The sequence below is a fragment of the Stenotrophomonas sp. PI_27 genome, assembly GCF_027854495.1.
Lineage (GTDB): Bacteria > Pseudomonadota > Gammaproteobacteria > Xanthomonadales > Xanthomonadaceae > Stenotrophomonas > Stenotrophomonas pavanii.
In genome coordinates this window covers 282918-340136 of record NZ_JAJNOF010000002.1, presented here as the reverse complement: position 1 = coordinate 340136, position 57219 = coordinate 282918, and the positions used below count along the sequence as shown (strand labels likewise).

48 protein-coding genes (2 of these 48 running past the window's edge) are annotated in these 57219 nt (G+C 68.3%); 30 read left to right on the top strand and 18 right to left on the bottom strand.

Annotation, left to right across the window (positions count from 1 at the left end; all coding sequences use genetic code 11):
- Positions 1 to 10152: the 3' portion of a filamentous haemagglutinin family protein gene (locus LRM18_RS03780; protein ID WP_270951300.1), read on the top strand. Its footprint begins 2244 nt before the window's first position; 10152 of the gene's 12396 nt are visible here — the last part of the coding sequence; the start codon falls outside the window, past its left edge; the stop codon is at positions 10150 to 10152.
- A gap of 363 nt (positions 10153 to 10515) precedes the next feature.
- Here the strand turns inward: LRM18_RS03780 and LRM18_RS03775 are convergent, their stop codons facing one another.
- From LRM18_RS03775 to gspH, 3 genes are read right to left on the bottom strand one after another with little or no spacing between them, the layout of a single operon-like run.
- Positions 10516 to 11130 carry a prepilin-type N-terminal cleavage/methylation domain-containing protein gene (locus LRM18_RS03775; protein WP_270951298.1) on the bottom strand — a complete coding sequence of 205 codons (615 nt, stop codon included), beginning with the start codon at positions 11128 to 11130 and terminating at the stop codon, positions 10516 to 10518.
- A complete protein-coding gene (gene gspI / locus LRM18_RS03770) occupies positions 11127 to 11489 on the bottom strand; it encodes a type II secretion system minor pseudopilin GspI (protein ID WP_270951296.1) in 363 nt (120 codons plus the stop codon). The genes LRM18_RS03775 and gspI overlap by 4 nt, the downstream gene beginning before the upstream one ends.
- Complete coding sequence (gene gspH, locus LRM18_RS03765) at positions 11486 to 11932, bottom strand: type II secretion system minor pseudopilin GspH (RefSeq protein ID WP_270951294.1); 447 nt, start codon at positions 11930 to 11932, stop codon at positions 11486 to 11488. Before gspH ends, gspI begins: the two co-directional genes overlap by 4 nt.
- A gap of 115 nt (positions 11933 to 12047) precedes the next feature.
- Between gspH and LRM18_RS03760 the strand changes: the two genes are divergently transcribed.
- Positions 12048 to 12497, top strand: coding sequence for a general secretion pathway protein (locus tag LRM18_RS03760; protein ID WP_270951442.1), 450 nt, complete (start codon positions 12048 to 12050; stop codon positions 12495 to 12497).
- 100 nt (positions 12498 to 12597) lie between these two features.
- Here the strand turns inward: LRM18_RS03760 and LRM18_RS03755 are convergent, their stop codons facing one another.
- Complete coding sequence (locus tag LRM18_RS03755) at positions 12598 to 12936, bottom strand: hypothetical protein (RefSeq protein ID WP_270951292.1); 339 nt, start codon at positions 12934 to 12936, stop codon at positions 12598 to 12600.
- Positions 12937 to 13137: 201 nt separating this feature from the next.
- Between LRM18_RS03755 and LRM18_RS03750 the strand changes: the two genes are divergently transcribed.
- The 6 genes from LRM18_RS03750 to LRM18_RS03725 all read left to right on the top strand — a co-directional run bounded on the left by LRM18_RS03750 (position 13138) and on the right by LRM18_RS03725 (position 19921).
- Positions 13138 to 14754, top strand: a complete 1617-nt coding sequence (locus tag LRM18_RS03750) for a ShlB/FhaC/HecB family hemolysin secretion/activation protein (protein ID WP_270951290.1) — start codon at positions 13138 to 13140, stop codon at positions 14752 to 14754.
- Positions 14755 to 14792: 38 nt separating this feature from the next.
- Complete coding sequence (locus LRM18_RS03745; RefSeq protein ID WP_270951288.1) at positions 14793 to 16577, top strand: MotA/TolQ/ExbB proton channel family protein; 1785 nt, start codon at positions 14793 to 14795, stop codon at positions 16575 to 16577.
- 10 nt (positions 16578 to 16587) lie between these two features.
- Positions 16588 to 17001 (top strand): biopolymer transporter ExbD, encoded by a 414-nt coding sequence (locus LRM18_RS03740; protein ID WP_005409874.1) that lies wholly within the window; start codon positions 16588 to 16590, stop codon positions 16999 to 17001.
- Positions 17002 to 17040: 39 nt separating this feature from the next.
- Positions 17041 to 17706, top strand: coding sequence for a TonB family protein (locus LRM18_RS03735; protein ID WP_270951231.1), 666 nt, complete (start codon positions 17041 to 17043; stop codon positions 17704 to 17706).
- 42 nt (positions 17707 to 17748) lie between these two features.
- Positions 17749 to 19494, top strand: a complete 1746-nt coding sequence (locus LRM18_RS03730; RefSeq protein WP_270951229.1) for a putative porin — start codon at positions 17749 to 17751, stop codon at positions 19492 to 19494.
- A gap of 97 nt (positions 19495 to 19591) precedes the next feature.
- Entirely contained in the window at positions 19592 to 19921 is a 330-nt protein-coding gene (locus tag LRM18_RS03725; RefSeq protein WP_049467031.1) for a hypothetical protein, read from the top strand.
- 116 nt (positions 19922 to 20037) lie between these two features.
- On the opposite strand, the gene LRM18_RS03720 is transcribed toward LRM18_RS03725, so the two are convergent.
- The 3 genes from LRM18_RS03720 to LRM18_RS03710 all read right to left on the bottom strand — a co-directional run bounded on the left by LRM18_RS03720 (position 20038) and on the right by LRM18_RS03710 (position 22122).
- Complete coding sequence (locus tag LRM18_RS03720; protein WP_197639058.1) at positions 20038 to 20436, bottom strand: OsmC family protein; 399 nt, start codon at positions 20434 to 20436, stop codon at positions 20038 to 20040.
- A gap of 66 nt (positions 20437 to 20502) precedes the next feature.
- Positions 20503 to 21183 carry an isochorismatase family protein gene (locus LRM18_RS03715; protein WP_049467036.1) on the bottom strand — a complete coding sequence of 227 codons (681 nt, stop codon included), beginning with the start codon at positions 21181 to 21183 and terminating at the stop codon, positions 20503 to 20505.
- A gap of 72 nt (positions 21184 to 21255) precedes the next feature.
- The gene (locus tag LRM18_RS03710) at positions 21256 to 22122 is read right to left on the bottom strand and encodes a pirin family protein (protein WP_049467037.1); all 867 of its coding nucleotides are present in this window, start codon (positions 22120 to 22122) and stop codon (positions 21256 to 21258) included.
- 150 nt (positions 22123 to 22272) lie between these two features.
- Between LRM18_RS03710 and LRM18_RS03705 the strand changes: the two genes are divergently transcribed.
- From LRM18_RS03705 to LRM18_RS03660, 10 genes are all read left to right on the top strand, one after another.
- On the top strand, positions 22273 to 23199 hold the full coding sequence (locus tag LRM18_RS03705; RefSeq protein WP_049467039.1) for a LysR family transcriptional regulator: 927 nt from the start codon (positions 22273 to 22275) through the stop codon (positions 23197 to 23199).
- A gap of 130 nt (positions 23200 to 23329) precedes the next feature.
- Entirely contained in the window at positions 23330 to 23833 is a 504-nt protein-coding gene (locus LRM18_RS03700; RefSeq protein ID WP_103282241.1) for an RNA polymerase sigma factor, read from the top strand.
- An 82-nt stretch (positions 23834 to 23915) separates the two neighbouring features.
- The gene (locus LRM18_RS03695; RefSeq protein WP_270951222.1) at positions 23916 to 24872 is read left to right on the top strand and encodes a FecR domain-containing protein; all 957 of its coding nucleotides are present in this window, start codon (positions 23916 to 23918) and stop codon (positions 24870 to 24872) included.
- Positions 24873 to 25054: 182 nt separating this feature from the next.
- Positions 25055 to 28177, top strand: coding sequence for a TonB-dependent receptor (locus tag LRM18_RS03690; RefSeq protein ID WP_270951220.1), 3123 nt, complete (start codon positions 25055 to 25057; stop codon positions 28175 to 28177).
- A 52-nt stretch (positions 28178 to 28229) separates the two neighbouring features.
- The gene (locus tag LRM18_RS03685) at positions 28230 to 28994 is read left to right on the top strand and encodes a Slam-dependent surface lipoprotein (protein ID WP_270951218.1); all 765 of its coding nucleotides are present in this window, start codon (positions 28230 to 28232) and stop codon (positions 28992 to 28994) included.
- An 87-nt stretch (positions 28995 to 29081) separates the two neighbouring features.
- Positions 29082 to 30536, top strand: coding sequence for a porin family protein (locus LRM18_RS03680; protein WP_270951216.1), 1455 nt, complete (start codon positions 29082 to 29084; stop codon positions 30534 to 30536).
- A 136-nt stretch (positions 30537 to 30672) separates the two neighbouring features.
- Positions 30673 to 31077 (top strand): response regulator, encoded by a 405-nt coding sequence (locus LRM18_RS03675; RefSeq protein ID WP_049467048.1) that lies wholly within the window; start codon positions 30673 to 30675, stop codon positions 31075 to 31077.
- Positions 31078 to 31086: 9 nt separating this feature from the next.
- Positions 31087 to 32673, top strand: a complete 1587-nt coding sequence (locus LRM18_RS03670) for a PAS domain-containing protein (RefSeq protein ID WP_270951214.1) — start codon at positions 31087 to 31089, stop codon at positions 32671 to 32673.
- A 69-nt stretch (positions 32674 to 32742) separates the two neighbouring features.
- Positions 32743 to 33084: a type II toxin-antitoxin system prevent-host-death family antitoxin gene (locus LRM18_RS03665; RefSeq protein ID WP_049467051.1), complete on the top strand. Its 342-nt coding sequence runs from the start codon at positions 32743 to 32745 to the stop codon at positions 33082 to 33084.
- A 3-nt stretch (positions 33085 to 33087) separates the two neighbouring features.
- Positions 33088 to 33717, top strand: a complete 630-nt coding sequence (locus LRM18_RS03660) for a hypothetical protein (protein ID WP_270951211.1) — start codon at positions 33088 to 33090, stop codon at positions 33715 to 33717.
- 95 nt (positions 33718 to 33812) lie between these two features.
- Here LRM18_RS03660 and proP read toward each other — a convergent pair whose 3' ends face one another.
- Both proP and LRM18_RS03650 read right to left on the bottom strand, forming a co-directional pair.
- Positions 33813 to 35300, bottom strand: coding sequence for a glycine betaine/L-proline transporter ProP (gene proP / locus LRM18_RS03655; RefSeq protein WP_049467055.1), 1488 nt, complete (start codon positions 35298 to 35300; stop codon positions 33813 to 33815).
- A 261-nt stretch (positions 35301 to 35561) separates the two neighbouring features.
- On the bottom strand, positions 35562 to 35690 hold the full coding sequence (locus LRM18_RS03650; RefSeq protein ID WP_259344776.1) for a hypothetical protein: 129 nt from the start codon (positions 35688 to 35690) through the stop codon (positions 35562 to 35564).
- Between the two features lie 180 nt (positions 35691 to 35870).
- On the opposite strand from LRM18_RS03650, the gene LRM18_RS03645 reads away from it, so the two are divergent.
- Together LRM18_RS03645 and LRM18_RS03640 are read left to right on the top strand one after the other, a co-directional pair.
- A complete protein-coding gene (locus LRM18_RS03645; protein WP_014037377.1) occupies positions 35871 to 36287 on the top strand; it encodes a host attachment family protein in 417 nt (138 codons plus the stop codon).
- Between the two features lie 5 nt (positions 36288 to 36292).
- The gene (locus LRM18_RS03640) at positions 36293 to 36616 is read left to right on the top strand and encodes a thioredoxin family protein (RefSeq protein ID WP_049407275.1); all 324 of its coding nucleotides are present in this window, start codon (positions 36293 to 36295) and stop codon (positions 36614 to 36616) included.
- 59 nt (positions 36617 to 36675) lie between these two features.
- Here the strand turns inward: LRM18_RS03640 and LRM18_RS03635 are convergent, their stop codons facing one another.
- Complete coding sequence (locus LRM18_RS03635; RefSeq protein ID WP_074725249.1) at positions 36676 to 36918, bottom strand: hypothetical protein; 243 nt, start codon at positions 36916 to 36918, stop codon at positions 36676 to 36678.
- 461 nt (positions 36919 to 37379) lie between these two features.
- On the opposite strand from LRM18_RS03635, the gene LRM18_RS03630 reads away from it, so the two are divergent.
- Entirely contained in the window at positions 37380 to 39731 is a 2352-nt protein-coding gene (locus LRM18_RS03630) for a GH92 family glycosyl hydrolase (protein WP_270951197.1), read from the top strand.
- A gap of 75 nt (positions 39732 to 39806) precedes the next feature.
- Here the strand turns inward: LRM18_RS03630 and LRM18_RS03625 are convergent, their stop codons facing one another.
- Both LRM18_RS03625 and LRM18_RS03620 read right to left on the bottom strand, forming a co-directional pair.
- On the bottom strand, positions 39807 to 41186 hold the full coding sequence (locus LRM18_RS03625) for a sensor histidine kinase (RefSeq protein WP_270951195.1): 1380 nt from the start codon (positions 41184 to 41186) through the stop codon (positions 39807 to 39809).
- Complete coding sequence (locus tag LRM18_RS03620; RefSeq protein ID WP_032962610.1) at positions 41179 to 41853, bottom strand: response regulator; 675 nt, start codon at positions 41851 to 41853, stop codon at positions 41179 to 41181. Before LRM18_RS03620 ends, LRM18_RS03625 begins: the two co-directional genes overlap by 8 nt.
- 62 nt (positions 41854 to 41915) lie before the next feature.
- Between LRM18_RS03620 and LRM18_RS03615 the strand changes: the two genes are divergently transcribed.
- Genes LRM18_RS03615 through LRM18_RS03605 form a run of 3 tightly spaced genes read left to right on the top strand, consistent with a single transcriptional unit; the run spans position 41916 to position 47406 of the window.
- Positions 41916 to 43163 carry a TolC family protein gene (locus LRM18_RS03615; protein WP_270951189.1) on the top strand — a complete coding sequence of 416 codons (1248 nt, stop codon included), beginning with the start codon at positions 41916 to 41918 and terminating at the stop codon, positions 43161 to 43163.
- The gene (locus LRM18_RS03610) at positions 43160 to 44332 is read left to right on the top strand and encodes an efflux RND transporter periplasmic adaptor subunit (protein WP_074725244.1); all 1173 of its coding nucleotides are present in this window, start codon (positions 43160 to 43162) and stop codon (positions 44330 to 44332) included. Before LRM18_RS03615 ends, LRM18_RS03610 begins: the two co-directional genes overlap by 4 nt.
- The gene (locus LRM18_RS03605; RefSeq protein WP_270951186.1) at positions 44329 to 47406 is read left to right on the top strand and encodes a CusA/CzcA family heavy metal efflux RND transporter; all 3078 of its coding nucleotides are present in this window, start codon (positions 44329 to 44331) and stop codon (positions 47404 to 47406) included. Before LRM18_RS03610 ends, LRM18_RS03605 begins: the two co-directional genes overlap by 4 nt.
- Before the next feature lie 121 nt (positions 47407 to 47527).
- On the opposite strand, the gene LRM18_RS03600 is transcribed toward LRM18_RS03605, so the two are convergent.
- Entirely contained in the window at positions 47528 to 48271 is a 744-nt protein-coding gene (locus LRM18_RS03600; protein WP_154330696.1) for an SDR family oxidoreductase, read from the bottom strand.
- 106 nt (positions 48272 to 48377) lie between these two features.
- Between LRM18_RS03600 and LRM18_RS03595 the strand changes: the two genes are divergently transcribed.
- Positions 48378 to 49331, top strand: coding sequence for a LysR family transcriptional regulator (locus LRM18_RS03595; protein WP_154330695.1), 954 nt, complete (start codon positions 48378 to 48380; stop codon positions 49329 to 49331).
- Between the two features lie 19 nt (positions 49332 to 49350).
- On the opposite strand, the gene LRM18_RS03590 is transcribed toward LRM18_RS03595, so the two are convergent.
- From LRM18_RS03590 to dkgB, 4 genes are read right to left on the bottom strand one after another with little or no spacing between them, the layout of a single operon-like run.
- Positions 49351 to 49674 (bottom strand): adenylate cyclase, encoded by a 324-nt coding sequence (locus LRM18_RS03590; RefSeq protein ID WP_270951182.1) that lies wholly within the window; start codon positions 49672 to 49674, stop codon positions 49351 to 49353.
- Positions 49671 to 50609 (bottom strand): cyclase family protein, encoded by a 939-nt coding sequence (locus LRM18_RS03585; protein WP_143025127.1) that lies wholly within the window; start codon positions 50607 to 50609, stop codon positions 49671 to 49673. The genes LRM18_RS03590 and LRM18_RS03585 overlap by 4 nt, the downstream gene beginning before the upstream one ends.
- 19 nt (positions 50610 to 50628) lie before the next feature.
- On the bottom strand, positions 50629 to 51576 hold the full coding sequence (locus tag LRM18_RS03580) for a TIGR03571 family LLM class oxidoreductase (protein WP_270951178.1): 948 nt from the start codon (positions 51574 to 51576) through the stop codon (positions 50629 to 50631).
- Between the two features lie 11 nt (positions 51577 to 51587).
- On the bottom strand, positions 51588 to 52391 hold the full coding sequence (gene dkgB, locus LRM18_RS03575) for a 2,5-didehydrogluconate reductase DkgB (protein ID WP_270951176.1): 804 nt from the start codon (positions 52389 to 52391) through the stop codon (positions 51588 to 51590).
- Positions 52392 to 52509: 118 nt separating this feature from the next.
- On the opposite strand from dkgB, the gene LRM18_RS03570 reads away from it, so the two are divergent.
- Positions 52510 to 53412, top strand: coding sequence for a LysR family transcriptional regulator (locus tag LRM18_RS03570; RefSeq protein ID WP_049467081.1), 903 nt, complete (start codon positions 52510 to 52512; stop codon positions 53410 to 53412).
- A gap of 617 nt (positions 53413 to 54029) precedes the next feature.
- On the opposite strand, the gene LRM18_RS03565 is transcribed toward LRM18_RS03570, so the two are convergent.
- A complete protein-coding gene (locus LRM18_RS03565; RefSeq protein WP_270951171.1) occupies positions 54030 to 54503 on the bottom strand; it encodes a MerC domain-containing protein in 474 nt (157 codons plus the stop codon).
- A gap of 32 nt (positions 54504 to 54535) precedes the next feature.
- On the opposite strand from LRM18_RS03565, the gene LRM18_RS03560 reads away from it, so the two are divergent.
- The 4 genes in view from LRM18_RS03560 to LRM18_RS03545 are tightly spaced (at most 2 nt apart) and all read left to right on the top strand, a layout consistent with a single transcriptional unit that may run on beyond the window.
- A complete protein-coding gene (locus tag LRM18_RS03560; RefSeq protein ID WP_270951169.1) occupies positions 54536 to 55069 on the top strand; it encodes a DUF2796 domain-containing protein in 534 nt (177 codons plus the stop codon).
- Positions 55066 to 55761 (top strand): ATP-binding cassette domain-containing protein, encoded by a 696-nt coding sequence (locus LRM18_RS03555; RefSeq protein WP_270951167.1) that lies wholly within the window; start codon positions 55066 to 55068, stop codon positions 55759 to 55761. The genes LRM18_RS03560 and LRM18_RS03555 overlap by 4 nt, the downstream gene beginning before the upstream one ends.
- Positions 55754 to 57007: an ABC transporter permease gene (locus tag LRM18_RS03550; RefSeq protein ID WP_074725236.1), complete on the top strand. Its 1254-nt coding sequence runs from the start codon at positions 55754 to 55756 to the stop codon at positions 57005 to 57007. The genes LRM18_RS03555 and LRM18_RS03550 overlap by 8 nt, the downstream gene beginning before the upstream one ends.
- A gap of 2 nt (positions 57008 to 57009) precedes the next feature.
- On the top strand, positions 57010 to 57219 hold the beginning of the coding sequence (locus LRM18_RS03545; protein WP_057493382.1) for a DUF3299 domain-containing protein. It continues 342 nt past the right edge of the window; 210 of the gene's 552 nt are visible here — the first part of the coding sequence; it begins with the start codon at positions 57010 to 57012; the stop codon falls past the right edge of the window.

Genomic DNA, 57219 nt, shown 5'->3' with positions numbered 1-57219 from the left:
TGGCTCGGCCGCTTCGACAGCACGGGTCGCAACGGGGTGTTCGACTCGCAGGTGCGCATCGGCGGGATCCCGGCCGATCCCACGCCATGGTCGCTGCAGGCGCCGATCGGGGCGACAAGGCGCAACACCGTGTGGCTGGACAGCGACGTACTCAGCGGACAGCGCTGGGGACGCCTGGATCTGGCCTCGGCCGGGCACATCGCGCTGGACGGAACGCTCACGCTGCAGGAGGGCGGGCAGCTTGCGCTCACCGGCAGCCAGGTCAGTTTCGGCGGCAGCGTGCAGATCGCCGGTGGCCAGGTGGAGGCGGGCAACCTGCTTCCGGTACTCGGCCGGCCGACGGCGCTGCTCTCCGGCGATCGCGCGGGCGTAGAGGTTGCTGCCGGTGCCCGCATCAATCTTGCCGGCGGCTGGAGCAACGCACTGCTGTCCACCGATGCACTGGCAACGAAGGCGTGGATCGATGGCGGACAGGTGCGCTTCGTTGGCAGTCATGACATCACCCTGGGCGATGGCGCCCTTCTCTCGGTGGATGCCGGTGGTGCGATCGGTACCGATGGCAAGGGACGCGTCGGAAAGGGCGGTAGTGTCAGCCTGCAGGCGGCCAGTACCGATGTCGCCACGGACGGCAGCGGCCGGCTGCGCATGGGGAATGGCGTGAACATCACTGCGCTCGGCAATGGCAGCGGTGCCTTGACCCTGGCAACGGGCGGCAAGCTGGCCATCGGCGATTCCACCGCGGCCGCAGAGGATCTGCTGAGGTTGCAGGCCCCGCTGTTCACGAGTGGGTTTGCCCGCTATGACATTGCCAGCCATGCCGGGTTGACGGTTGAAGAGGGCACCCTGCTGCACGTGGAACGGCCGGGCGTTCGCCTGGCAGCTGGCGCACAGAATGTGCTGGCGCGGGAGCAGGCGCTGGAGGCCTGGACCCAGCCGCTGTACACGGCCGATCCTGGCAATGGGCGCGTAACCCAACGCGGTGGCGCCAGCCTGGTGCTGCGCGCGGGACATCTGTTGTCTGCGGCCGACCTGCGCGTCGGCACCGGGGCCGGGGTCAGGGTTGATCCCGGCCAGACGATCGAGCTGTTCGGTTCGGGTGACGTGACCGTGGCCGGCCACCTGCAGGCAGCGGGCGGGCGCATCCGCCTCGACGAGGCATTCGACCCGACCGGTGTGCGCGGCGATCAACGCCGCGAGCGCCGCTGGACGATCGCCGAGGGTGCGCTGCTGGATGTCAGTGGCGATGCGGTTTCCATGGGCGATGCGCGGCAGATGCTGCGCGGCCAGGTGCGCAAGGGCGGAACCATCGAGATTGGTGGTGCACTGGACTGGGAAGACCAGGACAACGTCCGCCACCTGCCACCGGATACCTTTGTGGTCATCGAGCGCGGAGCGCGGCTGCAGGCTTCCGGTGCCTCGGCGTGGCTTGATGTCGAAGGCAGCGGCCGTACCCGGGTGGACAGTGATGGCGGCAGCATCGTGCTGCGTGCAGCCAATGCGCTGTACCTCCAGGGGGCGCTCGACGCATCGGCGGGCGGTGATGGCGCACGGGGTGGCACGCTGGGGGTTGCGTTCGGCGGCGGCACCTATGGTGCGACGGCCAGGAACAAGGAGGTGCTGGCACCGCGGGCGATCTCGCTCACCCAGGACACACCGGCGGGCGAGGCTCTGCCCGAGCGCCTGGCGTACGGCCATGCCACGCTCTCCGTCGAGCAGATCAAGGCCGGTGGCTTCGATCATCTTTCGCTGTTCGGCGATATCCGGGCACAGGGCGATGTCACTCTGCGCATGGACCAGAGCCTGCGCATCCATGGCCTGAACGAACGCGCCCTGGGCGTTGCGGAGGGCAACCAGGAGGGCAGTCGCCTGCTGCTGAACGCACCTTACGTGCGTCTTGCGCAGGGGCGCTGGTGGCAGCCGGCCGGGGAAGGCACGCTGCGGCCGGTGGAGGCGTCGCTCGATGCAGCGAAGCAGCATCGGTTCGACGTGACCGCAGACCTGATCGACCTGCGCGATGTCACCTGGTTGGCGAGCTTCGACCATGTCAACCTGCAGAGCAGCGGCGACATCCGAATGCTGGCTCCGATGGCCAGCAGTCTGCAGGAATCCAGGTTCGCCGCACCGGGATCGATCGATATCAGTGCCGCTCGCCTGTATCCCGCCGCGCGGGCGCAGGGGCGCATCGTGGCCGGCGTGCCTGAGGCCGGACCTTCGGGACTGCCGGGCTGGGCCAACCCAGAGGCGGTACTGCGCATCCACGGTGTCGGTGGTGGCGCGCAACCGACACCGGACTCGGCGTTCGGCAGCCTGGCGCTGACGGCCGCCACGGTAGTGCAGGGCGGCAACGTGCAGGCGCCGTGGGGCCGGGTGCAGCTGGGTGGTACTGAGTTCAACTCCAGTCGCGCTGCGCGCGTCGGGCTGCTTGCGGGCAGCGTGACCTCCGTCAGTGGCGCCGGCCTGACGCTGCCGTTCGGCGGCACCGTGGATGGTGTGGCGTGGCGCCGCGACGGTGCCGATTTCGATGTTCAGGGCCCCGGATCGGTCAACATTCCGATGGGCGTGGACATCGTGGCCAGTGCGTTCAACGGCGCCGCCGGCAGCGTCGTGGATGTGTCCGGAGGCGGCGAACTGTCCGGCGCCGCGTTCGTAGCCGGGCGGGGTGGCTCGGTCGACATCCTGCGGCATGCGCTGGCGGATGCGAACCCGCGCTACGGCTTCAGCCGTGCCGGCAATGCGGTCTATGCGATCGTGCCGGGGCGGACGGACATGCAGGCGCCGCTGGCGACCGCTGACGGCAGCGCCGACCCCCGGGTCGGCCAGCAGATCGTCATCCCCGGCGGAGTGCCGGGTCTGCCCGCCGGAACCTACACGCTGCTGCCCGCCAACTACGCCCTGCAGAAGGGGGCATTCCGCGTTGAGATCGGTGCCGAGAATGCGCGTGGCAACACGCAGCCGGTGGCCACAAGCACGGGTTCCTGGCGTGTCAGCGGGCACCAGGCGCAAGGCCTGGGCGGGGCAGTGTCGCCACTGCTCACCGATCTGGTGCTGACCCCGGCCGAAGCGGTGCGCCGCCATGCCAGCTACAACGAAACGTCCTACAGCACGTTCGTGGAGGGCGTGGCCGAACGACGAGGCGAAGCGTTGCGCTGGCGACCGACCGATGCCGCGGCTCTCAGCCTGACATTCGGCGAAGGCGCGGGCCGTACCGGCGCGCCGGCAGTGACGTTCCACGGCCTGTCCCGCTTCAATGCGGGCAGCAATGACGGACGCGGCGGCACGCTTTCGGTCAACCTGCATGCGTCGAACGACGCGATGCTGGAAATCGTCACGGAGGGCAGCGCTGCAGCGAGCGGGCGCGGGGCTACCGTTTTCGACAGTGCGCTCAACGCATTCCGCCCGTCGACGTTGCTGATCGGCGGCGCGCTGCGGCGTGATGCGACCACCTACTCGGTGGAAGGCACGGCACAGCATGTTGTGTTGCGCAACGGTGTCAGCCTTTCGGCGCAGGAAGTCCTGTTGTCGGCTGCATTCGGGGGCAACGGCATCCTGGTGGAGCAGGGCGCTTCGATCAACACCCTGCCCCAGGCCGATCCTTCGCGCGTGGCGCAACCCACTGCACCCTACCTGGTTTCAGGCGGTCTGCTGGCCGTGTCCAATCAGCGCCTCACGGCGCTCAGTACCCAGGGGGGAAGCGCGGCCGGTCCGGTGGCGATCGACATCGGGGGTTGCGGATCGAACTGCAGCGGGCAGACCCGGCTGCTGTCGGCGGGCAGCATCAATGTGGTCACCGACGGCGCTCTGAGCATTGGCGACGCGGTGAGCTACGGCACGCGCCAGCTCGGGTTGGGCATGTCGGCGCTCAATCTCGGCAGCGCCGAGGCCATTGCGGCGGCAGCGGCAGCCGGCGGTCTTCCGGCGGGCATGACGATGAATCAGGAGGTCCTGCAGCGATTGCTGCGCGGAAACACCGCCACCGGCGCGCCGGCGCTCGAGTCCCTCAGCCTGACTGCGCGCGATGCCATCAATGTGTTCGGCAGCGTGGACCTGGATACGCGTGACGGTGCGACCGGCCGCAGCAGTCTGCGCAGCCTGGTGCTGGGCGCGCCAGCCATTCACGGTTACGGCACCGCGACCGATCGTGCGCGCATTTTCGCCGACACGCTGGTGTGGGACGGTACGCTGGCCGGCACCCCATTGCCCGGCGGTGAACAGACTCAGCCGGCCGGCGAGGCGATGGTGGGTCGGCTTGGCCAAGGGCAGCTGGAAATCACTACGCGGGTGCTGGAGCTGGGGCGAGCGCCCTTCACCCGGCCCAGTTCGTCGGTGGCCGCTGACCGCCAGGTGCTTGGCTTCGCCGGCGTTACGCTGGCAGCGTCGGATCGCATGGTGTTCTCCGGCAAGGGCAGCCTGGATGTCTTCCAGCGGCAGGGCGACTACGTGGCAGGTAGTGGCTGGCAGTTCAGCGGCGGCGCGCTGGATATCGTCACCCCGCTTCTGACCGGCAGCGCGGGTGCGCAGCTGGCCATCCGCAATGGCGGAACGGTGCAGTTGCGTGGCGCCGCGGCGACCGCGGGCAGCGATGCATTGGGTGCGGAGCTGTCCATCACAGCCGAACGCGTGGTGATCGACAGCCGGGTGGCGCTGGCGTCCGGTCGGTTCGAGGCCAATGCCCGCCAGGGCATGGCGCTTGGCAGCCATGCGGTGCTGGACATGGCGGGGCGCAAGATCAGCCTGTTCGACGTGGACAAGTACAGCTGGGGCGGTGACGTCGCGCTGTCGAGCCATGAAGGTGACATTGTTGCCGACGCGGCGTCGCGCATTGATCTTTCCGCCCGCAACAACCGCGGTGGCCGCTTGACGGTGTCTGCGCTGGGCCCACAGGGCGGCCGTGTAGATCTGGCAGGTACGTTGCTTGGCGGAGCCAGCGGCCGCTACGACGCCGGTGGCACTGAAGTGCCCTACGACGGCGGCGAGCTGGTAGTGCGTGCACGCCAGTTGCAGGACTTCTCCGGCCTGAACACCCGGCTTACTGCCGGTGGCATTACTGGTGGCCGGACGTTCCAGTTGAGCGAAGGCGACCTTGTCATCGGCGATGAAGTGAAGGCACGCCACGTGGACATCAGCGTCGATGGCGGCAGCCTGCAGGTGAACGGCCGCATCGATGCCAGTGGTGAGCAGGTCGGCAGCATCCGTCTTTCCGCCCGCGATCTGCTGCGCGTAGACGGGGCGCTGGATGCGCATGGCAGCGCCTTACGCGTCGATAGTTACGGCAAGATCATCGACAGCCCGAACCGGGCGATGATCGAACTGACTTCGGCCAACGGCAAACTGCAGCTGGGCGCGTCGTCTTCGATGGACCTGCGCGCCGGCACATCGGTGGCCGCAGGTAACGGCCCGGGCCAGAACGATGGCCGCGCACGCGGCAGCGTCAAGCTCAACGTGCCACGCGTGGGCAGCAACGACGCCGCGATCGACGTGGCCAGCGGACTCCGCATCGCCGGTGCCGGCGACCTGCAGGTCAACGCCTTCCGCAGCTATGATTCGGCGCCGCTGGCCAGTGCTGCGGATGTGCATGGCCATCGTCCGCAGGTGATCAACCAGCAGTGGCTGGATACGGTGGTGGACCCGGACAACCGCCAATGGATGAACGCTGCGCTGGCCAATGCAGGACTGCAGCAGCGCACTGCCGCCCTGGGCAGCTACCGCCTTCGCCCCGGCGTGCAGATCGTGGCGCGGACCAGCAGCGACAACCCGCGTGGCGATCTGGTCGTGGCCGGCGATATCGATCTGTCCGGGTACCGCTACGGACCGCAGTCGAACCGGACCGATCCAGCGCGGCGCGGGTTCGGTGAGTCGGCCGCGCTGGTGTTGCGTGCCGAGGGTGACATCAACGTCTACGGCAGCATCAACGACGGCTTCGCGCCGCCGCCCGCCAATCCCGATGAGGACGGCTGGGTGCTGCTGGAAGGGCGCAGTAGCGGTACGCCCAACACTGCGTTCGGTGGTGACCTGATCGTGCCGGGCGAGGGTGTGCAGTTGCAGCGCGGCACCGAGTTCCGCGCCGGTGCCACGCTGAACTATGCACTTCCCTTCGACGCCGTGACCCTGCCGGCCGGAACTGTGCTGCCGGCAGAAATGCGGCTGTCGGGACCGCTGCTGCTGCCGGCCGGCACCGTGCTGGGCGCAGCAGTGACGAGGGCGGGTGGCGAGGTGGTCGCGGCTGGCACCGTGCTGGCCCAGGCATTGTCGTTGCAGGCGGGTGCGCGCCTGGGCGCCGGCTTCCGTCTGCGCACACCGGCGCCGGTGGCCGCACAGGTGTGGCCGGCCGGCGTCGCGCTGCCGATGGCGATGAAGCTGTCGGGCGCGCTGGACCTGCATGCCGGTGCGATCATCCCGTCGATGACCAAGGTGGAACTGGCCGGCGATGCGCCGGTGAAGCTGCGAACGGCCGACGCCAGCGGGCGCCAGGGACGCAACTGGGCGCTGGCGGCGATGCTGCCCGAAGGCACCACCTCCTGGGACCTGTCCGCGGTGGCCGGTGCGGATACGGCGGCCGCCGATCCGCGGACCCGCCGTTGGGGTAGCGACGGCAGCATCGTGCTGGCCGACAGCCACTACAGCACCATCGGGACAGTGACCACGACCACGGAATGGAAGGGCGATCGGATCGTCAATCTGGAAGGTTCACTGTACTGGTGGGGCGACGAGAGCCTGGCGGGCAAGTCACCTGCAGAGGTCGCCGAGATCTTCGGGGTTACCGAGGCAGAGATCTGCGATGCAGGTCCGTTCTGCGGCGCCGCGCCGCGCCTGGTGGACAAGGAAGGCTCGCTGGCATGGTGGGGCGATGAATCCTGGGTCGGCCGCCCGGCTACGGAACTGGGCGCCGAGATGGGCATGTCGGAGGAAGAGATCTGCGCGGCAATGGGCTACTGCTACGGCGGCGGCACGCTGACCGAAGTCACGACCTATGGCAAGCGGCTGGGCGCTCCCGCCTGGAGCGTGCTGCGCACCGGTAAGGGAGACCTGACGCTGCTGGCCGCGCAGGACGTGCGCATGAAGTCCGGATTCGGTGTGTACACCGCAGGTGCGCCGACGGCGCTGGGTGATGGCCGCGATGCGCAGTTCAACACGGCGCGTTCGGCTGCACCCTGGCAGACCGCGCTGTTGGGCAAGAACCAGGTGTCGGGCAACTATGATGCGGCGCTCGCCGGTTACCGTGCGTGGTATCCCGACCATGGCGGCGATGTCAGGGTTGAAGCCGGGCGCGACATCATCGGCGACGCCTGGACCGCCCGGTCCGAATCGGGTACGGCGCAGCGTGACCAGGCCGGGCATTCAAGCGCGGCGGTGGGCGGTTGGTTGTGGCGGCAGGGTTCGGGCACCACCGAAGGCGTGCAGGCGACACCGACGAGCTGGTGGATCAACTTCGGCACGTACAGCACCGTGGGCGCCGAAGCGGACGCAGCGCCGCGCATGGTCGGCTTCACCGGCTTCGGCACGCTGGGAGGCGGCAACCTGTCACTGGAAGCGGGCCGGCACGCGGGCGTGCTGGACCCGATGGGCAATGCCCTGGGCCTGCTGACCGCGCCTCACTCCAGCGCGATTGTTGCTGCGGTCGGGTCGACCGGGCGCGTCAGCAACGGTGAGCTGCATCTGACCGGTGGCGGCGACCTGACGCTGCGCAGTGGCGGTGCGTTGAACCCGGGCCTGCGCGCCAGCGCGCAGCAGCCCGAAGGGTTCCTGCAGGATCTGGATCTCAATGGCGCGGTGACCAACCTGCGCGGCAGCACCCTGCTGCAGGCGGCACGCATCGGTGGCCTCAGCGCGATACAGAGCAGCTACGGAACGCTGGGCCTGAAGGATCCGTTCGTGGCCGACGCGCCGGTGGCGATGGCCGGGCCCGTGCTCATCCTGGGGGATTCCACTGCCCGGCTGCAGGCCCGTGGTGACATTGTTCTCGGTGGCGCCGCAGATGCTGGGCGTGTACCGACGGCCAACTACAACGACGTGGTTCTGGGCGATGGCCAGCATGCAGCTGGCACGACGTGGTTCTCGCTCTGGACCCGAGGCACGGCACTGGACCTGTTCTCGGCAGGCGGAAATCTCGCACCCAGCCTGGCCGGCAGCCTGCATGCAACCGGTAGCAACATGTTCGCTGAGGGCATCGCGCTGCGCGAGCAATCCGTTCCCGCCAGCATCAATTACTGGCTGTATCCGTCCAGGTTCAGCGCGGTGGCTGCGAGTGGTGACATCATCAGCGCCTCGCTTCGAGGCCTCGGACCGGGGGCGACCACGGGCGATGTGATCCTGCTCGCGCCTTCGGCCAGCGGTCGACTCGATGTTCTGGCCGGGGGTTCGATCCATGCCGCGACCAATGCCACCGGCATTGCACGTTCCGGTAGCGACGCCCGCCTGCCTGGCCCGCTTGATCCTGCATTCATGGCCCAGCAGGGCGTCAGCCGGACCCGGGTCAGCCACAATCTATCGAACGATGGGGTGCAGGGGCCAGACCCGGCGGCGATGCTGCCATTGTTCGCGTTCGGTCCCAGTACCCCGACCACCGGTGCGCTGACGTCCCGGCCCACATCACCGAGCCGCTTCTATGCCGTGGCCGGTGACATCATCGGGTTGGGCAGTGGTGATCGCCGGCAGTTGGAGAAGAACACCGGTACCGCGAACCGGACATTGTTTGACTGGTATGAAGCGGGATCGGCAGTGCAACTGCGCGCTGGGCGTGACGTGATCAATGCGAACGTCACCGCGCTCAACACCAGCGGTACCGACATCAGTGGGATCGAAGCGGGACGGGACATCATCCGCAGCAACCTGACGGTGGCTGGCCCCGGCAACGTCGAGGTGAGTGCAGGCCGGCAGCTGCGCCAGGAAGAGGCGGGCAACCTCGTCAGCCTTGGCGGTATCGTGCAGGGTGATACGCGGCCAGGCGCAAGCATTGCGGTGACCGCAGGCAACCAGCACATTGATTTCGACGCACTGCGCGCACGCTATCTGGATCCGGCCAGGCTCGCCGACCCGGCGCAGTCGCTGGCTTCGCAGCCCGGCAAGGCGGTGAAGATCTACGACAAGGAACTGAAGCAGTGGCTGCAGCAGCGCTTCGGCCTGGCCGCCGACGGCGCCGAGGCACTGGCGGCGTTCGACCGGTTGCCGAAGGAGCAGCAGCGGATCTTCCTGCGCCAGGTCTACTACGCCGAGCTGCGCGAAGGCGGCCGCGAGTACACCGATCGGAATGGGCCACGCGTTGGTTCTTACCTGCGCGGCCGCGAGGCCATCGCCACGCTGATGCCGGACAAGGATGCAGCAGGTGCGACGATCCAGCGCACCGGCGACATCCTGATGTATGGCGGCTCCGGCGTGCGTACCGAAGCCGGCGGCAACATCGAGCTGATGGCACCGGGTGGACAGATCGTGGTGGGGGTACAGGGCGTGGTGCCACCGGCCAGTGCCGGGCTGGTGACGCAGGGGCAGGGGGACATCCGGCTGTTCAGCCAGGACAGCGTGCTGCTGGGCCTGTCGCGGGTGATGACCACGTTCGGCGGTGACATCCTGGCCTGGTCGGAACAGGGTGACATCAATGCCGGTCGCGGTTCGCAGACCACCTTGTTGTACACGCCGCCGCGCCGCGTCTATGACGGCTGGGGCAATGTGATCCTGTCGCCGCAGGCCCCGGCCAGTGGTGCAGGCATCGCCACGCTGAACCCCATTGCCGAAGTGCGGCCGGGCGACGTCGACCTGATCGCGCCGCTGGGCACCATCGATGCGGGCGAGGCCGGCATCCGCGTCTCGGGCAATATCAACCTGGCCGCGTTGCAGGTGCTGAACGCGGCCAACATCCAGGTGCAGGGCGAGAGCAAGGGCCTGCCGGTGCTGGCATCGGTCAACGTCAATGCGCTGGCCTCGGCCAGTGCGGCGGCCAACAGCGCCAGCCAGGCCGCGCAGGATGTGATGCGCAAGAGCCAGGACGATGCACGGCGCAACCAGCCGTCGGTGATCAGCGTGCAGATTCTCGGCTTCGGCAGCGGCACCAGCAGCATCAACCCGCCGGCGCGTGGCGCCACCGCCAACGACGGCTACGACGCCGACAGCGCGTTCCAGTTCCCGCAGGCAAGTCGCGACGAGGGCACGCAGCGCCGCTAGGCACCGCACGATCCTGGCAGGTGCCGACCTGGGTCGGCACACAATGCTGCCGAACGTGGCCGGTAGTAGATCCACGCCATGCGTGGATGCAGTTGACCTGCAGGAACAGACAGCATCGGGCCAGCCGCCAAGGAACGGCAGCGGCCCCAGCCAGGACGGCACGGAGGGCAGGGAGCGGCCATCAGCGGTGAGGACCACCGATACGGTGCCGCCGGGTGCAGGAGCGCGCCCGACGGCGGGCTCGGCAGTAGATCCACGCCATGCGTGGATGGCTGGGCCAGCATCAGTGCCGACCAAGGTCGGCCCCACCAGAGCGGGCGTGGTAGATCCACGCCATGCGTGGATGCGTTGCAGGCAAGCGTCCTAAAGCGCCAGCACCCGCCGGTAACTCAACGGCCCGCGTCCATCGCGCAATCCCAACCGCAGCTCCAGTGCAGTGGCCGGCAGCATCTCGCCCTCGCTCGGCAGGATCGCCCAGCCTGCGCCCGGCTGCCACGCCCGTACCTCGAACTGCTGCACCTCATGCGCCACCGCAATGCCCTTTGACGGCTCCGGCGCCGGCAGGGGATACCGGTCCGTCGCCGCACCACTGGCCCGCCACAGCGTGCTGCCCTGGCGCCACCAGCGTACCCGCTGCCAACGCAGCCCGTCGCTGCCGACACTGCGGGTGATCTCCAGCGCGAAGCTTCCATCCGGATGCCGCTCGCTTGCCAGCGAGGGAGGCAGCAGCCGCTGCGGCTGATCGGCCGGGCGCACCGCGCCATTCATCAGCGCGTCGTCTGCGCGCATTTCGATATCACGCTGGAACTGTTGCAGAACGCGCAGCGCCGCCGTGGTTTCGGCATCGGCCCGGCGCAGGCGCTGGTCGCTGCTGGCCACACTGTCCAGCGCACGCCAGCAGATCAGCGCCAGCACGCCCATGAGGGTGATCGCGATCATCACCTCGATCAGGGTGAAACCTGCTGCCGCTCGCTTCATTGCACTGCCGCCCACGGCAGCTGCAGCCGCGCCAGCGACTGCCGCGGTGCATCTTCGGCCACCACGTTGATTTCCAGTTGCGGCTGTCCGTCACTCCCCGTGCCGATATGCTGCAGCACCAGGAGACGGCTGCGCCCCTGCATGCAGCGCTGCCGCGCATCATGCGCTGCTTGTCCGCCCAGGCGCAGCTCCTGCCAGCGGTCCTGCGCACACAACAGCGCCAGGCGACGATCGCGCAGGCGCGACTGATCATCGGTGGCCACTGCCACCGAGCGCATCACCGCAGCCAGCGCAATCGATACGATCGCCAGCGCGATCAGCACTTCGATCAGCGTGAATCCGCGCGTTCCCCGCCTCACTGCTCGACCTGCAACTGTCCGCTGCCATCATCCCGAAGACGCAGCTGGTGGCCCTGCAACGACAGTGTCAGTTCCCACGCCACGCCGATCCACTCCGGGCTCAGTTCAATCGGCGTGGCCGGTTGCACTGCCAGGCCTGCGGGCCGCCACCGCTGCGGGCGCAGCAGGTCGTCGCGCTGCACGTCCACCCAGCGGGTCCCCTCGCGGCGGCTGAACCGGTAGCCGGTGGCGTCGGCTTGCCAGCGCAGCGGACGGCCATCGATGCGCGCCTCGTCGCGCGCTGCCTGCAGGCGCTGCGCCAGCTGCTCGGCTTCCTGTCGCAGCTGGCGACCCGGATCAAGCAGGCTGCCCAGGCCCAGGCCGATGCCCGCCGTGCAGATGCCGATGATCACCAGCACCACCATCAGTTCCAGCAGGGTGAAACCCCGCGGCATGTGCTGCATCGACGTCGCCTCCTGTCCGGGTCGATACCTGCCAGCGTAGGCCCGCATGATGAAACAAAAGCGTCAGCGGCAGCTGCTAGCGTAAGCGGACACGAACGTGGCGACGGTGCGGAACATGGAAGGCGGGCGCTGGGATCGCAATCGCATACTGACCCTGCTGGCGGCGACGCTGCTGCTGGCCGTGGTGGCCTATTGGAGCGTCACCCTGTCCGCAGTGGCGCCCGCGGCCGCGGCCAGCGAAACGCACGCAGAGGCCCCTGCAAGGCCCCTGTTCGATGCGGTGGCCAGCCTGCCGCTGGTGCGGCTGCTGTCCCCCGGTGCAGTGCAGACCGAGGTGGTGGTACTGGGCGTGATCGCCGGTGACCCTGCGCCACTGGCCCTGCTCTCGGTGGATGGACGCCCGGCGGAAGCGTATGCGCCCGGCCAACGGCTCGGACCTTGCACGGTGCTGGCCAGCATCAGTGCCAGTGCAGTGGAACTGAACCAGGCGGGGCAGTCGCGCCGCCTGCCGGTTCCCGAGCTGCCGCCGGTTCCAAGCGATGGCATCGTGCCGGCCGCCCCATAAAGCCCAGCCTACGCTCGGCTGCGTCTGGACGGACAGTCGAGCATGGCTCGACTCTACAAGATCCTGCCGAGCATGGGCTCGGCGCTACCGCTGTGCAGGCTCAGCGCGCAGGTCGCTGCGGCACCACCGAGCGCCCGAAGGCATCGCCCATGCGCTGCCGCGTGCCTTCCAGGTTGTACTGCATCCGCTCGTTGCCGGGCTGTCGCATCAGTCGTTCGGCCTCCGGCAGTGCCGATGGCTTCGTTGCTTTCGGTGCCGGTGCAAGTTTGCGCTGCAGGCAGTCCCAGGCCGGAATGCGCTCGCCATTGACCTGCACGTCGATGCAGGGCGCAGCATCGTCCTGCTTCTTCGCGGCGGCGTCAGCGCGCACCGGTGGCAGTGCCAGCAGCAGGGCAAGGGCGAGGGCAGCGCGCAGCCCCACCATCGGCGATTCACGCATCTCGAATCTCCCGCAGCAATCGATGTTCTGCCATGAAGACGTGTGGCGAATGCAGGGCCCGCCTGGGGGCATCGCGGCGCTGTCAAAAGATGACAGTGCTGTCACAAAACTGTTGGCGGCTTTGACGCGACGTGCACGTCCTGTTGGTAGACCCACGCGCCGCTCCCTGGCCATTCCCTTCGATACGACGCGATGCCTTCGATGACTCCTGTTCCGCGCCGAGCCGCCCGCCTTCCGCTGCGCCTGCATCCACTGGTGCTGGCCCTGGCCGCGATGCCGCTGCCATTGTTCGCGCAGGAGGCGGCGCCAGCGCCCAGCGTGAACATCAACGAGTACATCGTGCGCGGCAATACCGTGCTCGATCCCCGGGACATTGAGCGCGCGGTGGAACCGTTCCTCGGCCCGGGCAAGACCCTGGCCGATGTCGAGAAGGCGCGCGATGCGGTCCATGCGCTCTACCAGCAGGCGGGCTACCAGTCGGTCTACGTCGAGCTTCCCGAGCAGCAGGTCAGTGGCGGCGTGGTGCTGCTGAAGGTGCAGCAGACGCCGATCGGCCAGCTGCGCGTGGTCGGCACCCGCCACGAATCGCCCGAACGCATCCGCGAACGCGTGCCGGCGCTGGCCGAGGGCAAGGTACCTGATTTCGACCAGGCGCAGAAGGAACTGACGGCACTGAATGAAGGCGGACGTCGCCAGGTGATGCCATTGGTGCGCGAGGGCCAGGTGCCGGGCACGATGGATGTGGACCTGCAGGTCGAGGAGAAGTCGCCGTGGCGCGCCAGTGCGGCGCTCAACAACGACCACAGCGCCGACACCGAGAAACTGCGCCTGAGTGCGTCGCTGGCCTACGACAACCTGTGGAAGCGGGGGCACAGCGCCAACATCGGCGTGTACCTGGCGCCGGAAGATACAAAGCAGGCCAAGGTCTTTTCCGCCTCGTACACGATGCCGTTCGAAGGTACGCCGTGGAGCCTGGAAGCCTCCGGCTACACATCCGACAGCCGCGTGTTGAATGCAGGCGGGCAGGTCGGTACCGGCACCGGCACCAATGTGATCGGCAACGGCCATTCGATCGGCCTCAAGCTCAACTATCGCCTGGCCGGCAGCAGCCAATGGTGGCGCCAGCTCAGCCTCGGTGTGGATTTCAAGGACACCGAGGAAGACACCCAGATGGGCAAGGACAGCCTGAAGACGCCGCTGAAGTACGCGCCGATCACCCTGGCCTTCGTCGGCGTGCGCCAGGGCGAGCACGATCAGCTGAGCATCAACACCCAGCTGGTGGCCGGTACCCGCCGCCTGTTCGGTTACGGCAGCGACGCCACTGCGGTCGGGCAGAAGCGCTACTGGGCCGACCCGAGTTTCGTGGCCTTCAAGGCCGACGTGGCCAACACGCATACCTTCGGCAGCGACTGGCAGTGGTATGCGCGCGGCTCGCTGCAGGTGACCGATGCGCCGCTGGTGTCGGCCGAGCAGTTCGCCGCAGGTGGCATGTACACCGTGCGCGGCTACCTGTCGGCCGAGGCGATCGGCGATTACGGCGGCCTGGCCAGCCTGGAATGGCGCACCCCGGCGTGGTCGCTGTGGAGCGGCACCGACCTCCGTGTCTACAGCTTTGCCGATGCGGCCTACCTGCGCCTGCGCCAGCCGCTGCCCGAACAGCGGGACAAGTACAACCTGGCCTCGGTCGGCCTGGGCGCGCAGCTGCGCCTGGGCGACCACCTGCAACTGCGCCTGGACTACGCCTGGCCCTATGCCGATGGCCCGGTCACGCGCAAGGACGACCCGCGCCTGCACTTCAACCTCAGCACCAGCTACTGACCCTTTCCTCGAACATGCGTTCTCCGGAGACCCCTCGCATGGACCGTTTGCTTTCCCGAGTGTTGCTGCTGCTGGCCGCGCTGGTCGCGTTGCCTGCGGCTGCGGCCGATGCCAATTGGTGGCAGGCCGAATGGAAGTACCGCAAGCCGATCACCATCGACGCCGGCCCGCAGGGCGCGGGCCTGGCCGGTGACCCGGGCCGCACGCCGCTGCTGCTGCGCCTGCATACCGGCAACTTCGGCTTCGACGGTACTCAGGACGCGGGCAACGACCTGCGCTTCGTCTCGGGTGATGGCCGTACCGTGCTGGCCCACCAGATCGAACAGTTCGATCCCACGCTCGGGCTGGCCCTGGTCTGGGTGGACGTGCCGGCAGTCAGTGCCGCCGCGCCGCAGACGATCTGGATGTACTACGGCAATGAAAAGGCCCCGGCCAGCGGCAACGGCCAGCAGGTGTTCGATCCGGACTACACGCTGGTCTACCACTTTGCCGAGGCCAATGCACCGGCACGCGACACCACCGCCTATGGCAACAACGCCGGTGCCGTGGTGCCGCCGTCGGAAGGCGCGGTGATCGGCCGCGGCGTGCAGCTGGGCGCCGGCCCGCTGCCGCTGCCGGCCAGCGCATCGCTGGCGCAGGAGGCGGGCGCGCCGCTCACCGTTTCGGCCTGGATCAAGCCGGGCAGCAACACGGCGGCCCAGGCGATCTACGCGCGTCGCGACGGTGCGTCCGAACTGGTGCTGGGCATCGAGAACCGCGTGCCGTTCGTGCAGCTCAATGGCCAGCGCAGCACCCCGGCGCAGCCGATTCCGGAAGGGCAGTGGGCGCATGTGGCGCTGACTGCGGAGAAGGGCGCGTTGCAGCTGTACCTCAATGGTCGCGTGGTCGCCCAGCTGAGCGGCGCGCTGCCGGCGCTGGCCACCGCGCCGGTGGTCGGCGCCGACGTGCCGGGCGCGGCGCAGCCGCTGGCCAGCTTCGAAGGTGCCCTGGACGAGTTGCGCATTTCGCGGGTGGCACGCCCGGCGGCACTGCTGCTGGCCGACGCGACTGCCCAAGGGGCCGACTCGCGCCTGATCAGCTACGGCGCCGACGAACAGTCGGCCGGGCAGAGCCACTTCGCCTTCATTCTCAAGGCGATGCCGTTCGATGCCTGGGTGGTGGTCGCCATCCTTGGCCTGATGATGCTGCTGTCGTGGGCGATCATGATCGCCAAGAGCCGCCACTTCGGCCGCACCAGCAAGGCCAATGCGGTGTTCACCGAGAGTTTCGGCAAGCTGTCCGGCGTACCGCTGCGCACCCTGTCCGACATGGACCGACAGGGCAAGGCGCCGACCGCCATGCACGATGGCTCGCTGTGGCGCATCTACCAGGTGGCCATCGATGAAATGCAGCAGCGCCACCAGCGCGATGGCAACAGCGGTTACCTCAGTGGTGCCACCATCGCGGCGATCCGCGCCTCGATGGATGCAGTGATGGTGCGCGAGCAGGAGGCGATGGCGCGGCGCATGAACTGGCTGTCGACCACCATCGAAGGCGCGCCCTACGTGGGCCTGTTCGGCACCGTGATCGGCATCATGCTGGTGTTCGTGGTGGCCGCGATGGCGGGCGCGGTGGACATCAACTCGGTGGCGCCGGGCATGGCCGCGGCGCTGCTGTGTACTGCAGCCGGCCTGGGCGTCGCGATCCCGGCGCTGTTCGGCTACAACTACCTGGGCGCGCGTGCCGAAGCGATCGGTGCGGACATGGCGGTGTTCATCGACGAGTTCGCCGCGCGCCTGGCCGAAGAGCAGGACGGGCGCGGCCCGGCTGCGGTCCAGGGCTGAGGGGCGCGCCATGGGCCAGAAGGCGAAGTTCGGCATCAAGAAGCGCGAGAAGGGCATCAACGTGACGCCCTTCGTCGACGTGCTGCTGGTGGTGCTGGTGATCTTCATCCTGACCAGCAACGCCTCCATCCCCGGCATCGAGGTCAACCTGCCCAAGGCCAGCAACAGCGTCGCGCTGGAGAAGCCGAAGACCAAGGCGATCACCATCGACCCCAGCGGCCAGGTGTTCCTCGATGCCTACCCGGTAACGATGGCCGAGCTGGAAGACCGCCTGCGCACCGAGCGCGCGACCACGCCGGATTTCCCGGTGATCGTGCGCGGTGACGCGCAGGTGCAGTACGCCCGCGTGGTCGAGGTGCTGGACCTGCTGCGGCGCCTGGAGCTGGCCCAGGTGGGCCTGGTCACCGGCAAGGCGCAGGGCTGAGGCATGACGGCCCATCAACCCCCTCGGCCGGAGCCCGGCATGCGCGGTCGCCCGTTGCTGGTGACCGTCGCGCTGGTGCTGGCCGCGTTGCTGGTGCTCGGCGTCGCGCTGTGGTGGCTGCTGTTCAAGGACACCGCCAGCACCCGGCGGCCGGTGCTGCAGCCGCCGATGCTGGCGTTGCCGCCACCGCCTCCGCCGCCCCCGCCGCCACCGGAAAAACCGCCGGAGCCGGAAACGCCGCCGGAACAGACGATGCCCGAACCGGAGCCGCTGGATCAGCCGACGCCGGCCGAAGAGCCGACGCCGACGCCGGACAACGCCGATCCGGTGACGATGGATGCCGATGCGCAGGCCGGCGGTGACAACTTCGGCATCCAGTCCGGCAGCGGTGGCGGTTCGTCCGGCGTCGGTCGTGGCGGTGCCGGCAATGCCACCTATGGGCGCTACCTGGGCTACCTGATGCAGCAGGCGATCTCGCGCGACGACAAGGTCAGGCGCCTGGCGTTCCAGCTGCAGGTGAACGTGTGGCTGGCCAGTGATGGCCGCCTGGAAAAGGTCGAGCTGGTGCGTGGCAGCGGCAACGAAGAGGCCGACGCGGCCGTGCTCGATGTACTGCGCCGCATCGGCAAGGTCGACCAGGCACCGCCGCCGTCGCTCGATTTCCCCGCCCGCGTCCTGATCCAGGGCCGCCGGCCCGGGGCCTGATTCCCGACCTCCCCGATTTCCCTTCTTTCGATGAGAACCGTGATGAACGACCACGTCCGCGCACGATCCGATTCCCGCCATTCGCGGCCGGCCCGACGGGCGCTGCTGTGCTGTGCCGTGCTGCTCAGCCTGGCCGCCCCGGCCGGTGCGATGGCCGCCGAAACGACCATGGTCAAGCTGATCAAGGGCCTGATCGCCAGCGGTGCGCTGAAGCCCGAAGACGGCCAGGCCTTGCTGGTCCAGGCCGAGGCCGAAGCAGCGGCTGCACAGCGCACCGCAGCCACCGCACCCGCCACTGCCAGCGGTGGTGTGGCCCTGGAGGCCGGTGACGTGCGCGTGCCCTACGTGCCGCAGAGCGTGCGCGACGGCATCCGTGACGAGGTGCGCCAGGACGTGATGGCGCAGGCCAGGTCCGAGGGCTGGGCGGCACCGAACGAAGTGGCCGAGTGGACCAAGCGCATCAAGGTCACCGGTGACATGCGCGTGCGCAGCGAGTCGCGCTTCTTCTCCGAACGCAACAGCGACATCGTGAGCAACTGGTCGTCGATCAATTCCGGCAACGGCTTCGACACCAATACCAACACCAACCTGCAGCTGCCACCGCTGCTGAACACCCGCCAGGACCGCCGCAACCTGTGGCGCATCCGCGCGCGCCTGGGCATCGAGGCGACCATCGGCCAGCACACCACCGCCGGCGTGCGCCTGGCCAGCGGCAGCAGCAATGGCCCGGTGTCGACCACCGAACAGCTGGGTGGCGGCCTGAGCAAGAAGGACGTGTGGCTGGACCAGGCCTGGCTGGCCTACAGCCCGGCCGACTGGGTGACGGTGCGCGGTGGCCGCTTCGGCAACCCGTTCTGGACCAGCGATACGCTGTTCTCCAACGACCTGAACTTCGACGGCCTGGCCGCCAACCTGCAGTACGACGTCGACGGTGGCGATCTCGGCCTGTTCGGCAACCTGGCGGTGGTGCCGCTGGAGTACACCTCCGACAGCTCGCCCAGCCAGAGCCGGGTCAAGACGCCGAACGAGAACAAGTGGCTGTCCGGTGCGCAGGTCGGCGTCAACTGGCGCTTCAATGACGAGAATGCATTGCGCGCTGCATTGGGCTACTACGACTTCAAGAACATCAGCGGCCGCCTGTCCTCGCCGTGCGCGCTGTATGCGGGCGCAGTGGGCTGTGACACCGACTGGTCGCGCCCGGCGTTCATGCAGAAGGGCAACACCCTGATGCTGATCCGCGACATCGCGCGCAATCCGCTGGATCCGGCCAACACCCCGACCCCGCAGTACGTGGGCCTGGCCTCGGCGTTCCGCCTGGCCACGCTGAACCTGCGCTGGGACACACAGCTGGCCCAGGGCATCGGTCTCCGCCTGGAGGGCGATTACATCCGCAACCTGGCCTACGACAAGCAGGCCATGTTCAACCGCGCCAACAATGGCATCGTCAACAACTACGGTGCCGGCGGTACCGCCAGCATCGATACCTTCCGCAGCGGCGACACGGCATGGATGGTGCAGGCCACCTTCGGTGCCACCGAGCTGAAGGAGAAGGGCCAGTGGCAGGCACTGCTGGGCTACAAGCGGATCGAGGCCGACGCGCTGCCCGATGCCTACAACGATCCGAACTTCCACCTCGGCGGCACCAATGCGCGCGGCTACTACGTAGGCGGTGCCTACGCGCTGGACGCGCGCAGCTGGATCAGCGGCAAGTGGATGGCGGCCAAGGAGGTGTCCGGCGCGCCGCTGTCGATCGACGTGTTCCAGCTGGAGTTCAATACCGGCTTCTGAGTGGTGGCGTGATGCCGTTCACGTGGCGCGTGGCGGGGGCACGGCGATGCACCCGTCTAGGGAAAGGAGACCACGCGTTGTTCAAAAGGAGGAGTGGATGAGCCGTCGCAAGCTGTTCGAGAGTCCCGAACCGTCCAGCCAGATGCTGGGCGCTGGGCCGGCCTATGTTTCCGTGGAGGGCCTGCGCCAGCACCTGGCCGAGTTCCTGCTGTATGCGGGCCGGCCGGTGGTGATCATGCGCGGGCGCAGCGAAGTGGGCTATTTCCTGCCGGCGCGTTGCTGGCGCCAGCGTGACGATGATCCGCTGGCGGCCGCCGCTGCCGACCAGCTGCTGGATGCGGCCGGGTTCGAGGCCGAGGACATCCAGCAGGTGGAGCAGGAGTTCAACGCGATGCGCCAGCGCACCGTGCTGCATTCACGGCGCTGAAGCTTCCGTAGAGCTGGGCCCATGCCCGGCTTTCCGGCCCGCTGCGCGCGACATTGGCAACGGCTCCTGCCGTTGCCCTTGGCTCTACAGTAGATCCACGCCATGCGTGGATGGGGTTACGCTGCAGCCCCACGCTCACTGGTGATGCGTGCACCTTCGCGCATCACCAGGGTGACCGGGGTCTTTTCCACCACCTCCAGCAATCGCTGCCACTGCGCATCGCTCAGCTCGGCACTGGCATGCAGCACGCGGTGCACGTGGAGGCGTCCGTCCGGGTCACGTTCCGAACGCAGCTCGGCATGGAACTCGCCCAGGTCCCAGCCCTTGCGCTGCGCGTACATGCGCAGGGTGATGGCGGTGCACGCCGCCAGCGAGGCCAGGTACAGGTCGAACGGCGCGAAGCCCTTGCCCTGGCCGCCCAACGCGGCGGGCTCGTCCGCATCCACATCGAAGCTGCCATTGCTGATGTGGTGCAGGTAATTGTCGGCGGTCGAAACAATGCGTGCGTAGGCCATCAGGTTCTCCATCGGTCTGTAGCGTCGAGCCGTGCCCGACGCGTTGGACTGTACCGTCTTGCGCGCTCAGCTGCGCTGCGAATCCAGCGGCTCGTGGTTCTTCTGCACGTCCTGCGCCTTCAGGTAGCTTTCGATCAGCAGCTGGTAGTTCGGGAAGATCTTCGTGTAGACCTCGGCCCACTGCTGGGCATCGTCGCGGTTCCAGCTGCGCTGGATCTCCGAGGCCACCGCGGCGGTGTCCATCGGCACGACGCCGGCCTGCACCACGCGGGCCAGGGTGATCTCCTCGGCCATCTTCGAATAGGTGCCGGAGGCATCGATGACCGCGAACACCTGGTAGCCATCGGCAACGGCGGCAATGGACGGGAAGGCCATGCACACGCTGGTGATGGTGCCGGCAATGATCAGCTGCCTGCGGCCGGTGGCCTTCACCGCAGCGACGAACTCGGGATTGTCCCAGGCGTTGATCTCGCCCTTGCGCGCCACGTACTGCGCATGCGGGGCCGCGTCATGGATCTCCGGGATCAGCGGGCCGTTCGGGCCCTGCGGAACAGAGGCCGTGGTGATCACCGGCATCTTTGCCAGCGTGGCCATCGTGGCCAGCGCGGTGGCGTGGGCGCGCACGGTGGTGAACGGCATGTCACCGATGGTCTGGAACAGGCCGCTCTGATGGTCGATCAGCAGCATTGCGGCGTTGTCCGGATCGATCACCGGGCGGGCACCGTTGAAGTTGGCGGGGGTACTCATGGTCAGTCTCCTGGAAAAAGTGGGCGATGGCCCGGAGGGTGCGGCGGGCCATCGCCCGCCGCGTTGAAACGATCAGTGCGCGATCTGGCCGAAGCGGCCGCTGTTGAAGTCGTTGACCGCCTGCGCGATCTCGGCCTGGCTGTTCATCACGAACGGGCCGTAGCCGACCACCGGCTCGTCAATCGGTTCGCCGCTGAGCAGCAGCACGGTGGCGTCGCTGTCGGCGTCGACGAACACGTCCTCGCCGCTGCGGTCGAAGGTGACCAGCTGCGCCTCGCCGACCGGCTGGCCGCCGTTGATCCGCACCGTGCCCTTCAGCACCACCAGCGCCAGCGTGCGGCCCTCGGCCACCGGCAGGTCGGCGTGCTGGCCCTGCCGCAGGCGGATGTCCCAGACATCCATCGGCGTGTGCGTACGCGCCGGGCCGGCATGACCGTCGAAACGGCCGGCGATGACACGCACGCGGCCGGCGCCATCGGGCAGATCCACCGAGGGAATCTGTGCGTCGAGCAGGGTCTGGTAGCCCGGTGCGCCCATCTTGTCGCGTGCCGGCAGGTTCACCCACAGCTGGACCATGTCCAGCGTGCCGCCGCGCCTGCTGAACGCCGGCGTGTGGAATTCCTCGTGGAGGATGCCGGAGGCCGCCGTCATCCACTGCACGTCACCCGGGCCGATGGTGCCGCCAGCGCCGGTCGAATCGCGGTGGGCGACCTCACCTTCATAGACGATGGTGACGGTCTCGAATCCGCGGTGCGGATGCTGGCCGACGCCACGCGGGGTATCGCTGGGGGCGAAGGTGTAGGGGCCGGCGTAGTCCAGCAGCAGGAACGGGCTCAGGTGCTGGCCGTGGGTGTTGTAGGAAAACATCGAGCGGGCGGGGAAGCCGTCGCCCACCCAGTGCGGGCGGGGGGCGCTGTAGGTACCGGTGACACGCTTCATGGCGATCTCCTGGCCGGGGCTGCCGGCCGCTGTTGTTCGTTGCGAAGACGATATAGGTGCAACAATGGGCCCGGTAGACACCAGTAGTTGCCGTCATAGTCCTATACAGTGAACAATGGCGGCGGGCCGTCGGCCGCAGGAGATCGCCTCGTGTTCATCGCAGATATCCGCCGTTGTGACCTCAACGACCTGTTCTACTTCGCCATGGTGGTCGAGCACGGCGGCTTCTCGCAGGCCGGCCGGGCGCTGGCCATGCCGAAGTCGAAACTGAGCCGGCGCATCGCGCTGCTGGAGGAACGGCTGGGCGTGCGCCTGATCCAGCGTTCGACCCGGCGTTTCTCGGTCACCGAGGTCGGCCAGGACTATTACCGCCACTGCAAGGCCATGCTGGTCGAGGCCGAAGCGGCTGAAGAGGCCATTGCGATGTCACGCGCCGAGCCGCGCGGCACGATCCGCCTGGCGTGCCCGATCGCGATCCTGCATGCGCGCATCGGCACGATGCTGGCCGATTTCCTTGCCCTGCACCCGCAGGTGACGGTGCAGCTGGACGCCACCAACCGGCGCGTGGATGTGGTGGGCGAGGGCGTGGACGTGGCGATCCGGGTGCGGCCGCCACCCTTGGAGGACAGTGACCTGGTGGTGCGCGTGCTGGCGCGCCGGGCCTGGTGCACCAGTGCCAGCCCGGCGCTGCTGCAGCGGCTGGGCACGCCGCAGGTGCCGGCCGACCTGGCGATGATGCCGACCGTCGATCTGGCATCGCCCAGCCAGCAGCATGCCTGGGAATACACCGGGCCGGGCGAGGTGCTGGCCAGCGTGCACCATCGCCCGCGGCTGGTCAGCGATGACATGATCGCGTTGCGCACCGCCGCGGTGGCCGGGGTGGGCGTGCTGATGCTGCCGCGGATGATGATCAGCGACGAGCTGGCCAGCGGCGCGCTGGTGCCGGTGCTGCCGGAATGGGTGCCCAGGCACGGCATCGTGCACGCGGTGTTCCCGTCGCGGCGTGGTCTGTTGCCTGCGGTGCGTGCGCTGATCGATTACCTCGCCGAACGCTTCGAGGCGCTGGAGGAACCGTAGATCCTCCAGCCACGCCATGCGGGGATGATGCTTTAGTGGCGCGGCTTGCCGCCTGCGGCCGCGCAGCCCACAATCCACGTCCGGACCGCCGCCATCACGCCCATCATTCCCCGGTCCGGCCTTGGCACCTATGTCTCCCAATGCCCTGGCGCTGGTCGAGCTGCTGATCCGCGAGCGCCGTGCGTTGTCCCGCTTCATCGCGCGCTACCTCGACCCGGCCAGCACCGAGGACACCCTGCAGAACCTGTACCTGAAGGCCAGCAGCGTGCCCGGCGATCCGCCCATCCTGGAGCCGCGCGGCTATCTGTACCGGATGGCCTACCACCACGCGCTCAACCGCAGCCAGGCCGACGCCCGCGAGCGCCGTGCCATGGCCGAGTACGCTGTCGACATGGCCGAGGCCCGTGGTGATGGCGAGGCGCAGGCGCTGGACCAGGCGCAGCTGCGCGAGATCACCCAGACCATCCTGGCCCTGCCGGCCCAGGTGCGCGAGTGCTTCGTGCTCAACCGCTACCTGGGCCTGAGCGAGCGCGAAATCGCGGCGCGCCTGGGAATCTCCAAGAGCTTGGTCGGCAAGCATGTGCTGCGCGCAGCGCTGCTGATCCAGCAACAGCAGCGGGGAATGGGCCGATGAGCGGCGATTGCCGTGGGCAGATCGTGCCCGCCGTTGTCACAACAGGAAAGCGCACCCGTTCGCGGTGCGGCAGGCCACAACCATGACCACGTCCGAACCCTCGCCGCGGCAGGCCAGGCAGGCGTTGCGCTGGGTGATACGGTGCAGTGCAGGCCCGCTGCCGGAACGCCAGCAACGCAGCCTGCAGCGCTGGCTGCAGGCTGACCCCCGCCACGCACTGGCGTGGCGCCAGCAACAGGCCTTCTGGCTGCGGCTGGACGCTGCCGGGCCCGAAGTGCTGGCCGCGCTGCCCGAACTGACCGCCGATCGCCAAGGGCTGCGTCCGATCGCACCGCGCCGCCGGCTGCCGTGGCGGCTGGCCAGCGCAGCGGTGGTGGTGCTGATGGTCGCGGCCGCGCCCCACGCATTGCTGCTCGCGCGCAGCGACCTGCGCAGCAGCACTGCGCCGCGCGTGGTGCAGCTGGACGACGGCAGCACGGCGGTGCTCGATGCCGGCACCGCGCTGGCACTCGCGTTCGATGGCCCGCAGCGGCGCGTGCGCCTGCTGCGCGGGCAGGCCTGGTTCCAGGTGGCGCATGAGCAGCGACCGTTCCAGGTCGAGGCTGGCGGTGGCCGGATCCGCGATATCGGTACGGCGTTCAGCGTGTCGATGCGGGACGCCACGATCACCACCGAAGTCAGCGAGGGCATGGTCGATGTGCGCCCGGGCGATGGCAGCGTGCAGCGCCTGCGCGCCGGGCAGGCACGGGCGTTCCGTGACGGGCGCTGGCTGCAGCCGCTGCAGCAGGCCGCGCCGGAGGCGATGGCGCCGTGGCGTCGCGGTGAGGTGGTCATCGACGATCTGCCCGCTGCGCAGGCCATCACCGACCTCGGCCGCTACCGCCGTGCACCGGTCTGGGTGCTGGGCGGCCAGAGCGCCCGCCTGCGGGTCAGTGGCCTGTTCCATCTGCAGCAGCCGGACACGGCCATCGACGCCGTGGCCGCGCAGGCGGGACTGCGCGTGCAGCGCTTGCCCGGCGGTGCGTTGCTGGTGTGGTGAAGCACTCGCGGAGCACGCATGAACCGGTCGCATGAAAAAAACATGAAAAAACCGTGGGCAGTCGCCTTACCCCGCTGTCTATAGAGGTATAGCCAGAGCGAAACAGCGTTTCTCCTCAAGCCAGACGCACCACCGGCACCGGATGTGCCCGTGGTCCCGCCCCGCTTGAGGAGTTCCTGTTCATGCCGTCCACGGCATCTGCCTGTCATCGCCGCGCCACTGTCCTGGCCTTGGCCATCTCCACCGCACTGCTGCCGATGGCCTGGGTGCCGAGCGCGCAGGCGCAAGCGGCGGTGGCCGCACCGCTGCGCAGCTACGCCATCCCGGAACAACCGCTGGCCGATGCCGTGCGCAGCTTTGGCCGCCAGGCCGATGTGCAGGTGGTGTTCCGTAGTGACCTGGTGCAAGGGCGTCGTTCCAGCGCGGTGAACGGCGAGTACAGCCAGATGCAGGCCCTGCAGCAGCTGCTGCGCGGCAGCGGCGTGCGCGCCCTGCGTGGCATGGATGGCACCTGGAGCCTGCGCGCCGCAGCGGAGGCGGGGGAAGGGGAAGGGGAAGGGGTGCGGGTGACCGACACACTGGACGTGGCCGGTCGCCTGCAGTCGGAAGGGGGTGAGGCCCGCGATCGGCGCGGCTACGACGATGTGTTCGCGCTGGACATGACCACGGCGTATTCGGGGCGCGACCGGGTGGAGCGCTACCGCGGCGCCAATCCGGCCGACGTGGTCAAGGATCTGGTCGGTGTGTTCAGCGGCGATGCGCGCAACAGCGGCGCGCTGGACATCAACATCCGCGGCATCCAGGGGCCGGGGCGGGTGCCGGTCAGCATCGACGGTGGCGAACAGGCGCTCACGGTCTGGCGCGGCTACAACGGCGTCAGCAACCGCAACTACATCGATCCCAACCTGATCGGTGGCATCCAGGTCATCAAGGGGCCAGGGCTGGTGCGCGATGTGCACAGCGGGATCGGCGGCGCGCTGGTGATCAAGACCATCGACGTCGATGACATCGTGGAAGCCGGTGAGCGCTTCGGCGGGGAGCTGAAGATCGAAGGCAGCAGCAATGCGCTGGCGCCACGCCTGCCGCGGCTGCATACCGGCGAGGACTACCGCACGGTGCCCGGGTTCCCGCAGGGCTCGCCCTCGGCGCCGTATGCCGACAGCACGCTGCTGGTGCCGGTGAAGTCGCGCGGTTCTGAAACCAATGTGTTCGCCGGGGAAGACCAGGCCTGGCGGCTGGCGCTGGGCCTGCGCGGCGAGCATGTCGACGTGATGGCGGCCTATGCCTGGCGCAAGCGCGGCAATTACTTCTCCGGCACCCGCGGCGCGGCCTACTACGACCAGGACCCGCGCGAGCAGTTCGAGTACAAGGGCCTGGACTACATCACCACGCTGGCGCGCTATTTCAAGCCCGGCGACGAGGTGCCCAACACCTCCAGCGAGCAGGAATCGTGGTTGCTGAAGGCGACCTGGCAGATCAGCGACGACCAGCAGCTGCGCGCGACCTGGCGGCGCACGCTCTCCCACTACGGCGAGATCATGCCCTCGCGCATCCTGTCCGCGCCCGACTACGGCCGCATCCAGTGGCCGCTGAGCCGCGTCGATGCCGATGCCTGGAACCTGGAATACCACTGGCAGCCCGCCGGCAGCCGCTGGCTGGACCTGCGTGCCAACCTGTGGCGCACCGAAACCACCAGCGATACCTACACCGCCGGCGGCTTCCCCAATTTTGCCAGCAACCCCGACTGGAACCCCGGCAGCAGCCCGATCCTGCGCAATACCGCGCTGGCCAATGCCCGCAACGACCGCGCCGGCCTGACCCTGAGCAACCGCTTCGCGCTGCATTCCACCCTGGACCTGACCGTGGGCGGCAACTGGCAGTTCGAGAAACTGCGCTCGGCGGACCCGTACTTCGGGGTCAGCGATGGCTGGCGCATGTACCCGCGCGCCGGGCGCCGCCAGGAAGGCGAGGGCTATCTGGTGCTGGACTGGCGGCCGGTGGATTTCCTCTCCCTGAGCGCCGGGGTGCGCTACGCGCGCTATTGGGCCTTCGATGATTTCCTGCAGGAACACCCGGAGCTGATGACCACCTCGGTGTTCCCCAAGGAGGCCCGCTACCGGGTCAACGAACTGCCTGAGCGCCCGGCCAGCCTGCAGGGCGAGATCGACGCCATCGAGTCGCAGCGCGCGTTCTGGGACAGCATCGGCATGGGCTTCATCGTCGATGATCTGCTCAAGGGCCTGCTGAGCAGGTACGAGACGCCGGTGGCGGTGGAGCACAGCATTCCCTGGCTGCCGGATGCGGACGGCAACTACCGCCGTGCCAGCAACCCCTGCCTGAATGGCGAGGTGGCGGCCATTCCCGGGCTGTTGCCGGTGCAGGGCGCGCAGATCCTGTGCAGCATCCAGAGCGGGCGGCCGCAGACGGTGTCCGGGCGCAATGAGCGCAGGCGCGACCATGCCTGGCTGCCGACCTTCTCGGCCACCGCGCATTTCTCGCCCAATGCGCGCGCCTATGTGCGTTACAGCGAGGCGGTGCGTTTCCCCAGCATGTTCGAGAGCACCATTGCGTTCTCCAGCAGCCTGAACCCGCTGTACCCGCTCAAGCCCGAACACGCCTACAACTACGAAGTGGGCTACGTGCACAACCTGTCGGCGCTGTTCGGCAACACCGCCGATGCCGACGTGAAGCTGGCCTACTACGTGCACAAGACCCGCGACGTGATCGAGCGCGACGGCAACTTCCTGTTCGACAACCTGGACAAGCAGCGCATCCGCGGCGTGGAGCTGCAGGCGCGCTTCGACAACCGCCGCGTCTTCACCGACCTGGGCATCAGCCGCACGCTGGAAAACAAGGTGTGCGACGAAAGCATGGCGGTGCAGCTCGATGCACTGGCCGGCAAGGTGCCCGACTGCGTGCAGGACGGCTTCGTCAGTGGCTACCTGCTGACCCAAGCCATTCCCCGGTTGTCGGTGAACGGGTCGCTGGGCACCCGGCTGTTCGATGAGCGCCTGGAACTGGGCAGCCGCATCGTGCATTACCAGCGCCACCAGAACCCGGACCTGCAGGCCTATCGCGACCGCCTGTATGGCGGCAGTGGTGGCCTGATCTGGCAGAACGTGCCGTTCACCTGGGGAAACATCACCACCGTCGACGCCTACGCGCGCTGGCGCATCAACGACCATGCCAGCGTCGAGCTGGTCGGGACCAATCTCGGCAACCGCTACTACGTCGACCCGGCCACGCGCTCCACGCTGCCGGCGCCGGGGCGCACGCTGAAGCTCGGTGTCACTGCGCGCTTCTGATCACCTGTTCTGTTGTTGTACCCGTTGTTCCCTCAACCCAAGGAGTAGTTCCATGAAGATGATCTCCCGTTCCGTACTGGCCATGGCCGCCACCTTCGCCCTGGCCGGTGCCGCCCAGGCGGCCGACATCGTCGGTGCGGCCAGCCCGGCCACCGATTCGCAGCTGTACGTCAAGGTCGGTGCCTCCGAAGTCAACGGCGGACCGCACAGCGCAGGCAAGGCCGGCATCGGCGTCGGCACCGTCTCCAACGCCAAGCCGGTCGATTTCCAGGGCCTGTCCGCGTACTCGGCGCCCACCACCGTGGGCAACGTGACCGTGCGTACGCTGGCCATGCCGATCACCGGCACGCCCGGCAACCATGCCGGCATGGGCCACTTCAACTTCGTCAAGGTGGGCAGCGGCGATGTGTGGTTCGGTGAATGGTCCAAGGATGGCGCCGCGGGTGGCTTCAACAACCGCCAGGTGTACTTCGCCGGCGACCGCGCAGGCACCACGTTGCCCAGCGGCACCGCCACCTACGCGGTCGCCGGCCTGAACAAGTTCAACGGCAGCAACCTGCTCAGCGGCACCTTCGCCGCGAACTTCGGCACTGGCAAGCTGACCGGCGGTCTGGCCGGTGGTGGCCAGACCCTGGCGATCAGCGCCAACATCAACAGCGCCGATGCGTCCTTCGCCGGCACCGCCGTCGCCAACGGTTCGGTCACCGGCAACAGCCAGGGCCAGTTCTTCGGCGCCAACGCCGCCACCCTGGCCGGTATCGCCACGTTCGCCGGCAACAGCCAGTACGACACCGCCTTCGGCGGCAGCAAGAACTGATTGCCACGCCCCTGACGGGGCAGGGCAGGGACAAGCCGCGATCCGCCAGTCCCTGCTTCGGCCCGCTGCATGCACCACGGATCGACCATGCGCCACCCCCTGCTTCCCGTGTTTCTACTGCTGGCCGCCGCCGACGTGCGCGCCCAGCAGGACGACCTCCGCCGCGTGCTCGAACAGGGCAGCGAACTGCGCCACCAGCAGCAGGACCAGCAGCGCCTGCAGCAGGCCGAATCGCAATGGCCGACGCTCACCCTCGATGGCCAGACCGTGCGGGTGGAGCGCACCGTCGATGATCTCGGGCAGGCGCTGTACCTGTCGCTGCAGCACCAGCAGTGGCAGGCCGCCGCGGCATTCCTGGCCGAGTACATCGAGCTTCCCGGGCACGATCCGCTGCTGCGCCACTATGCGCAGGGTGCGTTGGCGCGCGTGGCCGGTGACCATTCGCGCGCCGCACAGGCGTACGAAGCACTGCTGGCAGCGCAGCCGGACTTCCTGCCCGCCCGCCTTGAACTGGCGCGTGTCTATGCCGAAGACCAGCGCGACCGCGAGGCGGTGGCATTGTTCGGTGCAATCAAGGCCGGTATCGACAGCAACGATCCGGCCACCGCGGGTGTGCGCGCACGCGTGGACAGCTATCTGGACGCGTTGCAGGCACGCAGGCGCTGGAAGGGGTCGGTCGCCGCCGGGCCTGCATGGAGCGACAACATCAACCGCAGTTCGGCCAGCCGCACGTGCCTGTTCGGTGTCGGCGACACCTGCCTGATCGAACGCACGCTGCCCGAAGCGCAGCGCGCCACCGGCCTGGACTACGACGCCAACCTGGAACGGCGCTGGGCGCTGGCCGGCCATCATGGGCTGTACGTGCGCGGGCTGGCGCTCGGCCAGGCCTGGCGTGGCTACAGCGCATACAACGAGCTCAACGCCAGCGTGCAGGCCGGCTACAGCTGGCGCAGTGCACGGCACACCCTGCAGCTGGCGCCGAGCTATGACTACCAGGCGCTGGGCAACCATGCCCTGCAGGCCGGCAGTGGCGTGCACGGCGAATGGCAGTACGCGCTGGACGCGCGCAGCCTGCTCAAGCTGGAGGCCGACTGGAAACGCCAGCGCTACCGGCGGCCGGGCCTGGCCGACAACTACGATGGCGAACTGGCGGCGCTGTATGCCACCGGGTTCCGCGCGCTCAACCCGCGCTGGACCCTGTTCGCGGGCGTGGACCTGACCGACAGCAGCGCTGCCGACCCGGCCAACGGCTACCGCCAGCGCGGCGTGCGGCTGGGCGCGGCCCGTCAGTGGCGGGGTACCACGGCCACGGTGTTCATCTCCCTGCGCCACCGCGATTACGCGGCCTGGAGCCCATTGCTGGAGGCGCGCCGGCAGGACGAAGAACAGACCCTGATCGCCATCGTGCGCAGCGAGCGGCTGGCGGTGGCCGGGCTGGTCCCCAGCCTCAGCCTGCGCTATGCCCGCATCGACAGCAACGTCGGCTGGCTGTACAGCCACGACCGCAGCCTGCTCAGCCTGAAATGGGAGCGCGCGTTCTGAAGACGCCGTCGCAGGGCGGGAGTGGCTAGGTCGTGGCCGCGATCTTCATCGATCATCACGCGCCCTTGTAGCCCGATTCGCGCATCCTGCAGGCGTTGCGGCAGAGGTACGCCGCGTGTATCGAGGAGCGCGGGTCGTGCTGGAAGCGGGCAACAAGCCAGAGGGCCTGAAAGGGCTGCGAGTGCTGGTGGCGGAAGATGAATTCGCCATCGCGATGTTCCTGGTGGACTATCTGGAACTGAAAGGAGCGCAGGTGGTGGGACCGGCCGGTGACCTGCAGGCGCTGGGGCGTCTGGTCGATGAGCACCCCATCGATGTCGCCCTGCTGGACATCAACCTGGGGGGTGAACTGGTCTACCCCTTGGCCGATCGCCTGGCGGAAGCCGGCACGCCGTTCATGTTGACCTCCGGCTACGATGACAACCTGCCCAGCCGCTTCGCTGGCGCGCCCCGCTGTACCAAGCCCTATCACATCGAGGCGCTGGTGCAGCAGCTGGCACGGCTGGTGGCACGCCCGCAGGCGGCTGCGGGCATCGCCTGATTGCGCGGCATGTCACGCCGCATCGAGGGTCTCCAGGCCGTTGAGCGCCCGGCGGGCATGCCGCCGTCGCTGCAGGCGCATGCGCGCCATGACGGCATGGCCGCCCGAATTGCCCGCCACGACTGGTCAGGCACGCCGCTGGGGGCGATCGAGCAATGGCCGCCGCACCTGCGCGCCACCGTCGACCTGATGCTGGCCCACGGCTTCCCGATGATCGTGCTGTGGGGCGAGCAGCTGGTGCAGCTCTACAACGATGGCTATGCCGAGATCCTCGCCGACAAGCATCCGGGCGGGCTTGGCCAGCCCACGCGCGAGTGCTGGCCTGAGGTCTGGCACATCAACGGCCCGATCTACCAGCGGGTGTGGCAGGGCGAGACCATCACCTATGAGGACAAGCTCTATCCGCTGGCGCGGCGGGGTCGGCTGGAGGATGTCTGGTTCACCATCACCTACAGCCCCATCCGCGGTGAGGAAGGGCGCATCAACGGCGTGCTGGTGACCATGTTCGAGACAACGGCGGCGCATGTCGCGCAGGCCGCCCGTGAACGCGAGGAGCAGAAGCGCCGGGAGAGCGACCGCCGCCTGGCGCTGGCGTTCAAGGTGCTGCCGGTGGGGGTCTGCATTGTCGACGCCGAAGGCCGCCTGCAACTGTCCAACGACCGGATGCGGACCTATCTGCCCACCGGCAAGGTGCCGTCCACCGATCGCCCCAACCACTACCGGTGGCAGGGATGGCACCCCGACGGCTCGCGCATCGAGCCCCATGATTTCGCCATCGCCCGCGCCCTGCGGGGGGAAACGGTGGTCCCTGGCCTGGAGTTCCAGTTCATCCATGACGACGGGCGCGCCCGCTGGACACGCGTCGCCGCTGCGCCGCTGCGCGATGCAGACTGCGAGGTGACCGGGGTGTTCGCCATTGCGGTGGATATCGACGACCTCAAGCGCGCCACCGAGCGCCAGGCGGTGCTGCTGGCGGAGCTGCAGCACCGGGTCCGCAACATCATGTCCACCATCCATGCCCTTGCCTGGCGGACGCGCAGCACCGTGGCCAGCGTGGACGAGTACGCCGAGCGGCTGTGTGGGCGGTTGATGTCGCTGGCGCGCACCCAGAGCCTGCTGACCCGCGGCGGCAATGCCGGGGTCTGCCTGCGCGGGATGATCGAAGAGGAAGTGTCGGCGCAGATGCCGGGCACGGGCCTGTGCGAGCTGCACGGTGAAGACGTGCTGCTGCCACCGAAAGCGGCCGAGGTGCTGTCGTTGGCGATCCATGAGCTGGCGAGCAACGCGCTGCGCTATGGCGCGGCCGCGCGCGAGGCGGGGCGGATCGAGGTGTCCTGGCATCTGCAGGTGCAGGACGCCGAACCGTGGCTGGGCCTGCACTGGTGCGAGCGCCATGCCGACGTGGAGGGCTGGGAAATGCCACGCCAGCGCGGCCTGGGCCGGGCGCTGATCGAGCAGCGCGTGCCGTACGAGCTGGCCGGCAGCGGCGAACTGCGCTTTGGCCCGCAGGGGCTCGATGCCTGGATCCGCTTCCCGCTGCGCGAGCGTGACAGCCTGCTGCAGACCGATGCCCCGGAGGCGGGATCATCGGGCTGAAAGGGGATTTATCCCCAATTTGGCCAAATTGGGTATAGTGGGGGCGTCCACCCCGCCTGGAGCGATGCCATGACCCTGCCACTGGATCTGCCTGGCCTTGAGAAGGCCCCGGCCTCGTCGGTGAAGACCCGGGGCTGGCCGAGCCTGATGCGCACCGTGCGCGAGAAGCAGGCGCTGGTCATCACCAACCACAATCACCCAGAAGCGGTGATCGTGGACATCCGCACCTACCAGGAACTGCTGGCCAAGGCCGCCGGCGGTGATGCCGGCGAGCGCAACGAAGAACTGCAGCGCCTGCGCAGCGAGTTCGACCAGACCCTGGCCGGCCTGCAGCAGGGGGCGGGGCTGGCCAAGGTGCTGGGACAGCCGATCCGGCGCGGCGGCAAGGTCACCCTCGGCCGGCCGCTCTGATCGATGGGACGCATCCTGGCGCTGGCCGGCGTCAATGGCGCCGGTAAAAGTTCGTTGCTGGGTACCTGGCTGAACGCCGAAGGGCTGGGCTGGTTCAACCCGGATTCCTTCACCCGCCGCCTCGTCGATGCCGGCTGGCCGCTGCCGGAGGCGAACGCCGAGGCCTGGCAGGAAGGCACCCGCCGCCTGCGCCAGGCCATGGCCGATGGCACCGACTTCGCCTTCGAGACCACGCTGGGGGGCAACACTATCCCGCGCCTGCTGCGCGAGGCGTGCGACCACCACCAGGTAGCCATCTGGTTCTGTGGCCTGGCCAACGTCGAGCTGCATATCGCCCGCGTTGCCGCGCGGGTCGCCGCCGGTGGCCATGACATTCCCGTGGAGAAGATCCACGCGCGCTTCGATTCGGCGCGCGCGAACCTGCTGGAGCTGCTGCCGCACCTGGCCGAGCTGCATGTCTACGACAACAGCGCGCCGGCCGATGCCGACGGCTGCGTGGTGCCGCTGCCGGTACTGGCCATGGCCGCGGGCGAACTGCAGTACCCGATTGCGGTAGCCGACCTGCTGCACACGCCCGGCTGGGCCAAGCCCATCGTGATGCGTGCGATGGCGTTGAACACCCGGGGTGATTGATGTCGCACGTGGCGTCGCGCCGGGCCCATGCCCGGCGGATCCCCGAAAGGCAGCCGGGCGCGGGCTCGGCTGTACAGCGCAGGTCCCGCCGAGCCTCAGGCCGGCTTCACCTGCTCGGCCTCTGAAGCCTCCGGCAGCGGCGGCAAGGTCGGGTCCACCGTCACCGGCACATCGCTCTTCAACAGCGCAGCCGCTTCGCGTTCGCTGCCGACCGCCGGCGGTGAACCGCGTAGCGGCAGGCCGGCGGTTTCCTTCACGAACAGCATCGTCACCAGCCCGATCACCGCCGCGCCCATCAGGTAATAGGCCGGCACCAGCGGGTCGCCGGTGCGTTCCACCAGCCACGCGGTCACCAGCGGCGTGGTGCCACCGAACAGCGACACCGACACGTTGAAGGCGATCGACAGCGCGCTGTAGCGCACCGGGGTGTAGAACAGCGCCGGCAGCGTGGACGGCATCGAGCTGGTGAAGCACACCAGCGCCAGCCCCAGCAGCATCAGGCCGAGGAAGATCAGCCCGTCGCTGCCGCTGCCGACCAGCAGCAGGCACGGAATGGCCAGCACCAGCAGCGCGATGCACGCACCGATGATCATCGGGCGCCGGCCCAGCCGGTCACTGAACAACCCGCCGACGATGTTCAGCGGCATCATCACCAGCATCACGATGATGATCAGCAGCAGGCCCTTGCTCTCGGCATAGCCCATGGTGACGCTGAGGTAGCTGGGCATGTAGGTCAGCAGCATGTAGTCGGTGACGTTGAACACCAGCACCAGGCCCATGCACACCAGCAGTTGGCGGCCATGCACCTGGAACAGCGCACCCAGCCCCGGCCGCTCGTGCTCACGCTTCTCGGCTTCCTCGGCGAAGGCGCGGAACGCCGGTGTTTCCTCCAGCTTCATGCGCATGTACAGGCCGAGCAGGCCCAGCGGGCCGGCCACCAGGAACGGAATGCGCCAGCCCCAGTCCAGCATCTGCCCGCTGCTCAGCAGCATGTGCAGCGCGGTGACGGTACCGGCGCCAGCGATGTAGCCGCCCAGCGTGCCGAACTCCAACCAGCTGCCCATCAGGCCGCGGTTGCGGTCGGTGGAATACTCGGCGATGAAAGTGGCCGCGCCGCCGTACTCGCCGCCGGTGGAGAAGCCCTGCACCACGCGCGCCAGCAGCAACAGAACCGGCGCCCAGATGCCGATGCGCTCGTAGGCGGGAATCAGGCCGATCGAAAAGGTGCCCAGCGCCATCAGGATCATGGTGAACGCCAGCACTTTCTGGCGGCCGTAGCGATCACCCAGCGGGCCGAACACCAGGCCGCCCAGCGGCCGCACCAGGAACGCCACGGTGAAGGTGGCGAACGCGGCGATCACCTGCGCGGTGGGATTGCTGGACGGGAAGAACACCTGGCCGATGGTGACGGCCAGATAGCCGTAGACACCGAAGTCGAACCACTCCATGGCATTGCCGAGTGCGGCCGCGCCGACGGCGCGCTTGAGCATGGGCTTGTCTACGACGGTGATCTCATCGACCTTCAGGTGGCGGCGGCGCTTGAACCAGCCGAAATGGGCATGTGCATCGGGGGTGTCCTGCATGGGGGCTCCCTTGTGGGCAGAAGAGGGGAAATGAGCGGTGAGGTAGGTCCCGGAAATCGGAAACGGCGATGCAGGCGCAGGTGGCGCAGGGGCATCGGTGAGTGGTGTGGGGGGCCGGGGAATGTGTGCTGGCACGACGCCACGCGCACGGCAACGCACCGCCGCAACGGCGGAAACGCAGCAACGGGATCACAGCGGTCGCGCCGTCAGCGGCCGGAGGTCACAGCAGCGTGGGGCGTGCAGGCCGAGGGCCTGCGGGCGTCATCCGCCAGGATCCAGCGCGAGGCGGTGGAACGGCAGGGCGGGAGCAATCGTGGCAAGCGAAGCGCCGGTCGGCAGTGCTTCCCACGTAACAGGTGCGCCCGTCACGTAGTGGGTCGTGTCGATCATCCGTTCATCATAACGGCATCGGCGTGAGCGTGCGGCGAAGCAGACTGATCTGCACGCTGTGTTCCATGGCGCCTGTTCATCCGCGCAGCGTGCAATGACATGCGTTGAACGAACTCTGGCCGCAGCGCTCACGCCACGCTGTCTACGGTAGCGCTGAACGCAATCGAGAAGGAGCATCGCATGACCCGTCGCATTCCCGAAGGCACGCTGATCATCGTCGCCGATGGTGGTTCGGCCCGCGTGTTCACCAACGTCGGCAGCGAACATCAGCTGGCGTTGAAGCAGGAAGGTGAGCTGCGCCTGCAGGACATCAGCGAGCAGGGCGTCTCTGGTCAGGGCCCGGCCGGCGCGGTGCCGAAGGACATGTCCATTTCGCAGCTCAACGAGGCGACGTTCGCCAAGCAGGTGGCCGAGCAGTTGAACGAAGATGCGCTCAACAACCGCTATGCACACCTGGTGCTGGTGGCAGACCCGACCACGCTGGGCCGCATCCGCCCGCTGCTGCACAAGGAGGTCCAGGCCCGCCTGCTGGGCGATATTGCCAAGGACCTGACCAATGCTCCGTTGGCGGATATCCAGAAAGCGTTGGCGGCGTAACCGGCATGCCGTTCATGCGTGACTATCCGGCGGCCGAGCCCGCCGGCGCGGACGTGGAAGCTCAGGCGGGCTGGCAGCTGCTGGAGTTTGGTGCACCCTGGTGTGGCCATTGCCAGGCCGCCCAGCCCGCACTCCAGGCGTTTGTGGATGCCCACGATCTGGTGCACTGGAAGATCGAGGATGGCAAGGGAAAGCCGCTGGGGCGTGCGTTCAAGGTAAAACTGTGGCCCACCGTGGTGCTGCTGCATGACGGCCAGGAAGTGGCGCGCGTGGTGAGGCCGGTCGACAGCGCCGACCTCGCCACCTTGCAGGGCGCATTGCCCGATTGAAGGCAGCAATCGCTGCGTGCGGTGCGCACGGCGCCGAGCAGGCTCGGCTGCAGGGCGGCCTAGTGATAGGTCACCTTTTCCGCTTCCGCACGCAGCTTCTGCAGCAACGACCGGCCATGCTGGCTCAGCATGACCATCGCATTGGCGATCTCTTTGGCGTTGTAGCCCATCGGCGCGGGCGGCTTCGGCTCGGGGCCGTACTGCTCGCCGATGAGGATGGCCATGCCTTCGGCGCTGTTGAGGGCGTGTTCGATGCGCTGGAACAGCGACTCCATGGCCGGGCTGAGCAGACGTTGGGTCATGCGGAAACTCCTTGGGTGCGAGGGCCACCGCAAGGGTGGCGGGCGATGCGAGGTTGGAACTTCGGCTGAGCTACGAGAAAAGCCGGAGGGCCATGCGGCCGCCGCACACCGCCCGCCGTAGTTACGGCAAGCAGATCTCGTAGCTCAAAACGGGGTTCCAATCCCGGCAGCGGTATGTACGCTGCGGCGCCATCCTGGGCAGATCGAGGCGCTGCGTACCAATTGATGGTTCGTCTCGCTTTCTCCCGCTCCGAAGGCGCGGTCTTTCAGAAGTGCATGTGTGGACATCCATTGCCGTATTGGCACCGATCGGGAAGCGGGAGACCGGAAGGCTATGAGGCGGCTCGTCGTCCGGCCATGCAATTACGTGCAAATCATCGTGCCGGTTCCGGCGGCCGCACTGCAGCATGCGACAGGGCCGGGCCGGTGCTAGGATCGGACCACCACCTGAATCGATCCAAATGCCGATGCCCATGCTGGACCGTCGCCTCCTGATCGCTGTCGCCGCCACGGCGATGTTCGCTTCCGGCTTGGCCAGTGCGGCCCCAGCCAGAACCGTCGCCGACAAGGCATACGCCTCGGTCGACCCGTTCATCGGCACCGGCGGAGAAGGCCATACCTACCCGGGGGCGACGGTGCCGTTCGGCATGGTCCAGCTCAGCCCGGACACGCGCATCCAGCCGCGCGAAAAGGCCTATGGGTGGGCAGCGGGCTATCGCTATGACGACAGCAGCATCGTCGGTTTCTCGCACACGCATTTTTCCGGCACCGGTCATTCGGACCTGGGCGACATCCTGCTGATGCCGTTCACCGGCAACCCCGGGCTGGAGCGGGGTGATCCGGAGAAGCCGCGCAGCGGTTACGCCTCACGGTTCCGCCACGCTGACGAGAAGGCCGAGCCGGGCTACTACGCGGTCACCCTGGACGACTACAAGGTGCGTGCCGAGCTGACCACCAGTACCCGCGTGGGCGTGCATCGCTATGCCTTCCCCAAGGGCACCGACGCCAAGGTGCTGCTGGACATGCGTACCAGCATGTACGACTACCCGGGCAAGGTGCTGTGGTCGCGGGTGCGGGTGCGCGCCGATGGCACCGTGACCGGCTTCCGCGAAACCCGTGGCTGGGCCCCTGGCCGCCAGCTGTATTTCGCCATGCGCTTCTCGCGCCCGCTGGCCGGGCATGAGCTGCACAACACCGAGCAGGACATCGTCTACAAGGGCTTCCCGCCGCCGGGCGAGAAGGACCCGGCCCAGCGCGCCCAGATCGAAGGCCGGCAGCTGGTCGGCACCTTCAACTTCGGCAAGCTGGACGCACCGCTGGTGGTGAAGGTAGCCATCTCGCCGGTCAGTGAGGCCGGTGCCATCGCCAACCTCGACGCGGAAGTGGCCGACTTCGATTTCGATCGTGTGCGTGCGCAGGCGAAGCAGGACTGGACGCAGGCGTTGTCGGTACTCGATATCGATGCCCCCGAGCATGCGCGGCGCAGTGCCTATACCGCGCTGTACCACACGATGCTGGGGCCGACGCTGTTCATGGACGCCGATGGCCAGTACCGCGGTTCGGACAACGCGGTGCACAAGGCCAACGGCTTCACGCACTATTCGACGTTCTCGCTGTGGGACACCTACCGCGCGCTGCACCCGCTGCTGACGCTGGTGCAGCCGGAGAAGCGCAACAGCGACTTCGTCAATTCGATGCTGGCGCACCATGAGCACAGTCCCTACGGCATGCTCCCGGTGTGGTCGTTCCATGGCCTGGAAGACTGGTGCATGATCGGCTACCACGCCGTGCCGGTGATCGCCGATGCCTACGTGAAGGGCATTCGTGGTTTCGACGCCGACAAGGCGCTGAAGGCGATGGTCGAGACCGCCAATTACGGCCCGTACGACGGCATCGCGCAGTACCGTGAGCTGGGCTATGTGCCGATCGACGAGGAAGGCGAAGCGGCCAGCAAGACGCTGGAGTACGCCTTTGATGACTGGACCATCGCACGCATGGCGCAGGCGATGGGCAAGGCCGATATCGCGGCGACTTTCGACAAGCGTGCCGGGAACTGGCGCAACGCGTTCGACAAGGACACCGGCTTCATGCGCGCGCGCAAGCGCGATGGCAGCTTCCGTACGCCGTTCGACCCCAGCGCCAGCGGCTACGGCACCGACTACACCGAGGGCAACGCCTGGCAGTACTCGTGGTACGTGCCGCAGGACGTCGCCGGGCTGGCGGCGGCGCACGGGGGCAGCGACACGCTGCTCGCGCGCCTGGACGAGGTGTTCAACGCCAAGGTGGATCCATCGATCTTCGAGCACATGGAAGACATCACTGGCCTGATCGGCTGGTATGCGCATGGCAACGAGCCCAGCCACCACGTGGCCTACCTGTATTCGTACGCGGGTCAGCCGTGGCGCACCCAGGCGCGGTTGAAGCAGATCATGGACACCCAGTATGCCGACCGTCCCGATGGGCTGGCCGGCAACGATGACGTCGGCCAGATGTCGGCGTGGTACGTGTTCACCGCGCTGGGCTTCTACCCGGTGGCGCCGGGCTCGGGCGAGTACATCCTGGGCCGTCCGTTCCTGCCCAGGACCGCGATGCGTCTGCCGAACGGCAAGACGTTCACCATCGTGGCCGAGGGCCTGGATGACAAGCACACGTACGTTGGCAGCGTGAGCCTCAACGGCAAGCCGCTGCAGCGCACCTTCCTGCGCCATGACGAAATCCTGGCGGGCGGCGAACTGCGCTTCCGCATGCAGGCCGAGCCGAACAAGGACTGGCCGGGACAGGGCGCGCAGGCGCCGTATTCCATGAGCCGATGATGCGGAGCGGCGCCGCATTGCCGCCGTCATTGCCCCGCACCTGGTAGGTGCCAACCTTGGTTGGCACGCAGGACGTCAACGCGAACGGAACCGCACCCCCACCCGCGCGCCACCGAGCGGCGCCGTTTCGATCTTCAGCATCGCACCATGCCGCTGCGCGATCTCGGCCACGATCGCCAGCCCCAGCCCGCAGCCGTCGCCCTCGCTGCTGGCCCGGTAGAAGCGTTCCGTGACGCGCGCGCGCTCGTCTTCGGCGATACCGGTGCCGTCATCGTCCACCCATACCTGCACGCCGCCCGCGTCCTGCCGAACGCCGAGGGTAGTCACACCGGGCGCCGCGCCGTAGCGCAGCGCGTTGTCCAGCAGGTTGCCCAGCGCCTCGCGCAGCAGCTGCGGATCACCTTGCACCTGCACACCGTCGTCGGGTCCGTCGTAACCCAGGTCCACGTCGGCCGCCAACGCACGGTCGGCGTAGCGCTCGACCACGCCCCGCGCCAGCGCGGCCAGGTCCAGCGGCTGCAGCGGCAGTACGCTGCCATGGGGATCTTCCGAACGGCTGAGCATCAGCAGTTGGTTGACCAGGTGCTGCAGCCGCGCCAACCCGGCCAGCGTGCCGGACAGCGCCAGCTGCTGGGCCTGCGGATCCTGTTGCCGCAATGAACTCTCCAGCTCCACCTGCATCGCCGCCAGCGGCGTGCGCAGCTGGTGCGCGGCGTTGCTGACGAAGCGCCGTTGCGCGGCCTGCATGGCGTCCAGTCGCTGCAGCAGGGCGTTGTAGGCCTCCACCGCCGGCCACAGTTCGCGCGGCGCCTCCTGCGCCGGCTCCAGCGGTGCCAGCGGGTCGGGGCGTGGGCTGGCCAACCGCCGCGCCACCTGGTTGGCGTGGCGTGCAGCCGCGCCGGTACCGGACCAGGCCAGCCACGCAGCCAGCGCCAGGATCGCGGCCTGGAACGGAATGCTGGTCAGCAGCAGCTTGCGCTCCAGGCGATGGCGCTTGCGCAGCGTCTCGGCCACGCGCAGGCGGATATCGTGGCCCGGCCCGGCGCTGACCACGACTTCGACCATGCGCACCGGCTGCCCACGCAGGCGCGCGTCGTAGTAGACGGCATCGTCGCTGCCGGCAGCGATCGCGGGGCGGGGCAGCGCTTCGGGCAGGTCGCCATACAGGCGCCCGCCCGCGGCGTCGACCACTTCGCCATGCACTTCGTCAGCGGTATCCCAGGTGAACATGCGCGACACCGCAGGCGTGATCTCGATCGAGGCACGCCCATCCTGCACCTTCACCAGCTCGGACAACGACATCGCCGAGTCCAGCAGCCAGCGGTCATAGACCTGGCCGGCGTAGAAGCGGGCCAGCGCGAATGAACCGACCGCGCTGCACAGCAGCAGCACCAGCAAGGGCAGCCACAGGCGACGCAGCAGCAGGCCCCGCAGGCTGTGCACGCGCTCAGTCACCCCCGGCCTCCAGCCGATACCCCAGGCCACGCAACATGCGGATGCCGACGCCGGCGCGTGCCTGCTCCAGCTTGCGGCGCAGGCGGCTGACATGCACTTCGATCACCGACAGGTTGGCCTCGTGGTCCCAGCTGTACAGCGCGTCGAACAGGCGCTGCTTGGTGACGGTGCGGCCGGGATGCTGCATCAGTGCCTCGACCAGCGACAGCTCGCGCGCGGTCAGTTCGATGCGCTGGCCTTCCACCTGCACTTCATTGCGGATGCTGTCGAAGCACAACCGGCCCAGCCGCTTCTGTGCCGGTGCGTCGCTGCGGCGGCGTGACAGCGCACGCAGGCGCGCCTCCAGCTCACCGAGTGCAAATGGCTTGGCCAGGTAATCGTCGCCACCCCGGTCGAGGCCGAGGATGCGGTCCTCAACACCGTCGCGCGCGGTCAGGATCAGCACCGGCAGGGTGACGCCGTCGTTGCGCAGGCGCGAGAGCAGGTCGAGGCCGTCGACATCGGGCAATGAAAGGTCGAGCACCATCACGTCATACGGCGCGCTGGCCAGTGCAGCCGGCGCGTGCAGGCCGCGCGAAAGGTGGTCGCACAGATGGCCGGCGCCCTGCAGGGCGCGGATCAGTCCATCGGCCAGAGCGGCGTCGTCTTCGATCAGCAGGATTCGCATTGCAAGCTTCGTGCAAGGTTGGGGCAAGTTTGGCGCAAGTGCGTCACCTTACCGTGACGCGCATGAATTTCTCCCCTCGTCTTGCGGCCGCGCTGGCCGCTCTGCTGTGCGCACCCGTGGCTTCAGCGTTGTCGCTGGCGGAAGCGCAGCGCGCCATGGAGGCGTACAACCCGGACCTGCGCGCGATGGCATTGGAACTGCGCGGGGTGCAGGGCGATGCGCAGACCGCCGCGTTGCGGCCAGCGGCCGAGCTGTCGATCGGCAGCAGCAAGATCAGCCCGAAGCACGGCATCGGCCCGGGGCGCTGGCGGGACAAGCGGATGGACAGCACGCTGGGCCTGGGTTTCACCTGGGAACGCGGCGGCAAGCGTGCGCTGCGCATCCGCCAGGCTGACGCGTTGCTGCAGGTGGCCGGGCTGGAGATGCTCGACACGCGACGCCGCCAGCAGGTGGCGCTGCATGAAGCCTATTTCGGACTGAAGGGCGCACAGGAGCGGGTGCGGATCGCCGAGGCCAACCGGCAGAGCTCGACCGAGCAGCTGGCCGCCGCTGACAAGCAGGTCGCCACTGGGGCGATGGCACCGGTGGATCGTGCGCGACTGGCGGTGGACGACCTCGCCGTGGCCGATGCGGCGCGCGAGGCCGCGCTGGACCTGCGCGATGCGCGGCATGCATTGGCCCTGCTGCTTGGCCGTGACGACAGCCATGACCTCAGCGCCGATGATCCATGGCCAGATCCAGGCAACATCGCCGATACACGCGCGTTCGACCCGCAGCGGCGCGCCGACCTGCGCGCGGCGCGTTCACGCCTGGTCGCCGCCGACGCCGGTGTGGCCCTGGCGCGCAGCGAGCGCCACCGCGACATCCAGCTGGGAGTGGAGGCCGAGCGCGAGCCGACCGACATCAGCGGTGTCACCTGGGGCGTATCGCTGACGATTCCGCTCGGCGGCCCGTCACGTGCACGCGGCGCGATCCAGCGCGCCGAAGCCGAGCGTGACAGTGCGGCGCTGGAACTGCAGGTACTGCAGCGCGAAGCGCGCGCTGAACTGGACCAGCTGCAGGCCAGCGCGCGGTCGGCCGCGCAGCGTCGCAGCGACTACGAAGGGCTGCAGTCCGATGCCGCACGCAAGGCGGTGCAGGGCATCGAACTGGCCTACCGCCGTGGCGCCGCCAGCCTGACCGATCTGCTTGACGCGCGCCGCAGCTGGCGCGAGTTCGAAGCCGCGTTGATCGAGGCGCGTGCCGACCATGCCATTGCCCTGGCGCGCTGGGAAGCGGCCACATCCGTTGCAGAAGGAGAGTCTCGATGAAGTTCACCGTCGCTTGCCGCCCGCAGGCGCGACATGCCGTGCTGCCCGCCTTGCTGGCGCTGGCCCTGCTGGGCGGCTGCGGCCGCGAACCGGCGTCGTACACCGAGGACGCGCCACAGGTCAGCGCCGGCCAGATCCAGTTTCCCGCCAGCAGCCGCCAGCTGGATGTACTGCGCAGCGAGGCGGTGACCGCGGTCGCCAGCGCCAACCTGCAGCTGCCGGGCCGCGTGGTCTGGGACGAGACCCGCTCCAGTGCGCTGCGCACCCCGCTGGCAGGGCAGGTCGCGCGCATCGAGGCACAACCTGGGCAGAAGGTGAAGGCAGGCCAGGTGATCGCCTGGATCACCTCGCCCGAATTCGGCCAGGCCCAGGCTGATGGTGTGCGTGGTCGCGCGCAGCTGCAGCAGGCCCGCAGGGAACTGGACCGCACCCGCGAGCTGCACGCAGCGGGTGTGGCGTCCGGCCGAGAACTGGACGAAGCCGAGGCCAACTTCGCCGCCAGCCAGGCCGATCACGCGCGCGCGACCGCCTTCGCCAAGGCGTATGGCAATGGCCAGCACGTGGACCAGCGCCTGCCGCTGCGCACGCCGATCGATGGCGTGCTGGTGGAGCGGCGGATGAGCCCGGGCATGGCGGTCAGCCCCGACAGCGAGCAGCCGCTGGCGGTGATCGGCGATCCGGACCGCCTGTGGCTGCTGCTGGATGTTCCCGAGCGCCTGGCCGGACGCCTGAAGGCGGGCATGCAGGTGAGTGTGCCCGGCGCCGATGGCCAACCGTTGCAGGCGACCCTGCAGCACGTGGATGACTTCGTCGACAGCGAGCGCCGCGTGGTGCAGGCGCGCGCCGAGCTGGACAACCGTGCACGCGGTTTCAAGGCGGGCCAGTACGTGCGTGCGCAGGTGGCAGTGCCGGCCGAGGGCGGTGTCTCGCTGCCCGATGCTGCGGTGCTGCTGATCGACGGCAAGCAGGTGGTGTTCGTGGAGGAGGCCAAGGGCCGCTTCGCGCGCCACGCCGTGCATGCCGAGGAACTGGGCGATGGCCGCCTGTGGGTGCGCGAGGGCCTGGCCCAGGGCGCCAGGGTGGTGGTTGAAGGCGGGCTGCTGCTGCAGCAGCTGGTGGACAGCGCGCCGGCCGCTGCCAGCACCGGCACGGGGCACGCTGCGCCATGATCGACCGCCTGATTGCATACTGCCTGCGCCAGCCATTGATGGTGATGCTGGCACTGCTGCTGTTCATCGGCGCGGGTATCGCCGCGTTCCGCGTGCTGCCGGTGGAAGCCTTTCCGGATGTGTCCGACACCCAGGTGACGGTGGTATCACTGCACCCGGGCCGTGCCGCCGAAGAGGTGGAGCGCGAGGTGACGATGCCGCTGGAAGTGGCGCTGTCCGGCATCCCGCATTCGGTGCGGGTGTTCTCGCATACGCAGTTCGGCCTGTCGATGATCATCCTGACCTTCGACGACAAGGCCGATGACTACTTCGCGCGCCAGCAGGTGCTGGAGCGCCTGCAGGGGGTGGAGCTGCCGGAAGGGGTGACGCCGGAACTGGAGGCGATGAGTTCGGCGGTGGGTGAGATCTACCGGTACGTGCTGAAGGGCCCGCACATGACGCCGACCCAGCTGCGCACCGTGCAGGAATGGACGATGGAGCGCAGCCTGCGCACCGTGCCGGGCGTGGCCGATGTGATCAGCTTCGGCGGCTTCGCGCGGACCTTCCAGGTCAAGCCGGACCTGGACAAGCTGCGTGACCGCGGCATCAGCCTGGGTGAATTCGCCGAGGCGCTGGAGAAGGGCAGCTCGAACGCCGGCGGCGGCTACGTGGAACGCGGCCAGCAGCAGTTCCTGATCCGCGGCGTGGGCCTGATGCGTTCGCCGGCCGACATCGGCAACGTGGTGGTGGCGCAGCGCGGGGGCACGCCGATCCTGGTGCGTGACCTGGCCAGCGTCGCCGACACCGGCCTGCCCCGGCAGGGTCTGGTCGGCCAGGACGGCAATGACGATGCGGTGTTCGGCATGGTGCTGATGCGCAAGGGCGAGAATCCCTCCGACGTGCTCGACGCCCTGCATGCGCGCATCGCCGAGATCGAGGCGAACCAGCTGCCGGCCGGGGTCAGCATCGAGCCGTTCTATGACCGCTCGTGGCTGGTCTCGACCACGCTGAAAACCGTCTTCAGCAACCTGCTGGAAGGCGCGGTGCTGGTGTTCCTGGTGCTGTGGCTGTTCCTGTACAACGCCCGTGCCGCGCTGATCGTGGCGGCGATGATGCCGCTGGCGCTGCTGTCGACCTTCCTCGGCCTGCATCTGTGGGGCGTGCCGGCCAACCTGCTGTCGTTGGGTGCGATGGACTTCGGCATCATCATCGACGGCGCGGTGATCGTGACCGAGCACATCGTCTCGCGATTGTCGAAGCTGCCACCCACGGCCGACCGGAAGACACGGTTCTCGACCATTCTTTCGGCAGCGTCGGAAGTGGGCCGGCCGACGTTTTTCTCGATGCTGATCATCATCGCCGCGCATATCCCGATCTTCACCCTGCAGCGCCAGGAAGGCCGCATGTTCGCGCCGATGGCGTACTCGGTGACCTCGGCATTGATCGGTGCGTTGATCCTGGCGCTGACCGTGGTGCCGCTGTTCTGCTACTGGTGGCTGCGGCGCGACCGCATGCGCGACGGCAATCCGCTGATGGACCGCCTGACCGGCTGGTACCGGCCGGTCCTGGAGCGCGCACTGACCCGCCCGCGTGCAGTGGTCCTGACCGCGGTTGCGCTGCTGGTCGGCACGCTGGCACTGGGCACGCGGCTGGGTTCGGAGTTCCTGCCCGAGCTGGACGAAGGGTCGATCTGGCTGACCGCCACGCTCGACCCGAGCACCAGCCTGGCCGAGGCGCAGCAGCAGTCGCGGCGCATCCGTGAGCTGGTCTGCACCTTTCCGCAGGTATCGACGGTGGTGGCCAAGCTGGGACGCCCGGAAGACGGTTCCGATGCCAAGGGCGCCAACCAGATCGAGGCGCTGGTGGCGTTGAAACCAGAGAAGGAGTGGCCGAAAGGCGTGGACAAGCGGCAGCTGGTCAGTGATCTGCAGCGTACGCTGGAGCAGCGCATTCCGGGCCCTGAGTTCTCGATCTCGCAGCCGGTGCGCGACAACATCCTGGAGAGCATCTCGCAGATCAAGGGCCAGGTGGTGATCAAGGTCAGCGGTTCCGACCTGGACGTGCTGAACCAGCAGGCGCAGGCGATCCTCGGCCAGGTGCGTAGCGTAGAGGGCGTGGAGAGCGCCTTCATTGACCGCGACGGCTCATTGCCGCAACTGCAGATCGAGATCGATCGCGACCGCGCCGCGCGCTACGGCCTGAACGTGCGCGACATCGACGAGGTGATCGAGACCGCACTGGGCGGGCGCCAGGTCGGCGAACTGTGGGAAGGTGACCGCAGGTTCCCGATCACGCTGCGCCTGGACGACGCCGACCGCGACCTGCAGCGCTTGCGCACCGTGCCGGTCGGCATCGGCGATGGCCACACGGTGACGCTGTCCGACGTGGCCGACTTCCGCATGGCCAGCGGCGCGATCAACATCTCGCGCGAGAACGCGCAGCGGGTGAAGGCGGTGAGCATCTTCATCGCCGGGCGTGACATGGGCAGCGTGGTGGCTGACATGCGCAAGCGCGTGGAGGCCAGCGTACAGTTGCCGGAGGGCTACCAGTTGGAGTGGTCCGGCGAGTTCGAGAACCAGCAGCGGGCGATGAAGCGGCTGGGCTGGGTGATTCCGCTGTCGGTGCTGATCATCTTCGTGCTGCTGTTCGATGCCTTCAAGGACATCAGTAGCGCCGCGCTGATCCTGGCCAACGTGCCACTGGCGATGATCGGCGGCATCCTGGCCCTGTGGCTGACCGGCATTCCGCTGTCAGTGTCGGCGGCAATCGGCTTCATTGCGTTGTTCGGGCAAGCAGTGCTGAACGGCGTGGTGATGCTCAGTCGCTTCGCCCAGCTGCGCGAGCAGGGCATGGACCTGCTGCAGTCAGTGGTACAAGGCTCGCTGCAGCGCCTGCGCACGGTGCTGATGACCGCGCTGCTGGCGATGTTCGGCCTGCTGCCGATGGCGACCTCGCACGCGATCGGTGCCGAAACCCAGAAGCCGCTGGCGGTGGTGGTGATCGGTGGCCTGCTGTCGGCGATGCTGCTGACCCTGCTGGTGCTGCCCACGTTGTACTACTGGGTGCATCGCCGCCGCGAGGCACGTATCGCCTGACCCTGCTGTAGAGCCGAGCCCACGCTCGGCTCTACAGGGGCTTCGCGTCCTGCGTGGATTCGATCAACCGCCACGGGTTCCCAGGTAGATCCACGCCAGGCGTGGATGCCGCTCGCGCGATCTACACCATCCCGCCGTTGGCGCGCAGCACCTGGCCGTTGATCCATCCGCCATCGGCACCCGCCAGGAACCCCACCGCGCCGGCGATGTCGTCCGGCGTACCCAGCCGCTCCAGGGGGTTCATCTTCGCCAGCCGCTCGATCAGCTCCGGCGACTTGCCGTCCAGGAACAGATCGGTGGCGGTCGGGCCCGGCGCCACTGCGTTCACGGTGATGTTGCGCCCGCGCAGTTCCTTGCTCAGGATCGCGCCCATCGTCTCCACCGCCGCCTTGCTGGCCGCATACACGCTGTAGTTCTCCAGCCTGATGCCAACCACGCTGGTGGACAGGGTGATCAGCCGGCCGCCGTCGCGCACCCGTCGCGCGCTTTCGCGCAGCACGTTGAAGGCGCCCTTGAGGTTGATGCCGATCACCCGCTCGAACAGGGCGTCGTCGCAATCGGCCAGTGGGGCCAGCTGCAGCACCCCCGCGCTGTTGACCACCACGTCGATGCCGCCGAAGCGGGCGTCGATGGCATCGAACAGCTGCCGCACCGCCGGCGGATCGGACACATCGGCCTGCAGCGCGATGGCCTGCGCGCCGGCGGCGTTCAGTTCGGCGGCCAAGGCTTCGGCGTCGTCGCGGCGACCCGCATAGTTGATCGCGACCGCGTGGCCATCGGCGGCCAGCCGACGCGAGATGGCGGCACCGATGCCACGCGATCCGCCGGTGACCAGGGCGACAGAGCGGGCGGGGGAGAGGGTCATGGTGGCTTCCACGGGGACGCGCCGGAGCGACGCAGGACCATCTTCGCGCCATCGCACGTTCGGATAATCCTGCATAATCCGCCAACATCATCCGGATAGCCGAACAATGGACCGCTTCACGGCCATGCGCGCCTTCGTCCGTATCGTCGAGCGCCGCAGCTTCACCCGCGCCTCCGAGGACCTCGGGCTGCCGCGCGCCACGGTGACCGACGCGATCAAGGCGCTGGAACAGCGGCTGGGCGTGCGCCTGCTGCACCGGACCACGCGGCTGGTGGTGCCGACGCTGGAAGGCGAAGCCTTCTACGGGCGATGCCTGCGCCTGATCGCCGACATGGACGATGCCGAGGCGGCGTTCCGGGATGCGCCGCCACGCGGCCCGTTGCGTATCGAAGTGCATGGCACGCTGGGCCGGCACCTGCTGTTCCCGCATCTGCCGGAATTCCTGCAGCGCTACCCGGACATCGAACTGGAGGTCAGCGAAGGCGACCGCTATGTCGACCTGCTGCGCGAAGGCGTGGATGCGGCGCTGCGGGTGGGGACGCTGGCCGACAGCGATCTTGCGGCGCGCCGGTTGACGATGCTGCGGGAGGTCACGGTGGCCGCGCCAGGTTACCTGCAGGACAAGGGTGTGCCCGGCAGCATCGCGTCCCTGCGGGACGGCCATGAAATGGTCGGCTATCGCTCCAGCGCCACCGGCCAGCTGATTCCCTTGGAGTTCCAGCAGGCCGGGCAGGTGCACTACGTGCCGCTGCCTGCACGGGTGCGTGTCTCCGGTGCGGATGCGTTCCTCGGCGCCGCGCTGGCGGGCCTGGGCATCATCCAGGCGCCGCGCTACCGGATGGACCCGTACATCGCGCGCGGGCAGCTGCTCGAGCTGTTGCCGGAGGCGCCGCCGACGCCAAGCCCGTTGAGCCTGGTCTACCCGCGCAACCGGACGCCATCGCCACGGTTGCGGGTCTTCATCGACTGGGTGGCCGGGGTGTTCGAGCAGACCGGGGTTGCCGGCCAGCGGCCGGCACTACCGAAGCAGCACGCGAAGCCGTCCGACCGCACGCGGTAGTGCCGGCCGCTGGCCGGCATCACAGCGCGTGCAGCGGCCCTTGCATGCGATGGAAACTGCCATCGGTGGCGGTGAACCAGGCCAGCGAACGACCGCCGACGAAGTCATCGACATGCACGACCGTTGCGCCATCGGCTTCCTGCCACGAAATGGCATAGACCCCTTCGCTGATCTGCTGCCACGCGCAGGCGGCTTCGCCCTGCGCACCGGCATAGGCGCCGGAGACGATGGCGTACTGCACGTGGCGGCCATCGGCGCTGTAGACGTTGTCGGCGGCCAGGCCGTCATAGCGGACGCGGAAGCGACGGCCGGCGAACAACGGCAGGGCGGAGGCGGCGCTCATCGGATCGCCACCGGGTTGATGTTGACCTGGGTCGAGCCGACGTACAGCGGCTGGCCGAGCACGAACAGGAATTCCCAGGCCTTGTCTCGCACCAGCGCACGGCTGTCGATCAGCTCCAGGTTGTAGATGCCACGCTTGGCCAGCATGTACTGGTTGATCGGGAACTCCTCGGCACCGTGCGGGTTCGGGTAGACCTCCGAGGCCCAGGTGTCGCCACCGAAGGCGACGATGCCCTGGTCGGCCAGCCACTTCGCGGCCTCCATGCCGATACCCGGTTCCACTTCCAGGAACTGTTTGTCGTCCTTTCCGATCAGTTCCAGCCAGCCGGTGTTGAACAGCACCACGTCGCCCTTGCGCAGGCTCAGTCCCTGCTTCTTCAGCACGGCCTGGATGTCGGCCACGGTGAACTCGGTGCCGCCGGGCACGATCGCCTTGCCGTAGTACGCGGTCATGTCCAGCACGACGCCGCGGGTGACCATCGGCGGCACCTTCTCGACGCCGAGCTTGCGCACGCCGTCGACGGTGACGAAGTCGGCGGCCTTGTTGCCGTTGTAGTAGACGTTGTCGATGCCGATATGGCCGATGCCGTTGAGCTGGGTGCCAACGCCGGTCCACGCGTTCACCAGTTCATCGTTGAAGGTGAACCTGTTGGGGCCCAGCGACCTGCCGGCCTGCTGGCCGACCTGCACGTTGTACAGGCGGAAGCTGCGGTGGCGGAAGGCCGGCAGATTCTTGTCCACCGGCACCGCCAGCGGATAGGTCTTGCCGGTCCTGACCAGCGAGACCGCGCGCTTGACCACGTCCGCGGTCAGCAGGTTGGCCGCGCCGATCTCGTCGTTGGCGCCGTAGGCAGAGGGATACCAGTCCTCGGCGGTGGCCTGGAAAGACAGCGGCAGGGTGGCCAGCGCAAGCGCGGCCAGGGTCTTCATCTTCATGGCAAAGCTCCGGTAACGGTCAGGCCGCCGCGGCGGCGCCGGCATGGGCCGGGAAGTGCGGTAGCACGTACTCGGCGATTTCGTGGAAGGTCTCGGCCAACGGCCGTTCGTTGCGGCGGAACTGCAGGCCGATGTGGTCGACACCGGCGGCCTGCATGGCGTGCAGCTCGGCCAGCAGGGCGTTGCGGCCGCCGCGCAGGCCGAAGCGCCAGCGCTGCAGGGGGGCATTGGCATCGGCCAGCAGGTCCAGGTGGATGAAGCTGGCATAGGGCTTATTGCCGGCCACGGCGCGCCAGGCCGCCACGCGTTGCGCATGGTCCTGCGGCGTGCCCGGATAGGCCAGGCAACCGTCCATGTGCTGGCCGATCCACGCCGGTTGCTGCTGGGCCAGGCCGGCCACGAACAGCGGCAGGGCCGGGCCATCCGCGGGCAACACATCCAGGCCCTGCGGCAGGTGCGCGGCGGCGCCTTCGCGCAGCAGTGCGATCTGCTCGCGGAAGCGGCTGCCGCGGTTGTCGAAGTCACGGCCGAACAGCGGGTACTCCACCGGGCGGTCGCCACTGGCCACGCCCAGCAGCAGGCGGTCACCACTCAGCCGCTGCACGCTGCGCGCCGACTTCAGGGTCAGCAACGGCTCCCGGATCGGCAGCACCACCGCACCGGTGCCCAGCAGGATGTCATTGGTGATGCCGGCCAGGTAGCCGAGGTAACTGAATACCTCGAACACCTGCGCCGCATCGCCGAAGGCCGGGTCGTACACCGGCACGTCGCGTACCCACAGCGCACGGAAGCCGAGGCGGTCGGCCAACCGTGCCAGTTCCGCATGGCGCTGCAGGTCCGGTTCGCCGGGCCGGCGTCGCGCGGCGCGTCGTGCCTGCTCGCCCAGTGGCGTCCAGTCATTGTCCAGCGGTGCTTCGATGCCGATGCTGAAACCACCGGCCTGCAGCCGCGCCAACGCACTGCCCATGGCGAGGCTCCTCAGTCCCAGGCCGGGGCCAGGCCCGGCGGATCGACTTCGCGGCCGTTGCGGTCAAGCGCAGCGATCGCGGCCATGTCGTCGGCATCCAGGCGCAGGTCCTGGGCGAGCAGGTTGCTGGCCAGGTTCTCGCGCTTGGTCGAGGACGGGATGACCGAGTAACCCAGTTGCAGCGCCCACGCCAGCGCGACCTGGGCCACGGTGGCCTGGTGCTTGTCGGCGATGGCGGCCAGCACCGGATCCTTCAGCACCTTGCCGTAGGCCAGGGTCATGTAGGAAGTGACGGTGATGCCCTGGTCCTGGAGGAAGGCGGTCAGAGCAGGGTTCTGCAGGTAGGGGCTCAGTTCGATCTGGTTGGTGGCGATCTCGCCGGCGCCGACCACCTCGATGGCCTGCCGGGTCAGCGCAATGTTGAAGTTGGACACACCGATCTGGCGGGTCAGGCCCAGGCGCTTGGCTTCGGCCAGCGCGGTCATGTACTCGCGCAGTTCAACGCCATTGCCCGGCGCCGGCCAGTGGATCAGCAGCAGGTCGACGTAGTCGGTGCGCAGCTTGGCCAGGCTGTCGCGCAGGCTCGGGATCAGCTTGTCGGCGGCGTAGTTGTCGACCCAGATCTTGGTGGTCAGGAAGAGCGGATCGCGCGGGACGCCGGATTCGGCGATGGCCTGGCCGACCTCGGCTTCGTTGCCGTAGATCTGCGCCGTGTCGATGGCACGGTAGCCGACGTCGAGGGCGTTGCGCACCGAGTCGATGACGGTCTGGCCGGTCAGGCGGAAGGTGCCGACGCCAAAGGAAGGAACGCTCATGATGGACTCCAGGGACTTGGTTGAGAGCCGGCGGGCTCGTGACAGGGCGAAGTGTGGGCGCTTTACATTTGTTGATTAAGCCGTGTATACGGGAAATGCTTTTGCAGCGAGGTAAATAATGAAAACCACCCTGGATGAGCTGAAGGCCTTCGTGGCGGTGGTCGATGGCGGCTCGATCACGGCGGCGGCCGAGGCGCTGGAGCTGACCATCTCGGCCACCAGCCGCACCCTGGCGCGGCTGGAAGACAAGCTGCAGACCACCCTGCTGCGGCGGACCACGCGGCGGCTGGAACTGACTGAAGAGGGCGCGGCGTTCCTGGAGTACGCGCGCACGATCCTGGCCACGGTGGACGAGGCCGAGGAACAGATGGCGGCGCGGCGGCTGCAGCCGGTCGGGCGCCTGCGCGTGGACGCGGCCACGCCGTTCATGCTGCACGTGATCGTGCCGCTGCTGGAGGGCTTCCGCGAGCGCTACCCGCAGGTGGAGCTGGAGCTGAACTCCAACGAGGGCATCACCGACCTGATCGAAAAGCGCACCGACGTGGCGTTCCGCATCGGCGTGCTGCGCGATTCCACCCTGCATGCGCGGCCGATCGGCCACAGCCGCATCCGCGTCGTCGCCAGTCCCGAGTACCTGCGCCGGCATGGCACGCCGACACGCGTGGAGCAGCTGCGCAAGCACGATCTGCTGGGTTTTACCCAGCCCAGTTCATTGAACGAGTGGCCGCTGCACGATGCCGATGGCGGGCCTTTCGTGATCGAGCCGGCGATCGCTTCATCCAGTGGCGAGACGCTGCGGCAGATGGCGGTGGCCGGGCTTGGCATTGCCTGCCTCTCGGACTTCCTGACCCGCCAGGACCGGCGCGAGGGCCGACTGGTGCAGCTGTTCGGCAAACAGACGCAGGACGTGCGGCAGCCGATCAATGCGGTGTACTACCGCAACACCGCGCTGGCCGCGCGCATCACCTGTTTCGTGGACCACGTGACGCAGACGCTGGGGCAGCGCCCGTTCGACGAATAAGGCGGGGTAGAGCCGGCCGCTGGCCGGCTGGCGGGACCTCGGGGTTGCCGGCCAGCGGCCGGCACTACCCACGCGTATCAGCTGTTGCGTGGTCCATACACGGAGGGGTAGAGCCGGCCGCTGGCCGGCTGGCGGGACCCCGGGGTTGCCGGCCAGCGGCCGGCACTACCGACTGCGTATCAGCTGTTGCGTGGCCCATGCACGGACAGGTAGAGCCGGCCGCTGGCCGGCTGGCGAGACCCCGGGGTTGCCGGCCAGCGGCCGGCAGTACCGACTGCGTATCACCTGTTGGGTGGTCCATGCACGGAGGGGTAGAGCCGGCCGCTGGCCGGCTGGCGGGACCTCGGGGTTGCCGGCCAGCGGCCGGCACTACCCACTGCGTATCGGCTGTTGGGTGGCCCATGCACGGAGGGGTAGAGCCGGCCGCTGGCCGGCTGGCGAGACCCCGGGGTTGCCGGCCAGCGGCCGGCACTACCGCCTGCGTATCAGCTGTTGGGTGGCCCATACACGGAGGGGTAGAGCCGGCCGCTGGCCGGCTGCCGGGACCCCGAGGTTGCCGGCCAGCGGCCGGCACTACCGACTGCGTATCAGCTGTTGGGTGCGGCCGCTGGCCGGCGTTATTGCCTGTGCAGCGCGCGCCGGTTCGCGATGTGCGCGCATGCCAGCAGCGCACCACCCATGGCCGTCGCTACGCCGTGCCAGAGCAGCGATTCCTTCAGCGGCAGGGACAGCGAGGCTGACAGCAGCAGGACGGCGCCGATGCACGCCCACCACAGGGACTGCCAGCGTCCATGCCGGTGCACCCCAGCGGTCGTACTGGCCAGGGCCAGCGACGAGGCCAGCAGCGCGAACAGCCATTCCCAGCGCGACATCACCAGCAGCAACGTCATCGCCCCGTGGCCGGGGTGCTGGAACGAGCGCAGCGCCATCATCGCGGCCGGCACGAAGGCCAGCAGCAGCGGCAGGGCGATGCAGTGGGCGGCGCAGGCCAGCGACAGCCAGGCGCCGGCAAGATCGAAGTGGGGGTGCCAGCGTGCCGAAGTTGGCGACTGGGCCAAGGCCCTTGCGGGCGTCGTGGGGATGTGGTCCATAATGTTACATGGTAACAATTGGAGCCTTCCCCATGAAGCGTCTTGCTGCTCTTTCCCTGCTGCTGGCCGCCAGTGCCGTGCAGGCCCATGACATCCGCCAGCACGCACCGCACGTGCACGGCCAGGCGACCGTGGACGTTGCACTGGACCAGCAAACGCTGGAATTCGCCCTTCAGGCCCCCGGCATCGGCATCCTTGATTTCGAGCGGCCGCCGGCCAATGCAGCCGAGCAGGCTGCGCTGGCGCGTGCGACTGGGCTGCTGCAGGGTGGCAGCTGGGTCACCTTGCCCACCGCCGCGCGCTGCCGCCTTTCAGGCAACGATGCCAGGGCCGAGGGCTTCGACGCGACCGCCGTCGCGCCGCCGCCAGGACAGCACCGGCACGCGGGGTTCAACGCAACGCTGCAGTACCACTGTGCAAAGCCCGCCGAGCTGCGCGCCATCGTGGTGCGCCTGCCGCTGCTGTTCCCGGGCCTGCATGAAGTGATCGTCAACAGCGCCACTGCCCACGGCCAGAGCCGCAGCGTGCTGACCCCGGACAACCTGCGCGTGGTGCTGGCGCCGTGAACCTGCGGACGATGATCGCGCTGGAGGGCGTGCAGTTCGGCTACGGCGCGCGGCGGGTGCTGGATGTGCCGCGGCTGTGGATCGAGCAGGGCAGCAGCGTGTTGCTGCGGGGAATCAGCGGTGGCGGCAAAAGCACCCTGCTGGGCCTGCTGGCCGGTGTGCTGCTGCCTGGAGAGGGCCGTGTCGAGGTGGCAGGCCACGCGCTGCAGGCCATGCGCGGCGCGGCGCGGGATCGATTCCGCGCTGACCACCTGGGCGTGATCTTCCAGCAGTTCAACCTGCTGCCGTTCCTCAGCGTGCGCGACAACATTGCGCTGGGCCTGCGTTTCTCCCGCCTGCGCAGCGCGCGCATCAGCGGGCCGTTGGATGCCGAGATCGCGCGACTGCTGCAGGCCCTGCAGCTGGACCCGGCGCTGATGCAGCGGCGCGCGGGTACGCTGAGTGTCGGCCAGCAGCAACGCGTGGCAGCGGCACGCGCGCTGATCGGTCGCCCGGCATTGCTGCTGGCCGATGAGCCGACCTCGGCGCTCGACCGGGAGGCGGCGACCGCCTTCCTGCAGCTGATGTCTGCGCAGTGCCAGGCGGCCGGCACCACGGTGCTGGTGGTCAGCCATGACGACAGCCTGCAGCCGTTGTTCGACCGCACGATCGCCTTGTCGGAGATCAACCAGGCAGGTGCCGGCCATGCTTGAGCTTGCCTGGGCCAGCCTGCGCAGCCGCGCGTTGAGCGTGGGCCTGACCGTGCTGGTCATCACCCTCAGCATGGTCCTGTTGCTGGGTGTCGAACGCGTACGCACGCAGGCGCACGAAGGTTTCGCCAGCACGGTGTCGGGCACCGATCTGATTGTCGGTGCGCGTTCGGGGCCGGTGAACCTGCTGCTGTACTCGGTGTTCCATATCGGCGACCCGACCAACAACGTGTCCTGGCAGTCCTACCAGGAGCTGTCCGCGCTGCCGCAGGTGAAGTGGTCAGTGCCGTTGTCGCTGGGCGATTCGTGGCGCGGCTACCGCGTGGTCGGTACCAGCGGTGGCTACTTCGAGCACTATCGCTACGGCGCCGGGCATGCGCTGGCGTTCGCGAACGGAAGGCGGTTCGATGATCTGTATGACGTGGTGATCGGTGCCGAGGTGGCGCAGGCACAGAAGGTCGGCCTGGGCGATGCGATCGTGCTGGCGCACGGCACCGGTGCGGTCACCCTGGCCACGCATGCCGACAAGCCGTTCCGTGTTGCCGGCATCCTGCAGCGCACCGGCACGCCGGTCGATTCGTCGCTGCTGGTCTCGCTGGCGGCGATCGAGGCGATCCATGTCGACTGGCGCTCGGGCGTGCAGTTGCGCAGCCAGCGTGTCAGCGCCGAGCAGGCCCGCCATCTGGATCTGACCCCCAGCAGCATCACCGCTTTCATGCTGGGCCTGAACTCGCGCATCGCCACGTTTTCAGTGCAGCGCAGGATCAATGAGTACCCGGACGAGGCGATGCTGGCGATCCTGCCCGGCGTGACCCTGCAGCAGCTGTGGCAGTCGCTGGGCACCGCCGAGCGTGCGCTGCAGCTGATCAGCGCGATGGTGGTGCTGCTGGGCATGGTCTCGCTGGTGGCGCTGCTGGTCTCGACCCTGCAGGAGCGGCGGCGCGAGATGGCGATCCTGCGTGCCACCGGGGCGCGGCCGGGCTACATCGCCGGCCTGCTGGTGGTGGAAGCGGTGGCGACCAGTGCGCTGGCCTGTGTGCTGGCCCTGTCACTGCTGGTGGTCGCCAGCCTTGCCGGGCGCGGCTGGGTATTGGCCAACTTTGGCCTGTCGATCACCCATGTGTGGCCGGACGGTCGCGAGCTGGCCTGGGTAGCAGGCGTGCTGGCGATCAGTGCGGTCGCCGGGCTGGTGCCGGCATTGCTGGCCTATCGGCGCACGCTGGCCGATGGCCTGTCACCGGGAGGCTGAGCATGCGCTGGATGCGGCCATTGCCGATGGTGCTGGCGCTGGCCGCCTGCGAGCGGCCGGTGGATTCGGGTGTGCAGGCCTTGCCACCTTCGCCGGTTGTCGACCGCGCTGACGCTGCGGACGCGGCAGAGCAGGAGCTGGACTGGTTGCAGATGATGCCCAAGGACGAACTGGCCGCGCTGGAGCGGGGCGAGGGCCCGGAAGTCGAGCAC

Excerpts from the sequence above, each read along its gene's own strand:
- LRM18_RS03775 (WP_270951298.1), bottom strand. The coding sequence starts at position 11,130 with ATGAAGCGAGCGGCAGCAGGTTTCACCCTGATCGAGGTGATGATCGCG.
- LRM18_RS03565 (WP_270951171.1), bottom strand. The coding sequence starts at position 54,503 with ATGGACCACATCCCCACGACGCCCGCAAGGGCCTTGGCCCAGTCGCCA.
- LRM18_RS03550 (WP_074725236.1), top strand. The coding sequence starts at position 55,754 with ATGCTTGAGCTTGCCTGGGCCAGCCTGCGCAGCCGCGCGTTGAGCGTG.
- dkgB (WP_270951176.1), bottom strand. The coding sequence starts at position 52,391 with ATGAGCGTTCCTTCCTTTGGCGTCGGCACCTTCCGCCTGACCGGCCAG.
- LRM18_RS03570 (WP_049467081.1), top strand. The coding sequence starts at position 52,510 with ATGAAAACCACCCTGGATGAGCTGAAGGCCTTCGTGGCGGTGGTCGAT.
- LRM18_RS03585 (WP_143025127.1), bottom strand. The coding sequence starts at position 50,609 with ATGAAGATGAAGACCCTGGCCGCGCTTGCGCTGGCCACCCTGCCGCTG.
- LRM18_RS03735 (WP_270951231.1), top strand. The coding sequence starts at position 17,041 with ATGCGCGGTCGCCCGTTGCTGGTGACCGTCGCGCTGGTGCTGGCCGCG.
- LRM18_RS03755 (WP_270951292.1), bottom strand. The coding sequence starts at position 12,936 with ATGCGTGAATCGCCGATGGTGGGGCTGCGCGCTGCCCTCGCCCTTGCC.
- LRM18_RS03660 (WP_270951211.1), top strand. The coding sequence starts at position 33,088 with ATGGGACGCATCCTGGCGCTGGCCGGCGTCAATGGCGCCGGTAAAAGT.
- proP (WP_049467055.1), bottom strand. The coding sequence starts at position 35,300 with ATGCAGGACACCCCCGATGCACATGCCCATTTCGGCTGGTTCAAGCGC.
- LRM18_RS03695 (WP_270951222.1), top strand. The coding sequence starts at position 23,916 with ATGACCACGTCCGAACCCTCGCCGCGGCAGGCCAGGCAGGCGTTGCGC.
- LRM18_RS03745 (WP_270951288.1), top strand. The coding sequence starts at position 14,793 with ATGGACCGTTTGCTTTCCCGAGTGTTGCTGCTGCTGGCCGCGCTGGTC.
- LRM18_RS03760 (WP_270951442.1), top strand. The coding sequence starts at position 12,048 with ATGGAAGGCGGGCGCTGGGATCGCAATCGCATACTGACCCTGCTGGCG.
- LRM18_RS03620 (WP_032962610.1), bottom strand. The coding sequence starts at position 41,853 with ATGCGAATCCTGCTGATCGAAGACGACGCCGCTCTGGCCGATGGACTG.
- LRM18_RS03590 (WP_270951182.1), bottom strand. The coding sequence starts at position 49,674 with ATGAGCGCCGCCTCCGCCCTGCCGTTGTTCGCCGGCCGTCGCTTCCGC.
- LRM18_RS03645 (WP_014037377.1), top strand. The coding sequence starts at position 35,871 with ATGACCCGTCGCATTCCCGAAGGCACGCTGATCATCGTCGCCGATGGT.
- LRM18_RS03730 (WP_270951229.1), top strand. The coding sequence starts at position 17,749 with ATGAACGACCACGTCCGCGCACGATCCGATTCCCGCCATTCGCGGCCG.
- LRM18_RS03725 (WP_049467031.1), top strand. The coding sequence starts at position 19,592 with ATGAGCCGTCGCAAGCTGTTCGAGAGTCCCGAACCGTCCAGCCAGATG.
- LRM18_RS03630 (WP_270951197.1), top strand. The coding sequence starts at position 37,380 with ATGCCGATGCCCATGCTGGACCGTCGCCTCCTGATCGCTGTCGCCGCC.
- LRM18_RS03680 (WP_270951216.1), top strand. The coding sequence starts at position 29,082 with ATGCGCCACCCCCTGCTTCCCGTGTTTCTACTGCTGGCCGCCGCCGAC.
- LRM18_RS03640 (WP_049407275.1), top strand. The coding sequence starts at position 36,293 with ATGCCGTTCATGCGTGACTATCCGGCGGCCGAGCCCGCCGGCGCGGAC.
- gspH (WP_270951294.1), bottom strand. The coding sequence starts at position 11,932 with ATGCAGCACATGCCGCGGGGTTTCACCCTGCTGGAACTGATGGTGGTG.
- LRM18_RS03665 (WP_049467051.1), top strand. The coding sequence starts at position 32,743 with ATGACCCTGCCACTGGATCTGCCTGGCCTTGAGAAGGCCCCGGCCTCG.
- LRM18_RS03605 (WP_270951186.1), top strand. The coding sequence starts at position 44,329 with ATGATCGACCGCCTGATTGCATACTGCCTGCGCCAGCCATTGATGGTG.
- LRM18_RS03560 (WP_270951169.1), top strand. The coding sequence starts at position 54,536 with ATGAAGCGTCTTGCTGCTCTTTCCCTGCTGCTGGCCGCCAGTGCCGTG.
- LRM18_RS03750 (WP_270951290.1), top strand. The coding sequence starts at position 13,138 with ATGACTCCTGTTCCGCGCCGAGCCGCCCGCCTTCCGCTGCGCCTGCAT.
- LRM18_RS03740 (WP_005409874.1), top strand. The coding sequence starts at position 16,588 with ATGGGCCAGAAGGCGAAGTTCGGCATCAAGAAGCGCGAGAAGGGCATC.
- LRM18_RS03610 (WP_074725244.1), top strand. The coding sequence starts at position 43,160 with ATGAAGTTCACCGTCGCTTGCCGCCCGCAGGCGCGACATGCCGTGCTG.
- LRM18_RS03580 (WP_270951178.1), bottom strand. The coding sequence starts at position 51,576 with ATGGGCAGTGCGTTGGCGCGGCTGCAGGCCGGTGGTTTCAGCATCGGC.
- LRM18_RS03650 (WP_259344776.1), bottom strand. The coding sequence starts at position 35,690 with ATGATCGACACGACCCACTACGTGACGGGCGCACCTGTTACGTGGGAA.
- LRM18_RS03670 (WP_270951214.1), top strand. The coding sequence starts at position 31,087 with ATGTCACGCCGCATCGAGGGTCTCCAGGCCGTTGAGCGCCCGGCGGGC.
- LRM18_RS03595 (WP_154330695.1), top strand. The coding sequence starts at position 48,378 with ATGGACCGCTTCACGGCCATGCGCGCCTTCGTCCGTATCGTCGAGCGC.
- LRM18_RS03635 (WP_074725249.1), bottom strand. The coding sequence starts at position 36,918 with ATGACCCAACGTCTGCTCAGCCCGGCCATGGAGTCGCTGTTCCAGCGC.
- LRM18_RS03720 (WP_197639058.1), bottom strand. The coding sequence starts at position 20,436 with ATGGCCTACGCACGCATTGTTTCGACCGCCGACAATTACCTGCACCAC.
- LRM18_RS03715 (WP_049467036.1), bottom strand. The coding sequence starts at position 21,183 with ATGAGTACCCCCGCCAACTTCAACGGTGCCCGCCCGGTGATCGATCCG.
- LRM18_RS03600 (WP_154330696.1), bottom strand. The coding sequence starts at position 48,271 with ATGACCCTCTCCCCCGCCCGCTCTGTCGCCCTGGTCACCGGCGGATCG.
- LRM18_RS03615 (WP_270951189.1), top strand. The coding sequence starts at position 41,916 with ATGAATTTCTCCCCTCGTCTTGCGGCCGCGCTGGCCGCTCTGCTGTGC.
- LRM18_RS03690 (WP_270951220.1), top strand. The coding sequence starts at position 25,055 with ATGCCGTCCACGGCATCTGCCTGTCATCGCCGCGCCACTGTCCTGGCC.
- LRM18_RS03700 (WP_103282241.1), top strand. The coding sequence starts at position 23,330 with ATGTCTCCCAATGCCCTGGCGCTGGTCGAGCTGCTGATCCGCGAGCGC.
- LRM18_RS03685 (WP_270951218.1), top strand. The coding sequence starts at position 28,230 with ATGAAGATGATCTCCCGTTCCGTACTGGCCATGGCCGCCACCTTCGCC.
- LRM18_RS03710 (WP_049467037.1), bottom strand. The coding sequence starts at position 22,122 with ATGAAGCGTGTCACCGGTACCTACAGCGCCCCCCGCCCGCACTGGGTG.